The organism is Amycolatopsis sp. NPDC043885 (assembly GCF_056435685.1).
The window spans coordinates 1,883,875-1,931,411 of record NZ_JBWKEA010000001.1 but is presented as its reverse complement, the minus strand read 5'-3'; the positions used below and the strand labels follow the sequence as shown (position 1 = coordinate 1,931,411).

At 68.5% G+C, this 47,537-nt stretch carries 46 protein-coding genes, 1 tRNA gene and 1 pseudogene (1 of these 48 running past the window's edge); 29 read left to right on the top strand and 19 right to left on the bottom strand.

All coding sequences use genetic code 11. From position 1 onward, the window contains the following. Positions 1–719: 719 nt before the first annotated feature. From AC069I_RS09675 to AC069I_RS09665, 3 genes and pseudogenes are all read right to left on the bottom strand, one after another. Positions 720–792 (bottom strand) — tRNA-Thr (locus tag AC069I_RS09675). A gap of 44 nt (positions 793–836) precedes the next feature. Beyond that, positions 837–1,508 carry an alkaline phosphatase D family protein gene (locus AC069I_RS09670; RefSeq protein ID WP_478265142.1) on the bottom strand — a complete coding sequence of 224 codons (672 nt, stop codon included), beginning with the start codon at positions 1,506–1,508 and terminating at the stop codon, positions 837–839. A gap of 91 nt (positions 1,509–1,599) precedes the next feature. Beyond that, positions 1,600–2,274: pseudogene (locus tag AC069I_RS09665) on the bottom strand (alkaline phosphatase D family protein); the annotation flags it as partial. A 293-nt stretch (positions 2,275–2,567) separates the two neighbouring features. On the opposite strand from AC069I_RS09665, the gene AC069I_RS09660 reads away from it, so the two are divergent. From AC069I_RS09660 to otsB, 3 genes are all read left to right on the top strand, one after another. Beyond that, complete coding sequence (locus tag AC069I_RS09660; RefSeq protein WP_478229320.1) at positions 2,568–4,133, top strand: threonine/serine exporter family protein; 1,566 nt, start codon at positions 2,568–2,570, stop codon at positions 4,131–4,133. A gap of 81 nt (positions 4,134–4,214) precedes the next feature. Next, positions 4,215–5,666, top strand: a complete 1,452-nt coding sequence (locus AC069I_RS09655) for an alpha,alpha-trehalose-phosphate synthase (UDP-forming) (protein ID WP_340686352.1) — start codon at positions 4,215–4,217, stop codon at positions 5,664–5,666. A 37-nt stretch (positions 5,667–5,703) separates the two neighbouring features. Beyond that, complete coding sequence (otsB, locus tag AC069I_RS09650; RefSeq protein ID WP_478265141.1) at positions 5,704–8,232, top strand: trehalose-phosphatase; 2,529 nt, start codon at positions 5,704–5,706, stop codon at positions 8,230–8,232. Positions 8,233–8,363: 131 nt separating this feature from the next. Here otsB and AC069I_RS09645 read toward each other — a convergent pair whose 3' ends face one another. From AC069I_RS09645 to AC069I_RS09630, 4 genes are all read right to left on the bottom strand, one after another. Continuing rightward, on the bottom strand, positions 8,364–8,636 hold the full coding sequence (locus AC069I_RS09645; protein ID WP_478229318.1) for a MoaD/ThiS family protein: 273 nt from the start codon (positions 8,634–8,636) through the stop codon (positions 8,364–8,366). Continuing rightward, positions 8,637–9,689: a WD40/YVTN/BNR-like repeat-containing protein gene (locus AC069I_RS09640; RefSeq protein WP_478265140.1), complete on the bottom strand. Its 1,053-nt coding sequence runs from the start codon at positions 9,687–9,689 to the stop codon at positions 8,637–8,639. Between the two features lie 159 nt (positions 9,690–9,848). Further along, the gene (locus tag AC069I_RS09635; RefSeq protein WP_478265139.1) at positions 9,849–10,805 is read right to left on the bottom strand and encodes a glycoside hydrolase family 6 protein; all 957 of its coding nucleotides are present in this window, start codon (positions 10,803–10,805) and stop codon (positions 9,849–9,851) included. Between the two features lie 115 nt (positions 10,806–10,920). Continuing rightward, on the bottom strand, positions 10,921–11,586 hold the full coding sequence (locus AC069I_RS09630; RefSeq protein ID WP_478265138.1) for a C39 family peptidase: 666 nt from the start codon (positions 11,584–11,586) through the stop codon (positions 10,921–10,923). A 158-nt stretch (positions 11,587–11,744) separates the two neighbouring features. Between AC069I_RS09630 and AC069I_RS09625 the strand changes: the two genes are divergently transcribed. After that, positions 11,745–12,374, top strand: coding sequence for an RNA polymerase sigma factor (locus tag AC069I_RS09625; RefSeq protein WP_478265137.1), 630 nt, complete (start codon positions 11,745–11,747; stop codon positions 12,372–12,374). Further along, entirely contained in the window at positions 12,361–13,494 is a 1,134-nt protein-coding gene (locus AC069I_RS09620) for a CU044_5270 family protein (protein ID WP_478265136.1), read from the top strand. The genes AC069I_RS09625 and AC069I_RS09620 overlap by 14 nt, the downstream gene beginning before the upstream one ends. On the opposite strand, the gene radA is transcribed toward AC069I_RS09620, so the two are convergent. Both radA and AC069I_RS09610 read right to left on the bottom strand, forming a co-directional pair. Then, complete coding sequence (radA, locus tag AC069I_RS09615) at positions 13,491–14,849, bottom strand: DNA repair protein RadA (RefSeq protein WP_034310209.1); 1,359 nt, start codon at positions 14,847–14,849, stop codon at positions 13,491–13,493. The two genes, AC069I_RS09620 and radA, sit on opposite strands and share 4 nt — an antisense overlap. A 112-nt stretch (positions 14,850–14,961) precedes the next feature. Next, a complete protein-coding gene (locus AC069I_RS09610; RefSeq protein WP_478229312.1) occupies positions 14,962–15,666 on the bottom strand; it encodes a copper chaperone PCu(A)C domain-containing protein in 705 nt (234 codons plus the stop codon). Positions 15,667–15,963: 297 nt separating this feature from the next. Between AC069I_RS09610 and AC069I_RS09605 the strand changes: the two genes are divergently transcribed. The 11 genes from AC069I_RS09605 to AC069I_RS09555 all read left to right on the top strand — a co-directional run bounded on the left by AC069I_RS09605 (position 15,964) and on the right by AC069I_RS09555 (position 24,182). Next, positions 15,964–16,455: a CarD family transcriptional regulator gene (locus AC069I_RS09605; protein ID WP_004559016.1), complete on the top strand. Its 492-nt coding sequence runs from the start codon at positions 15,964–15,966 to the stop codon at positions 16,453–16,455. Between the two features lie 74 nt (positions 16,456–16,529). Next, on the top strand, positions 16,530–17,165 hold the full coding sequence (locus AC069I_RS09600) for an IspD/TarI family cytidylyltransferase (RefSeq protein WP_478265135.1): 636 nt from the start codon (positions 16,530–16,532) through the stop codon (positions 17,163–17,165). Positions 17,166–17,268: 103 nt separating this feature from the next. After that, complete coding sequence (ispF, locus tag AC069I_RS09595) at positions 17,269–17,739, top strand: 2-C-methyl-D-erythritol 2,4-cyclodiphosphate synthase (protein ID WP_034310203.1); 471 nt, start codon at positions 17,269–17,271, stop codon at positions 17,737–17,739. Between the two features lie 28 nt (positions 17,740–17,767). Beyond that, complete coding sequence (locus AC069I_RS09590) at positions 17,768–18,103, top strand: PPOX class F420-dependent oxidoreductase (protein WP_478265134.1); 336 nt, start codon at positions 17,768–17,770, stop codon at positions 18,101–18,103. Between the two features lie 9 nt (positions 18,104–18,112). Then, positions 18,113–18,508, top strand: coding sequence for a PPOX class F420-dependent oxidoreductase (locus AC069I_RS09585; protein WP_478229309.1), 396 nt, complete (start codon positions 18,113–18,115; stop codon positions 18,506–18,508). Positions 18,509–18,615: 107 nt separating this feature from the next. Further along, entirely contained in the window at positions 18,616–19,302 is a 687-nt protein-coding gene (locus AC069I_RS09580) for an HAD family hydrolase (protein ID WP_478265133.1), read from the top strand. 46 nt (positions 19,303–19,348) lie between these two features. Beyond that, positions 19,349–20,740, top strand: coding sequence for a cysteine--tRNA ligase (gene cysS, locus AC069I_RS09575; RefSeq protein ID WP_478265132.1), 1,392 nt, complete (start codon positions 19,349–19,351; stop codon positions 20,738–20,740). A 35-nt stretch (positions 20,741–20,775) separates the two neighbouring features. After that, entirely contained in the window at positions 20,776–21,732 is a 957-nt protein-coding gene (gene rlmB, locus AC069I_RS09570; RefSeq protein ID WP_034310192.1) for a 23S rRNA (guanosine(2251)-2'-O)-methyltransferase RlmB, read from the top strand. A gap of 185 nt (positions 21,733–21,917) precedes the next feature. Then, complete coding sequence (locus tag AC069I_RS09565; RefSeq protein ID WP_478229306.1) at positions 21,918–23,351, top strand: MBOAT family O-acyltransferase; 1,434 nt, start codon at positions 21,918–21,920, stop codon at positions 23,349–23,351. A 12-nt stretch (positions 23,352–23,363) separates the two neighbouring features. Further along, positions 23,364–23,708 carry a hypothetical protein gene (locus AC069I_RS09560; RefSeq protein ID WP_340686341.1) on the top strand — a complete coding sequence of 115 codons (345 nt, stop codon included), beginning with the start codon at positions 23,364–23,366 and terminating at the stop codon, positions 23,706–23,708. Between the two features lie 9 nt (positions 23,709–23,717). Continuing rightward, on the top strand, positions 23,718–24,182 hold the full coding sequence (locus AC069I_RS09555; protein ID WP_478229305.1) for a hypothetical protein: 465 nt from the start codon (positions 23,718–23,720) through the stop codon (positions 24,180–24,182). Positions 24,183–24,221: 39 nt separating this feature from the next. Here the strand turns inward: AC069I_RS09555 and AC069I_RS09550 are convergent, their stop codons facing one another. After that, a complete protein-coding gene (locus AC069I_RS09550) occupies positions 24,222–25,085 on the bottom strand; it encodes an alpha/beta hydrolase (RefSeq protein WP_478229304.1) in 864 nt (287 codons plus the stop codon). A 169-nt stretch (positions 25,086–25,254) separates the two neighbouring features. Then, positions 25,255–25,953 (bottom strand): alpha/beta fold hydrolase, encoded by a 699-nt coding sequence (locus AC069I_RS09545; protein ID WP_478265131.1) that lies wholly within the window; start codon positions 25,951–25,953, stop codon positions 25,255–25,257. Positions 25,954–26,040: 87 nt separating this feature from the next. On the opposite strand from AC069I_RS09545, the gene AC069I_RS09540 reads away from it, so the two are divergent. The 5 genes from AC069I_RS09540 (at position 26,041) to AC069I_RS09520 (ending at position 29,819) form a co-directional block, all read left to right on the top strand. Further along, the gene (locus AC069I_RS09540; RefSeq protein ID WP_478229302.1) at positions 26,041–26,601 is read left to right on the top strand and encodes a TetR/AcrR family transcriptional regulator; all 561 of its coding nucleotides are present in this window, start codon (positions 26,041–26,043) and stop codon (positions 26,599–26,601) included. Next, positions 26,598–27,185, top strand: coding sequence for a transglutaminase domain-containing protein (locus AC069I_RS09535; RefSeq protein WP_478265130.1), 588 nt, complete (start codon positions 26,598–26,600; stop codon positions 27,183–27,185). The genes AC069I_RS09540 and AC069I_RS09535 overlap by 4 nt, the downstream gene beginning before the upstream one ends. Positions 27,186–27,334: 149 nt before the next feature. Further along, positions 27,335–28,381, top strand: a complete 1,047-nt coding sequence (locus AC069I_RS09530; RefSeq protein WP_478265174.1) for a hypothetical protein — start codon at positions 27,335–27,337, stop codon at positions 28,379–28,381. Positions 28,382–28,421: 40 nt separating this feature from the next. Further along, positions 28,422–29,060 (top strand): hypothetical protein, encoded by a 639-nt coding sequence (locus tag AC069I_RS09525; RefSeq protein ID WP_478229300.1) that lies wholly within the window; start codon positions 28,422–28,424, stop codon positions 29,058–29,060. A 66-nt stretch (positions 29,061–29,126) separates the two neighbouring features. Then, entirely contained in the window at positions 29,127–29,819 is a 693-nt protein-coding gene (locus AC069I_RS09520) for an HD domain-containing protein (RefSeq protein ID WP_478234128.1), read from the top strand. Positions 29,820–29,925: 106 nt separating this feature from the next. Here AC069I_RS09520 and AC069I_RS09515 read toward each other — a convergent pair whose 3' ends face one another. The 6 genes from AC069I_RS09515 to AC069I_RS09490 form a co-directional block, all read right to left on the bottom strand. After that, positions 29,926–30,576 (bottom strand): class II aldolase/adducin family protein, encoded by a 651-nt coding sequence (locus AC069I_RS09515; protein WP_478229323.1) that lies wholly within the window; start codon positions 30,574–30,576, stop codon positions 29,926–29,928. Positions 30,577–30,578: 2 nt separating this feature from the next. Then, the gene (locus AC069I_RS09510; protein WP_478229298.1) at positions 30,579–32,027 is read right to left on the bottom strand and encodes an FGGY family carbohydrate kinase; all 1,449 of its coding nucleotides are present in this window, start codon (positions 32,025–32,027) and stop codon (positions 30,579–30,581) included. Then, positions 32,024–33,058, bottom strand: coding sequence for a 2-hydroxyacid dehydrogenase (locus AC069I_RS09505; RefSeq protein ID WP_478229297.1), 1,035 nt, complete (start codon positions 33,056–33,058; stop codon positions 32,024–32,026). The genes AC069I_RS09510 and AC069I_RS09505 overlap by 4 nt, the downstream gene beginning before the upstream one ends. A 206-nt stretch (positions 33,059–33,264) precedes the next feature. Continuing rightward, positions 33,265–33,726 carry a ribose-5-phosphate isomerase gene (locus AC069I_RS09500; protein WP_340686332.1) on the bottom strand — a complete coding sequence of 154 codons (462 nt, stop codon included), beginning with the start codon at positions 33,724–33,726 and terminating at the stop codon, positions 33,265–33,267. Then, positions 33,727–35,412 (bottom strand): dihydroxyacetone kinase family protein, encoded by a 1,686-nt coding sequence (locus AC069I_RS09495; RefSeq protein ID WP_478229296.1) that lies wholly within the window; start codon positions 35,410–35,412, stop codon positions 33,727–33,729. Further along, a complete protein-coding gene (locus AC069I_RS09490; protein ID WP_478229295.1) occupies positions 35,409–36,095 on the bottom strand; it encodes an HAD family hydrolase in 687 nt (228 codons plus the stop codon). Before AC069I_RS09490 ends, AC069I_RS09495 begins: the two co-directional genes overlap by 4 nt. A 77-nt stretch (positions 36,096–36,172) precedes the next feature. Here AC069I_RS09490 and AC069I_RS09485 point away from each other — a divergent pair, with 77 nt between their 5' ends. The 4 genes from AC069I_RS09485 (at position 36,173) to AC069I_RS09470 (ending at position 40,884) form a co-directional block, all read left to right on the top strand. Next, positions 36,173–36,790 carry a histidine phosphatase family protein gene (locus AC069I_RS09485; protein WP_478265129.1) on the top strand — a complete coding sequence of 206 codons (618 nt, stop codon included), beginning with the start codon at positions 36,173–36,175 and terminating at the stop codon, positions 36,788–36,790. A 5-nt stretch (positions 36,791–36,795) separates the two neighbouring features. Continuing rightward, a complete protein-coding gene (locus tag AC069I_RS09480; protein ID WP_340686328.1) occupies positions 36,796–37,590 on the top strand; it encodes a DeoR/GlpR family DNA-binding transcription regulator in 795 nt (264 codons plus the stop codon). A 523-nt stretch (positions 37,591–38,113) separates the two neighbouring features. After that, the gene (locus AC069I_RS09475; protein ID WP_478229293.1) at positions 38,114–39,448 is read left to right on the top strand and encodes an MFS transporter; all 1,335 of its coding nucleotides are present in this window, start codon (positions 38,114–38,116) and stop codon (positions 39,446–39,448) included. Next, positions 39,445–40,884 carry an FGGY-family carbohydrate kinase gene (locus tag AC069I_RS09470; protein WP_478265128.1) on the top strand — a complete coding sequence of 480 codons (1,440 nt, stop codon included), beginning with the start codon at positions 39,445–39,447 and terminating at the stop codon, positions 40,882–40,884. The genes AC069I_RS09475 and AC069I_RS09470 overlap by 4 nt, the downstream gene beginning before the upstream one ends. Before the next feature lie 4 nt (positions 40,885–40,888). Here AC069I_RS09470 and AC069I_RS09465 read toward each other — a convergent pair whose 3' ends face one another. Beyond that, positions 40,889–41,860, bottom strand: a complete 972-nt coding sequence (locus AC069I_RS09465; protein WP_478229291.1) for a coiled-coil domain-containing protein — start codon at positions 41,858–41,860, stop codon at positions 40,889–40,891. Between the two features lie 122 nt (positions 41,861–41,982). Here AC069I_RS09465 and AC069I_RS09460 point away from each other — a divergent pair, with 122 nt between their 5' ends. From AC069I_RS09460 to AC069I_RS09445, 4 genes are all read left to right on the top strand, one after another. Further along, a complete protein-coding gene (locus tag AC069I_RS09460; RefSeq protein ID WP_478229290.1) occupies positions 41,983–43,212 on the top strand; it encodes a DUF445 domain-containing protein in 1,230 nt (409 codons plus the stop codon). A gap of 50 nt (positions 43,213–43,262) precedes the next feature. Continuing rightward, on the top strand, positions 43,263–44,489 hold the full coding sequence (locus AC069I_RS09455; RefSeq protein WP_478229289.1) for a DUF445 domain-containing protein: 1,227 nt from the start codon (positions 43,263–43,265) through the stop codon (positions 44,487–44,489). A gap of 50 nt (positions 44,490–44,539) precedes the next feature. Next, the gene (locus AC069I_RS09450) at positions 44,540–45,763 is read left to right on the top strand and encodes a DUF445 domain-containing protein (protein WP_478229288.1); all 1,224 of its coding nucleotides are present in this window, start codon (positions 44,540–44,542) and stop codon (positions 45,761–45,763) included. A gap of 251 nt (positions 45,764–46,014) precedes the next feature. Then, positions 46,015–47,328, top strand: a complete 1,314-nt coding sequence (locus tag AC069I_RS09445) for an alginate O-acetyltransferase AlgX-related protein (protein WP_478229287.1) — start codon at positions 46,015–46,017, stop codon at positions 47,326–47,328. On the opposite strand, the gene AC069I_RS09440 is transcribed toward AC069I_RS09445, so the two are convergent. Beyond that, on the bottom strand, positions 47,325–47,537 hold the end of the coding sequence (locus AC069I_RS09440) for a serine/threonine-protein kinase (RefSeq protein WP_478265127.1). It continues 1,626 nt past the right edge of the window; the window shows 213 of its 1,839 coding nt (coding positions 1,627–1,839); its start codon lies off the right edge, out of view — the gene reads right to left on this strand; its stop codon occupies positions 47,325–47,327. The genes AC069I_RS09445 and AC069I_RS09440 overlap by 4 nt on opposite strands.

The window sequence follows — 47,537 nt, the reverse complement described above, 5'->3', positions numbered from 1 at the left end:
GGAAGCCGGACCCTTTTTCCCCAAAAGTCTTTTCTTCGGTTTTTCGTTTTCTTCTTTGGGGGGGGGAGGGGGGGGGGGTGGGGGGGGGGGGGGGGTGGGGGGGGGTTTTGGGGGGGAAAACCCAAAACCCCCCCCCACGACCCCCTCATGAAATCGCCCATCCGGGCATCAATCAGACATTGAGTCAGCGAAAAGTGTCCTTTGTGGACACTCAGGGGCACAGTCGGCTCCGATCGGCCAGTCCAGAACCACGGCCGCGAAGGCCGCCTCTGCCTTGAGTCAGCGAAGGGGTCCTTCACCACAGAGGCTCGGTCACGCCACATTTGCCTTACCCCTCAATATCAACGACAGCGGACGCGGCGGAGCCGCGGATCAGGACCTTGTCATCGAAGCCCCCAGAGATGCCCTGGACGATGAACCGGCTGGGCGGCTCCACCGCAAGCAGGCAGGAAAGAGCCGCCTAAAGCCGAACCCTTCAGATCCGGACGACACGCTCGGAAGCCCAAGTCTCGTAGCTACGAAACCGGTCACGGCCGGCAGCCATCTCGACCGCGCCGCGGAGCTCCTGCCGCACGAAGCGCACTCGAACCTGCGACGCACCCGACTTTCGGCACAGCAGTGAAAACGGAGACGAAATGGAGCCCAACAGGGCAAAATCAAATGTGAACAACGCTCACATAACGTGCCATATCGGCAGGTCAGTAGCTATTTTGATCTTGAGCCGCCAAGGGGGCTCGAACCCCTGACCTTCTGTTTACAAGACAGATGCTCTACCAGCTGAGCTATAGCGGCCGTGCCCAGGGCAGCCCGGGCATGGCCAGTATATCGGCGCCCGTTCAGCCGTCCGCAGGGCGCACCCAGGGCTCTCCGGCGACGGTCCGGAAGGCGTGCGCGAACGTCACGGCGGTCCCCGGATCGCGGCGGTCGGCGGCGTAGTACCAGTTCATCCGGACGGCTTGCGGGGTCACTTCGAGGACGCCGGGGCCATGCGAGTCGAGCTCGACGAAGCGCACGTGCGGGTTCAGCACGCGGATCGCGGCCTCCACCTTCAGCGAGCCGGTCCGCGGCGGGACTCCGAGCTGCTCGTCGATGTTGTCCGAGGTGACCGACGGGCAGACGAACTCCACGGCGACGCTCGTCCCGTCCCTCGGCACGTCGTTCGCCCACGACGAGTGGACGTCGCCGGTCAGGAACACCGTGTTGCCCCGGCCCTGTGCCGCGATGGTGTCGAGGACCCGGCGACGGTCGGCGGCGCAGCCGTCCCACTGGTCGGTGTTCACCGTGGTCGGCTGGCCGTCGAGCAGATCGTCGAGCGCGAGCCGTTCGCGGGTGGGCAGTGCGGGGATCTTGATCGGCGTGACCATCACCGAGTTCCCGATCAGATTCCAGGACGCGGTCCCGCGCGCGAGGCCATCCGGGAACCACCGCCGTTGCCCGGCGCCGAGGATGGCGCCCTCCACCGAAACCTGGCCGGACTGCCGGGTCCGGTACGTCCGCAGGTCCAGCATGGTGAGGTCGGCCCGCTTTTCGAAGCTCCAGCCCGAACTTCAGCCGCCGGTACAGCCGGTCGCCGCGGTGCCGCACCGGCATCCATTCGAAGTACGCCTGGTGCGCGGCCCGCATCCGGTCGTGCCAGCGTCCCTCGGTCGCCGGATCGTGTGACGGCGACCCGCCGGACCAAGCGTTGTCGGCGGCCTCGTGGTCGTCCCAGGTCGCGACCATCGGGTGACGGGCGTGCAGCCGTCGGAGGTGTTCGTCGGTCTTGTACATCGCGTGGCGTTGCCGGTAGTCCCCCAGGGTGATCAACTCGTTGGGCGGTACCGAAGGCCGAAGATCACCCGCAGGGTTGGGATTCCCTTCGTAGAGGTAGTCACCCAGGTGAATGAAGGCGTCCAGATCGTCGCGGTCGGCCAGGTAGCCGTAGGGGGCGAAGTGACCGACAGCCCAGTTGGCGCACGAGACCACGCCGAGCCTCAGGCTCGCGAGGTCCTCGTCGTGCGAAGGCGCGGTGCGTGTGCGCCCGGACGGCGAGACCTTCCCCTGAGCCGTGAAGCGGTACCAATACTCCGTCGACGCGCACAGCCCGCCCGCCGTCACCTTCACCGTATGGTCGCGTTCCGGCCCCGTCCGGACGTGACCGCGAGCGACGACGCGCGCGAATCCGGCGTCTTCGGCCACCTCCCACCGGACGTCCGCCGTCACCCCTTTTCCGGATCCCGGAACCGCGTCCGGCGACGGCGTGACACGGGTCCAGAGGAGGACCGAATCGGGCATCGGATCGCCCGACGCCACCCCATGCGCGAAAACCGGGGCCTCCGCCCCGCTAGATGCCCCCGAAAGGGTGAATGTCGCCGCTGTTCCGGCGGCGGTGAGCCCGGCCGCGCGAAGAACGGATCGCATGCTCACGGAGGACGCCATGGCATGCAGTGTGCCGTAAACCGGCGTGCCCGCGACGATCTTCCTCCGACGTGGTGGACGCCACTTCGGGTTTCCTGCAACGGTCGAGGCACCGGCCCCGATGCTCCTCGGGAAAGTCCCTCGAACCAGAGTGAGGAGGTGGATCGATCATGAAGATCAACGAGCACACCAAGGGAGCCCAGCGCGGCGAACGCGGTGCCGAAAAGAACCAGGACGAAACACCCGAACGTGGCGAATGGCTGCTGGAAGCGCCGCGCCAGCGTGACGGAGAGCGATCGATCCCCCAGGCTCGCTCGCACCGGCCGAATCTGCTGCGCCGCCGCGCCTGGCAGATCCTCGAGGCGCCGACGGCGGAGCAGCCCGCCGTCGAGACCGACGAGGCTATGGGCCCGAAGCCGCCCGACGACTCGACGGTCAACTTCGTCCTGGACCTCGCCCTGCGTATCGGCGAGGTCCAGATGTCGAGTGGCGCCGGCGCCTCCGACGTCACGGCGACGATCATCGCGCTGACCTCCGCGCTCGGCCTCCCGCACTGCGAGGTCGACGTGATCTTCACGTCGATCACGGTGACCTGCCACCGCGGCACCGACATGGCCCCGGTCACGGCGCTGCGCGTGGTCCGCTCGCGCAGCCTCGACTACACGCGGCTCACCCAGACCGAGACGCTGGTCCGCCGGATCGTCCGCGGCAACATCGGCGCCGAAGAGGCCCAGCAGGAACTCCAGCGGATCACCACCGCGCCACACCCGTACCCCCGCTGGGTGGCCACGGCCGCCTGGGGTGGGCTGGCCGCGTTCATCACCCTGATCCTCGGCGGCAGCCTCGACGTCGCCCTGGTCGCGCTGGTGATCAGCGCGGTCATCGACCGCCTCGGCCGCTTCCTCAACCGCTTCGCGCTGCCGTTCTTCTTCCAGCAGGTGGTCGGCGGCCTGGTCGCGACCCTGTCCGCGATGGCCATAGTCAGCAGCAACCTGCTCACCACGGACAAACCCACGCTGGTCGTCGCGGCGGCCGTCACCGTGCTGCTGTCCGGTCTCTCCACGGTTTCCGCCGTGCAGGACGCCATCACCGGCTATTACGTCACGGCGGCCGGGCGCACGATGGAAACCGCGCTGATGAGTGCCGGGCTGATCGCGGGCGTGGTGCTCGCGCTGAAGATCGCGGTGCTGCTCGGTCTCCCGCTGACGCCGCTGCCCGAGGTCGTCTCGTCGACGCCGCAGGACCTGCCGATCATCATCCTCGGCAGCGTCGGCGCGTCGGCCTGCTTCGCGCTGGCCTCGTACTCGACGCTGCGCGCGATGATCGTCGCGGGAGCGGCGGGCGCCATCGGCGGCGCGGTCTACGGCGCCTTGATGCTGACCGACTTCCAGGCCGTCAGTTCGTCCGCCGTCGCCGCCACGCTGGTCGGTTTCTGCGGCGGCGTGCTGGCCAGGCGGCTCAAGGTGACGCCTCTCGTGGTGGCTGTGTCCGGCATCACGCCCCTTCTCCCCGGCCTCTCCACCTATCGTGGTCTATACCAATTGGGCGTCGAGCCCGGCGGGAACATCTCGACGCTGATGACCGCGGTCGCGATCGGGCTTGCCCTGGCAGCGGGTGTGGTACTCGGCGAATACCTGGCGCAGCCGGTGCGCACGGGGCTCGGCAGGCTCGAACGCAAGTTCGCCGGGCCGAGGATGGCGGGCCCGATGGAACCCGCCGAACGACGCTTGGAGTGACCGCTCGGCGACCGGCCGTGGCCTCCTCGCGCGATAGGGTTTCCGCTTAGGGCAGCGACCCGCGAATCGAGGGAGCGGCTGGTGGACGAAGTGATTGCCGAGACGAGCAGAACGGCCTCCGCGGATTTCGTGGTGGTGGCGAACCGGCTCCCGGTGGACCTCGAACGGACCGCCGACGGAAGCAGGCGCTGGACGGCGAGCCCTGGCGGGCTGGTGTCCGCGCTCGAACCTTTCCTGCGGTCACGCAAGGGAGCCTGGGTCGGGTGGCCGGGTGTGCCCGACGTCGACGTCGAGGAGTTCGACGACGACGGCCTGGTCCTGCACCCGGTCTCCCTGACGTCGGACGACGTCCGCGACTACTACGAGGGCTTCTCCAACGCGACGCTTTGGCCCCTGTACCACGACGTGGTGGCACGGCCGGTGTTCGACCGGAGCTGGTGGGAGTCCTACGTCCGGGTGAACCGGCGCTTCGCCGAGGCGAGCGCCAAGGTCGCCGCCGAGGGCGCGACCGTGTGGATCCAGGACTACCAGCTGCAGCTGGTCCCGGCGATGCTCCGCGAACTGCGTCCCGACCTCCGGATCGGGTTCTTCCTGCACATCCCGTTTCCCCCGGTCGAGTTGTTCATGCAGATGCCGTGGCGGACCGAGATCGTCCGCGGCCTGGTCGGGGCCGATCTCGTCGGGTTCCACCGGCCGGGTGGCGCGCAGAACTTCCTCTGGCTGGCGCGGCAGCTGGCAGGCCTCGAGTCCAGCCGCGGCGCGGTCGGCATCCGCACCCGCCCCGGCCTGATGCAGGTCGGCGACCGCACGGTGCGGGTCGGCGCGTTCCCGATCTCCATCGACGCCATCGGCCTCGACAGACTCGCCAAGACCAAGGGCGTCGCCGAACGCGCCGCCCAGCTGCGGCGCGACCTGGGCAATCCGAAGAAGGTCCTGCTCGGCGTCGACCGGCTCGACTACACCAAGGGCATCGACCTGCGGTTGCAGGCGCTGCACGAGTTGCTGCACGAAGGCCGCGTCCGCCCGGAGGACGTCACGTTCGTCCAGCTGGCCACCCCGAGCCGTGAGCGCGTCGAGCACTACCAGCGGATGCGCGGCGACATCGAGCAGATGGTCGGGCGGATCAACGGCGAATTCGCCCGCGTGGGTCACCCGGTCGTGCATTATCTACACCAGTCCGTGAACCGGACTGAGCTGGCCGCGTTCTTCTCCGCGGCCGACGTCATGGTGGTCACTCCCCTGCGTGACGGGATGAACCTCGTCTGCAAGGAGTACGTCGCCTGCCGCCACGACCTGGGCGGCGCGCTCGTGCTTTCGGAGTTCGCCGGCGCCGCGGCGGAGCTCACCAGCGCGCTCCTGGTCAACCCGCATGACCTGGACGGGGTGAAGAACGCCTTGGAGACTGCCATTACGCTCGACCCCGCAGAGGGACGCCGCCGTATGCGCGCCATGCGTCGACAGGTCCTCACGCATGACGTCGACCGCTGGGCGCGCTCGTTCCTCCAAGCGCTCGGTGCCGAACCGGCCGACTGATTCCCCCAACCCCCGCTACGTTCCCGAGGAGAAATCGTTGACCGCCGAGGCACTGCCCGCCGAGCTGCGGCGCGCGATCGTCCAGGTCGCGCGCACCCCGCGGTTGCTGGTCGCCTGCGACTACGACGGCACGCTGGCTCCGATCACGGCCAATCCGGACGAAGCCCGGCCGCTGCCGGAATCGGTAGGCGCGCTCAGGTCGCTGGCCGGCCTGCACGAGACGACCACCGCCGTCATCTCCGGCCGCGCGCTGCGTGATCTCGCCACCCTGTCCCGTCTCCCGGCCGAGGTGAACCTGGTCGGCAGCCACGGGTCCGAATTCGACATCGGCTTCATCCACGCGCTCGACGACAAGGCCCGCGAGCTGCACAGACGACTCGAAGCCGAGCTGGAGAACCTGGTGCTCGACGTACCGGGCGTCTCGCTCGAGGTCAAGCCCGCGAGCATCGCGGTGCACGTCCGCCGCGCCGAGCACGAGGCGGGCCGCCGGGTCCTGCGCGACGTCCACAATGGACCCGCGCAATGGGAGGGCGTGTCCACGACCGACGGCAAGGAGGTCGTCGAGCTCGCGGTCGTCCAGACGGACAAGGGCCGCGCGCTGGACACCCTGCGCCACCAGGTCGGCGCGACGGCCGCGGTCTTCCTCGGCGACGACGTCACCGACGAGAAGGCGTTCGCACGGCTCTCCGGCCCGGACCTCGGCGTGAAGGTCGGCGACGGCGAAAGCCTCGCGCAATACCGGGTCCCGGACACCGTCGACGTCGCGATGGCGCTCGCCTTCCTCCTCGAAGAGCGGCGTAACTGGCTGTACGGCGAGCAGGCGCCGCCGATCGAGCGGCTTTCCATGCTGGCCAACGAACGTTCGGTCGCGCTGGTCACGCCGGACGCCCGGCTGACCTGGCTGTGCCATCCCGGGCCCGACGCGCCCGCGATCTTCGCGGACCTGCTCGGCGGGGCCGGCGCCGGACACTTCTCGATCAGGCCGCACCGCAACGGCCTGCCGCTCGGGCAGCGCTACCTGCCTAACACGATGACGGTCGAGACCCGCTGGTCGCGGCTGCTCGTCACCGACTACCTCGAGCCGGAGAGCCCCGCGCACCGCACGGATCTCGTCCGGGTGATCTCGGGTGAGGCGGCGGCGGAGATCGTGTTCGCGCCGCGGCCCGAATTCGGTGGTGTGCCGGTGAAGCTGGTCGCCCAGGGCGATGGGATCCTGGTGCAGGGCACCTCGGAACCGTTCGCGCTGCGCTCGCCGGGCGTGGAGTGGGAGATCACCTCCGACGGCATGAACGACACCGCGACGGCGCTCGTCACCCCGACCCCGGACAACCCGGTGGTACTCGAACTCCGTTGCGGCACCTCGGACCTCGGCGCGCACGAACTGTCCGAAGTGGATCGGCGGGCCCGTGCGGGCGAGTACTGGAGCACCTGGGCGCGGACGCTCAAACTGCCCGGCGTCCAGACCGACCTCGTCGGCCGCTCGGCGCTCACGCTGCGCGGGCTGGTGAACACCGACACCGGCGGCGTGCTCGCGGCGGCGACGTCCTCGCTGCCGGAGGAGATCGGCGGCGTCCGGAACTGGGACTACCGCTATTGCTGGATCCGTGACGCGGCCATGACCGTGCGCGAACTGGTCCACCTCGGCTCGATCGAAGAGGCGGAAGGCTACCTCCGCTGGCTGCACGGCGTACTGTCCACTTTGGCCGGTCCGGAACGGCTGCACCCGCTGTACACGTTGGCGGGCAGCGTGATCGGCGCCGAAGCGGTCATCGAGTCGCTGCCCGGGTACGCCGGTTCGCGGCCGGTCCGCGTCGGCAACCTGGCGAACCACCAGGTCCAGCTGGACGTGTTCGGCCCGGTCGTCGAACTCGTGCAGACGTTGGCGGCGGCGCGCGGCGAACTCCGCGACGAGGACTGGCAGATGGTGCGCGCGATGGCCGAGGCCGTCACGCGGCGCTGGAACGAGCCGGACCACGGCATCTGGGAGGAGCGGCACGTGCCGCGCCACCGGGTGTACTCGCGGGTGATGTGCTGGGTGACCATCGACAGGGCGATCAAACTGGGCGAGATCTACGGCCGCGAGGTGCCGGGCGCGTGGCCTTCGCTGCGTGACGAGATCGCCGCGGACGTGCTGGAGAAGGGCTGGAACGAAGAGGTCCAGGCCTTCACGACCGCTTACGACGGAACGGATCTCGACGCCGCGTCGCTGTTCGTCGGGCTGACCGGGCTGATCGATCCGGCCGACCCGCGGTTCCAGTCCACGGTGACCGCGATCGAGGCGGAACTGCGCAGCGGGTCCACTGTGTACCGTTACCGCCGCGACGACGGCCTTCCCGGCGGCGAGGGTGGTTTCCACATCTGCGCGGCCTGGCTCATCGAGGCGTACCTGCTCACGGGGCGGCGCACCGAGGCCGAGGAACTGTTCACGCAGATCGTCGACGCCGCGGGCCCGACCGGGCTACTGCCCGAGCAGTTCGACCCGATCGCGGAGCGCTCGCTGGGCAACCACCCGCAGGCGTACTCGCACATCGGGCTGATCCGCTGCGCGAACCTGCTTTCCCAGTAGCCCGCGCTTCCTGACGTTCGGGGCCGCGGTGTCTGTTCTCAAGGTCGTGAAGGCCTCCTTCCCTACACTCAAGGTAGGGAAGGAGGCCTTCACGGCACCTCCGGACCGCAGGCGATGCGGGGAAGTCCCCTTCAGCCGCCGGCGACCGACGGGATGATCTGGACTTCCTTCACCCCGTCGAGAGAGGTCTTGGCACCGTCGAGACGGCGGCACTCCTCACCGTCCACATAGAAGTTCACGTAGCGCCGCAGCGCGCCGGTTTCGTCGCGCAGACGGCGTTCCAGCGCGGGGAACCCGGCGCCGAGCGAGTCCAGGACGCCGTCGAGCGTCGAAGCCTCGACTTCGAGCGCGCCGCGGCCGTCCGCGAGCGGCCGCAGCATCGCGGGCAGCAGGACCCGGACCACCTAGACCACCTGGGCCCGCACGCACAGCACGTCCGGCAGATGCGCGGCCACCTGATGCCAGGTGTCGCCTTCATCGGGGCTCGCCCACACTTCACCGGATCGCGTGCCGAAGTAGATGCCGTCCCGCGAATCGACGCACATCCCGTCCCGCAGCACTCCCGCGTAGAAACCCTTGTCCGGCAGGCCGTTTCCGAGCCCCGTCCAGGTCTCGCCCGCGTCCTCGCTGCGGTAGACCCGGCAGCGGCCCTCCGGCGGGAAGCGGAGAACGTCGGCCACCAAAGGGAAGTTGTAGACGGTGTCCGGTTTGGACGGATGGACGACCATGGCGAAGCCAAAGTCGTTCGGCAGGCCGCCCGCGATCGACTTCCACGTCTTCGCGTCGTCGTCGCTGCGGTACACACCGCCGTGGTTCTGCAGGAAGAACCGCTCGGGGCGCGACGGATGCATCGCGACCTTGTGCACGCACTGCCCGAATTCGGGCTCCTCGCCGGGCAGGAAACCGGCGCTGATCCCGCGGTTGGACGCCGTCCAGCTCTTGCCGCCGTCCTCGGTGCGGTAGACCCCGCCCGTCGACATGGCGACGGTGATCCGCCCTGGATCCGTGGGATGCGGCAGGATCGTGTGGATCATCTGGCCGCCGCCACCGGGAGTCCAGTGTGGACGGTGCTCGTGATCCCAAAGCCCGCGCACCAGCTCGAAGGTCTCTCCGCCGTCCTCGGACCGGAACAGCGCCGACGGCTCGACACCGGCGTAGATGACGTCACCGGCGAGCACGATCTGCCAGATGCCTTCGAGCGCGGTCTCCGTGCCGGCGGGGAAGGCGACCGGCGCGCGATCGGGTTCGGACCAGGTCTCGCCGAAGTCCTCCGACGTCGCGATGGTCGGGCCGAAGTGTTCGTTGACCGCGGCCGCGTAGACCTTGGAGGGGGCCAGCGCGACCGCTCGGACGGCCTCCATGGGGAACTTCGGTTCGGAGATTTCCCAGTTCTCGCGGTCCTCGCTGCGGGCGAGGAACAAGCCCTTCCTGGTACCGATCCCCAGCTGGAACTCCACGACGCCATCCTCTCGGTCGACACTGTGACTCAGGTCACCGTACTACCGGAAGCGCGTGAAGGCGTCGCGCCGGCTGCTGTCCAAGGGGTCGTGGCCCTCGCCTTCTCGGGAGAACGAGGGTCACAGACGAACAGCCGGCGCGACGGGTTCCGGGGGCGGTCAGGTCCCGCTGATCAGGCGCAGCGCCAGATCGGGGCTGAACTGACCGGCTTCGACGTTCGGCGCGATCCCGCATTTACCGTCGGAGTCACCGGGCACCTTGACCCAGAGCAGCATCTCGGCGCCGCCGCCGGTCTGCGAGGTCGCCCCGAGCTTGCGCCCGGCCGGGTTGCACCATTCGGAGCCCAGCGGGCCGTTGCCGTTGCGGCTGGTGTCGATCACGAACGGCTTGGTGTAGCCGTACTTGCTCGACAGCGCGGCGCTGACGGCCTTGCCGTAGTTCGCCGAGTCGGCGGTGGTCTTGTAGTTCGACACGTTGATCGCGAGACCGCGGATCGACTTCACTCCGACGGCGTTGAGCCGGTCGGCCATGGTCGCGGCGGGGATCCAGGTCGAGTTGCCGCCGTCCATGTACGCCCAGGTGTTCGGCGCCTTGGCGGCGAACTGCTCGGCGGCGTACCTGAGCAGGTCGAGGCGGGTCTGGCGCTCGCCGACGGGCAGGCAGTCGACCTGCGCGAGCGCGTCCGGCTCGATGACGACGACCGCGGGCTTGCCGCCGATACCGTCGGCGAAGTTCGAGATCCAGGTCCGGTACGCCTCCGGGCTGCCCGCGCCGCCACCGGAGTGACCACCGCAGTCGCGGCCGGGGATGTTGTAGGCGACCAGGATAGGCAGCTTGTCGGCCACGTCGGCGGCGTAGGTGTAGCCGTCGACGGCGGTCTTGACGTTCCCGCTCCAGTTGCCGAACCAGCGCGCGCCCGCCTTGGTGGAGATGGCGGCCTTGATCTTGTCGGCGGTGCCGCCCGGGTGATCCCGCACCCAGACCGCGGGGTTGGAGTTCGGGTCGACGTAGAAGCCGTTGGTCTTCTCAAGGGGGTTGCCGTCGGCGGCCTGGGCCGGCGCGGCGATGAGGGCCAGCAACGAGGCGGCCAGCAGACCGAGCGTCTTGATGCGCATGCCCACCAGCCTCGAGCCCTCCCGTACAAGATTCGTACAACCCCCGCGTTTCGTCCTCTGAATGCGGTCCTTGCGCGTGCAAGTAACGCATTCAGAGGACGAAAAGCGGCAAGGGTCAGGCCGAGTACCCCTTCGGCGGGATCAGGGTGGCGAGCTGGTTGAAGGTGAGCCAGTAGATCTGGTTGCCGCCGAAGTTGGCCGGGTCGGCGATCTTCACCGTCATGTTGTCGCTGTTGTAGCCGATGATCGTGAAGTAGTGGTAGATCGTGTAGTTCGGGTAGCCCGGCGGGTGGTTGTTCGCCGGGGCGACGATGTTCGCGACGATCGCGTAACCGTTGTTGACGTCCAGCACGATGTCGCGCCACAGGAGATCGCGCTGCGCCTGGGTCGGAGGGTCGTTCGGCATCTCCTTGGTCTCGTACCAGCCACCGGCGACGTGGTTGTTGAGGACGCGGGTGACCTGCCCGATCCAGTCGGTGCCGTTGGTGCTGGTCGGCAGCTCGTTCGCGAGCTGCTGCTGGCTCGGCGGGTTGCCGTTCTTCGCCGAAATGGCGATGCGAGTGGCGGCCGGGCCGCACCAGTACCCGGTCTCCTGGATCTGGTACTGGATGTTGAGCTCCGCGGCCGCCCTGACCCCTTCGACCTTGGCGGGCGGCGCCATCGACTTCACGAAGTCGGGCGCGGGTACGACGTTCTCGCCTTGGGCGACGGCCGCCGCGGGAGCGGTGATCAGTGCGGACACCGCGAGCGCGGCCACGACCGCGGTCCTGAGTCGACGCATGGTAATCCTTCCCCAGTTTCACTTTTGAATGGTGAATACTGAACATGATCTCCGGTCCCGCGCCTTTTGCCTACGGCGTCACCTGCGCTTTCCCTGTTCGGCCTACGACGAAAGTAGGATCGGATGAACGCTCCGGGGGTCATCGGGCAATAGCGATCGTGCAGGTGATGAAAGACGATCACGAGCAGGCCGGCACGCGCGGGCTGGACAGGCCGGATCTCGGTGGTCCGGATCCCGCACCCGTCTTCGGTCTGCTCTTCGACGCCCACGCGGCCCCGCTCCAGCGCTATCTGGCGCGCCGCGTCGGCACGGAGACCGCGCACGACCTCGTCGCCGAGACGTTCCTCGTGGCGCTCCGGCGACGCGAGACGTATCGCCCCGAGGCAGGCACGGCGCGCGCGTGGCTCTACGGGATCGCGACGAACTTGCTGCGCCACCACGTCCGCACGGAGACCAGGGCGCTCAACGCCACGGCCCGGCTCGCGGCCGCCGACCAGACGGTCACGGCCGGACACGACGGCCGCGTCGCCGAGCGGGTCGACGCCCAGTCCCGCGCGGCCCAGCTGGCGGGCGCACTGGCCGAACTGAGCGTCGCGGACCGCGACACCCTGCTGCTGGTCTCGTGGGCGGGGCTGGATCCCGGCGAGGTCGCCGAGGCCTTGGGAATTCCCGCCGGGACGGTCAGATCGCGGCTGCACCGGATCCGAAGATGGTTGCGCGCCAACGCACCGGAGTCCACAAAGGACGATTCAAGGAAAGAGGAGGAGGGCGAAAGTGCACGGCGGTAGCATCCGGAAGGTGTGGTCCGAGGCCGAACTCGACGAAGCGCTGGCCGGCCTCCACGCCGAGCCGGAAACCCGGCAGGACGAACTTTCCCGCGCCAGGGCGGCGCTCCTGCGCGCCGCCGGCGACGTCGAGGACGAACTCCTTCCCGTGACCGCGCCGCCGGTGAAGAAGCGGCCGGGCGCTTGGCGATGGATCGCGGCCGCGGCCGCCGCGGCACTGGTGTCCGGCGGCGGGATCGTGGTGACGAACGTCCTCACCGGCGACGACGGCCCGGACCCCGCGGCCCATTCGACCGTCACCCAGGGCGAAGACGCCCTCGAAGTCCTCCACGGCGACGACTTCCCGATCCGGGACGACCAGTTCCGGCTCGTCACCGAGTCCACGTGGACCACCCATGTCACCAAGACGGGGCTCGTCTACCAAACCCACGAGATCCTCGAACGCTGGCTGCCGCCGCGCAGCTGGATGCCGATCAAGACGCGCTTCACCGGAACCGGCGAGATCCGCTGGGTCAAGGGCGACTACCAGACGGCCAAGGCCCTTGGCGAAACACTTCCGGGCCCGTCGTCACACGTCACCGTGGCGGATGCCCGGCCGCCGCGAACCACCACCACGGCACAGGTGCCTCCGCCGGTGAAGACCTCCGAGGATCGGCTGCCGTCGGAAAGCGGGTGGACCGACCCGACGCCGGAGTTCCTCGCCGAACTGCCCGCCGACCCGACGAAGCTGTCCGAACGGCTCCGCCGTGACGGCCTCTGGCCGGACGGCCGCTCACCGGAGCAGGTGAACTCCACACCCGAGATGTTCGAGATGGCCTTCAAAGTCCTCCGTTCCTCCCAGGGCTTCGGCGCGCTGCGGGTGGCACTGTGCAAAGCGCTCGCGAGAATGCCCGGCGTCGACGTGGCGAGCGTGGTCACTCCCGGCGGACGGCCCGCGGTGTCCTTCACGGTCGCGTTGCCGGACCAGACGCGCACGTTCGTCGTCGACCGGGCGACGGCCGCCGTCGTCGGGAATCGCGCCGTCCGGTCCAACGGCCAGGACGAGGGCTGGCCGGGGCTGACCTTGTTCGACACGTCGATCTCCGTGGTGATCACCGAGGACGGCGGTCCCAAGCCCAGCTAGCGCGCGTGCTTGGCGGCGTTGAGCGCGCTTCCGACGTCCGGGACCTCCAGCACCCTGATCCCGGGCGGGATCTTGCCGGAGTCCGGCGGCACCAGCGCGTAGGTGAAGCCGAGGCGGGCGGCCTCCGCGAGCCGCCGCCCGACGCTCGGCACCCGCCGGACCTCGCCCGACAGCCCGACCTCGCCCATCGCGACGAGCTTGGGCGAGAGCGGCGTGTCCCTCGCCGACGAGATCAGGGCCAGCACCACCGCGAGGTCGATCCCGGGTTCGGTGATCTTCATGCCGCCGACCGTCGCCACGTAGACGTCCTTGTCGCCGACCTTGATGTTCGCCCGCTTCTCGACCACGGCCAGCACCATCGCGACACGTGCCGAATCGAGGCCGCTCACCGCGCGCCGGGGCTGCGGTGACTGGGTCGCCGACACGAGCGCCTGCACCTCGCCCAGCAGCGGCCGCTTGCCCTCCATGGTCACCGTGACCGCGGTGCCCGCGACCGGCTCCGCGGTGTGGCTGAGGAACAGCCCCGACGGATCCGGCACGCCGACGATGCCCTCCTCGACCAGTTCGAAACAGCCGATCTCGTCGGCGGCGCCGAACCGGTTCTTGATGCCGCGCAGCATCCGCAGCGTCGAATGTTTGTCGCCCTCGAACTGCAGGACCACGTCGACCAGGTGCTCCAGCACGCGCGGCCCGGCGACCGAGCCGTCCTTGGTGACGTGGCCGACCAGCACGATCGGCAGCCCGCGCTCCTTGGCCAGCGCGACCAGCCCGGAGGTGACCGCGCGGACCTGGGTGACGCCGCCCGGCGCGCCCTCCACCTGCGGCGAGGCCATGGTCTGGACGGAGTCGACGATCAGCACACCCGGCTTGACCGCGTCGACATGCCCGAGGATCGCGGAGAGATCGCTCTCGGCCGCGAGGAACATCTCGTCGTGGACGTTGCCGGTGCGCTCGGCGCGCAGGCGCACCTGCCCCGCCGACTCCTCGCCGGTGACGTACAGCGCGCGGCCCGCGGTGGCCGCCCATTGGTAGGCGACCTCCAGCAGGAGGGTCGATTTGCCGACACCGGGCTCGCCCGCGAGCAGGATTACCGCGCCCGGCACGAAGCCTCCACCGAGTACCCGGTCCAGCTCGGAGACGCCGGTGGGCTTCGCGCGCGCCGTCTCGACGTCCACCTCGCCGATCGGGCGCGCCGGGGCGCTGGGCGCTCCCGCCGCGACCCTGGCTATCGCGGGACGGGCGTCGCCGCGTTCCTCGATGGTCCCCCACGCCTGACATTCCGGGCAGCGCCCGACCCACTTCGGCGCCTCGTATCCGCATTCACCGCAGCGGTAGGTGCTGCCTTTCTTGACCACCCCGCGAGGCTAGCGGCCACCACCGACAAACCCCGGCAGCGACGCAAGTACGGGAAGGCCCCCTTCATCGCGCCTGGCGCGATGAAGGGGGCCTTCCCGTACTTGCGAGGACTTAGTGCCCGCCGCCCTTGGCTTCCTTCTCGGGCGCGGGCGCCCTGCTGCCCGGGTGCGACGGCGCCGCGACCGGCAGGTCCACCGTGATCGAGCCGGAGTTCTTGAAGACGAAGGTGACCTTGATGGTCTGGCCCGCCCACACCGGCTGCTTCAGCCCCTGCAGCTCGATCGTGGCCTTGCCCACCTGGTCCGGCGCGTTGGTCGTCTCCGGGCCCGCGGACGGCGTGACCGTCCCGGCGGAGCTCGACGACGGGGCGCCGGACGACGAGGGGGCACCCGAGGACGACGCCGGCGCGGAGGACGGGGCGCTCGTCGGGGCGACCTCCTTGGTCGACTCGACCGCGTCGGACGGGCCGATCACGAGCGCGTGGCTCGCGGCGACGACCTTGGACCCGGTGATCTTGGCGTCACCGGTGGCGGCTTCGGAGGAGACGGAGACGAGCTCGTCGTCCAGCTTGCCCTGGTTCACGATGGTCAGCGTCAGCGGCGCGGCGGAACCGGCCGGGTACGCCTGCCCCTCGGCCGGGAACTGGAGCGCGGCGTTCCGCAGCACCAGGTCCTTCGCCTGCGCGTACGTCCCGTTGACCGCGGGCTGCTGCGAGTCGGTCTGGGTGATCTGACCAGCACCGCAGCCGGCGAGCACGAGCGCGGCGCCGAGCGCCAGCACACCTGCGCCGAACACGCGACGATTCTGCAGCCTCACGTCGGAGTCCTTCCATCTCACGGCCTCTTCACCGCGAAGACTAGCCGGGCGCCTTCGCGGGCCAAGAACCCGGTGCGTGTTGACACCCCACCAATGCGGTGACGTGCCCAAGATCAACCGTCCACAAAGGATTTGGAAATCGTTCGCTTCTCACCAGCGTGAGCATGGGCGAATTGGGTTTGTCAACCCCCGGGCGGAGCACCGTCAGGCCGCTGACCTGCGACGACGATCGCGGGCCGCTAGGTGGGCCTCGTCGGCACGTGCTAAGATGAATTCAGCGAAAGGGGCAGAGGACACATGGTTTTCAAGGTCGGAGAGACCGTCGTCTACCCGCACCACGGTGCCGCACTCATCGAAGCCATCGAGACCCGCGTGATCAAGGGCGAGGAGAAGAAGTACCTCGTCCTCAAAGTCGCGCAAGGGGATCTTACGGTTCGCGTGCCCGCTGACAACGCCGAGATCGTCGGCGTTCGTGATGTCGTCGGGCAAGAAGGACTGGACAAGGTTTTCGACGTTCTGCGTGCTCCGCACACCGAAGAGCCCACCAACTGGTCTCGTCGGTACAAGGCCAACCTCGAGAAGCTCGCCTCCGGCGATGTGAACAAGGTGGCCGAAGTGGTGCGCGACCTCTGGCGGCGAGAGAAGGACCGCGGACTTTCAGCCGGCGAGAAGCGCATGCTGGCGAAGGCGCGGCAAATTCTGGTCAGCGAGCTGGCGCTCGCGGAGGGCACCGACGAGGACAAGGCTGAAGTCCTCCTCGACGAAGTTCTGGAAACCGCGACAGTCTGAACCGGCGGGTGTCCCACGCCAGGTGAGGCTGCGGGGGATACCTCTACGATCGCGCACATATGAGCACCGTCCATATGAGCACAATCGCGTTCGTCACTGTCGTTCGGCACCATGCCTCCGACGCGGAGCTCGCTCTCGCGCCGGTCAATGGTGAAGCGCTACTCACGCACACTGTGCGGGGGCTGCTCGCTCTGCCGGATCTCGATCTGGTGGTCGTAGCGGCCCCCGAGCGGTGTGCTGATTTGTTTTCGGCCGCTTTGCGCGGCTTCGAGGAGCGTTGCCGGATAGTACCCGGCGCGTCACTGGAGCATGCTTTCGACACCGTCGAAAAAGAGATCACCGGGAATCCGGTCTTCCTCGTGCACGACGCCTTGCGCGCCTTCACCCCCGCGGACACGATCCGTGCCGTCGCGGAGGCGGTCCGTGCGGGCTCGCCTTTCGTGGTCCCGGTACTTCCGATGGCGGACACCGTGAAGGTGACCGACGCGGCGAAGGTGATCACAGGCACCGAAGACCGCGCATACCTGCGCACGGCCCAAACCCCGCTCGGCTTCACCCGTGAGACTTTTCTCTCGTATGCCGCCGAGCCGTCTCTCGACGGCGCGCACACCATCCCGGGACACCCCGACGCGATGCGCGTCACCAACGCGTTCGAACTGAAACTGGCCGAGGCGATCGCGGTGGCCGGGGCAGCAGAGGAAGTGCTGTGATCCGCGCGGGGCGCCCCTCCCCGATTCCCGAGGTGAGTCGCTAACGTGCGCCCTGGCGACGCGATCGCGGTCGCGCGCAACCGGCGAAGAAAGAGGAAACCCTGTGAGGATCGGCAACGGCGTCGACGTCCACCCCGTCGAGGCGGGCCGCGAATGCTGGATCGCCGGTCTCCTCTGGCCCGGCGTCGACGGTTGCGCGGGCCATTCCGACGGCGACGTCGCGGCGCACGCGTTGTGCGACGCGCTCCTGTCCGCGGCCGGGCTCGGTGACCTCGGCGCGGTGTTCGGCACCGGCGACCCGCGCTGGGCGGGCAAGCACGGCGTCGAGTTCCTCGCGGAGGCGCGGCGCCTGGTCGAGGCGGGCGGTTGGACCGTCGGGAACGCGACCGTCCAGATCGTGGGCAACGCGCCGCGTGTAGGAAAGCGTCGCGAAGAGGCCCAGAAGGTGCTGAGCGAGGCCGTCGGCGGGCCGGTGAGCGTGTCCGGGACGACGACCGACGGGCTCGGCCTGACCGGACGCGGCGAGGGCATCGCGGCGTTCGCGACGGCGCTGCTCCTGCCCTCGCAGGAATAGCCGCCGCCGGGAGCCGGTTCGGGCTGTCATGGCAGTCACACGTCCCGAACCGGTCCGCGAACTGGTGGACGGCAAGAACTTCGCGACCGTGGCCACGCTGGACGCCGACGGCGGCCCGCAGACCTCGGTCATCTGGGTGGGCCTCGACGACGGCGATCTGGTCTTCAGCGCCACCGAAGACCGGCTGAAGGTGCGAAACCTGCGTCGCGATTTTCGCGCGAGCGTGTCGATCACCGACGCGGAGAACCCGTACCGGCACACGCAACTCCGCGGCACGGTCACGATCACCCCGGATCCGGGAAAGACGTTGCCGAAGACGCTCAGCCACAAGTACCTCGGATCGCCGGGAACGTCCGGTGATTAGGCTTCCGGCATGGGTGTGACCTTCAACGACGCGACCAAGAAACTCCTCGACGGCAACAACTTCCCGGTGCTGGCGACCGTCAACGCCGACGGCTCCGCGCAGACGTCCGTGCTGTGGGCGAGGCGGGACGGCGACACGGTGATCTTCGCGACCGTCCGCGGCCGTCTCAAGGAGCGGAACATGGCCAGGGACCCGCGGGTGTCCGTCTCGGTCTTCGACCAGGAGAACCCGTACGACTACGTCGAGATCCGCGGCACCGTGGAGATGACCGACGAGGGCGGGCGCGAGCTGATCAACGAGCTCTCGCACAAGTACCTCGGCAAGGACTACCCGGAGGAGCCTGCCGACGTCGTCCGCGTGCTGGTCCGGATCACGCCCACCAAGATCACCGGCAACGCCGCCTGACACGCGCCATGAAAGGTCCTTTCCTTGCAAAATCTGCAAGGAAAGGACCTTTCATCTCACACGCGAGGGGAGGCAGGAACCCCACGATCGTGGCTAATGTGGAGCCCGTGACCTTTCGCGCTGTGTTGTTCGACTTCTCCGGCACGGTCTTCCGCCTCGAACAGGACGAGACCTGGCTCGCCGACCTCACCGACCACGAGGGCGAGCGGCTCGACATCGAGGCCCAGACCGAACTGATGCGCCGGATGACCGCGCCGGTCGGCCAGGTCGTCGATCTCGACGAGGAGCACCTGCACGCCTGGAACCACCGCGATCGCGACCCGGTGCTGCACCGGAAGGTGTACCTCGAGGTCCTCAAGCAGTCCGGGGTGCCGCACGCCGACCAGGCGGTCGCGCTCTACACCCGGCTGATCGATCCCACCCAGTGGACGCCGTACCCGGACACCGAGGCCGTCCTCAAGGGCGTCTCCGGCAAGGGCGTGAAGCTCGGGGTGCTGAGCAACATCGCCTTCGACATCCGGCCCGCCTTCGGCCGCCGTGGCTGGGACGCCTACGTCGACGAGTTCGTCCTGTCGTTCGAGGTCGGAGCGGTGAAGCCGGAGCCGGAGATCTTCCGCGCGGCCGTCGAGCGGCTCGGGGTCGACCCGGCGGAAACGCTCATGGTCGGCGACAGCGAGGAGGCCGACGGTGCCGCGCGCGAGATCGGCTGCGCGTTCGCGCTGGTAGAGCCCCTGCCGACGACCGAGCGGCCGGACGCCCTGCTCAGCGTCATGCGTGCCCATAACGTGCTGTAATACGGTCACTGCGACACCGCTCACGCCGACCCCGTACCCTTTTAGGGTGGCACTACACCTCTATGACACGGCGACCCGGAGCGTGCGGGAATTCCATCCCGCCCGTAGCGGAACGGCGTCCATGTACGTGTGTGGTGCCACCGTGCAGGGTGTTCCCCACATCGGCCACGTCCGCGGCGCGCTGAACTACGACGTCCTGCGCCGCTGGCTCGTCCACAGTGGACTCGACGTGCTGATGGTCCGCAACGTCACCGACATCGACGACAAGATCCTCACCAAGGCCGCCGCGGCGGATCGTCCCTGGTGGGAATGGGCGGCCACGCACGAGCGCGCCTTCGAGTCGGCGTACGAAGCCCTCGGCTGCTTGCCGCCTTCGATCGCCCCTCGGGCGACAGGGCATGTCACGCAGATGGTCGAGCTGATGCAGCGGCTGATCGACGGCGGGCACGCGTACGCCTCGGGCGGCGACGTGTATTTCTCGGTCAAGGCGTTCGATGGCTACGGCGATCTCTCCGGCCAGAAGCTCGACGAGGTCCAGCAGGGCGAGAGCCTCGGCGAGGGCAAGCGCGACGCGCGCGACTTCACGCTGTGGAAGGCCGCGAAGCCGGGCGAGCCGTCATGGCCGACGCCGTGGGGTCCCGGCCGTCCCGGCTGGCACCTCGAATGCTCGGCGATGGCGACCACGTACCTCGGCGCCGAGTTCGACATCCACGGCGGCGGCGTCGACCTGGTTTTCCCGCACCACGAGAACGAGCGCGCCCAGTCGAACGCGGCGGGTGACCCGTTCGCGCGGTTCTGGCTGCACAACGCCTGGGTGACCATGTCCGGCGAGAAGATGTCGAAGTCGCTGGGCAACACGGTCTCCATCCCGGAGATGCTCAAGGACCACCGGGCGCCCGAACTGCGGTACTACCTGGTCCAGCCGCACTACCGGTCGACGATCGAGTACTCCGACGGAGCGCTCGCCGAAGCCGCGCAGGGTTACCGGCGGATCGAGCAGTTCCTCCGCCGCACGGCGGGCATCACCGGCGCGGTCCACCTCGGCGAGATCCCGGACGGGTTCGCCGCCGCGCTCGACGACGACCTGGCCACTCCGCAGGCGTTCGCAGTGCTGCACAACACCGTCCGCGACGGTAACGCCGCCCTCGACGCGGCCGACAATTCCAAGGCACTCGAAATCGCCGCCTCCGTGCGCGCGATGACCGACGTGCTCGGCCTCGACCCGCTCTCCGCGCGCTGGTCCGAGGCGGGCGGCGATGAGACGCCCACCCGGCAGGCGCTGTCCGAACTCGTGGAAGGGCTGCTCACCGAACGGCAGAAGGCCCGCGCCGAGAAGGACTTCGCCCGTGCGGACGCCGCGCGTGACCGCCTCCAGCAGGCGGGCATCGTGGTGGAGGACACGCCGAACGGTCCACAGTGGACCGTCAAGGACGTCTGACACTTACTCGGTTTCTAGCTCAAGGATTCTCACTGATGGCAGGCAACTCCCGGCGCCAGGGCGCTATTCGCAAGCCCGGCACGAAGAAGGGTCAGGTCGTCGGCTCCGGCGGCCAGCGCCGGAAGGGCCTCGAAGGCAAGGGCCCGACGCCCAAGGCCGAGGACCGGCCCGGCCACAAGGCGTACCGGATGGCCAACGCGCGTGACCGCAAGGACCAGGCGCGGCAGAAGAAGGCCGACAAGCCGGAGCTGATCGCCGGGCGCAACCCGGTGGTCGAGGCGCTGCGCGCCGACGTGCCGGCCACCGCGCTGTACGTCGCGATCAACATCGAGATCGACGACCGCGTGAACGAGGCCGTCCGGCTCGCCGGCGACAAGGGCATCTCGATACTGGAGATCCCGCGCGAGGAACTCGACCGCAAGACCAACCGGGCCATGCACCAGGGCCTCGGCCTGCAGGTCCCGCCGTTCGTCTACGCCGACCCGCGCGACCTGATGGCCGTGGCGAAGGACTCGGGGCAGACCCCGCTGTTCGTCGCGCTCGACGGCGTCACCGACCCGCGCAACCTTGGCGCGGTGATCCGCTCGGCCGCCGCGTTCGGCGCGCAGGGGGTCCTCCTGCCGGAGCGGCGCAGCGCGGGCATGACCGCGGTCGCGTGGCGGACGTCCGCCGGCACCGCGGCCAAGCTGCCGATCGCCGTCGCGACCAACCTGACCCGTCAGCTGAAGGCGTGGAAGGACGACGGCCTGATGGTCGTCGGCCTCGACGCGGACGGCTCGGTGGACATCGACGAGCTCGACCTCGCGGCGGATCCGCTGGTCATCGTGCTCGGCTCGGAAGGCCGCGGCCTGTCCCGGCTGGTGCGTGAGACCTGCGACGCGACCGTGTCGATCCCGATGGCGGCGGGCGTCGAGTCGCTCAACGCGTCGGTCGCTGCCGGGGTGCTGCTGGCCGAGGTGGCGCGCCGCCGTCGGCTCGCGGGACGTGTCTGACCCCCGCACTTCGTCACACGGTGCGGGGTGCGGTGACTCTTGGTGAACCCGCGTCCGCGATCGACGTCGGCCGGGCGGGTTCACGAGTGTGGTCACTTTTCCGGGCCATCTCAGCTCCGCCACCAGGCGCTCAGGCTAGGGTCACCAGCGGATAACGCGTAACCGCCCTGGGGGACCCCGCACCGATGTCGTTCATTTCACCGCTGTTCCTGTGGTACTTCATGCCGGCGGTCCTGCTCGCCGTACTGGTGTGCCCGCGCGGCTGGCGGAACGGCATCGTCGCGGTCGGCAGCCTGATCTTCTACGCCACCGGCGCCGGGCCGTACACGCTGGTCCTGCTCGGCTGCATGGTGGTCAACTTCCTGGCCGGGCCCGCGCTGGAGCCGAACGCGTGGGATCTGCAGAACAAACGGCGCAAGCGGCTGCTACTCGGGGTGATCGGCCTCAACGTCGGCATGCTGCTGATCTGGAAGTACGCGGGGTTCGCGACGCAGCAGATCGCGGCCGTGACGCACTGGTTCGGCGGCGGTTTCCCGGTGGCCGACCTGGTCATCCCGATCGGCATCTCGTTCTACACGTTCCACCACATCTCCTACGTGGTGGACATCTACCGCGGTGAACGCCGCGCGCTGCGCGACCCGGTGTCGTTCGCCGCGTACATCGCGATGTTCCCGCAGCTGGTGGCCGGGCCGATCGTGCGGTTCCGGGAGATCGCCGACCAGCTGCCGCAGCAGCGGTCCCACCGCCTCGACGACATCGCCGCCGGTTTCCCGCGGTTCGCCCTCGGGTTGTGCAAGAAGACGATCATCGCGGACTCGCTCAGCCCGATGGTGGACGCCTGCTTCAACACGCCACCCGACCAGATGACCTTCGCGATCGCCTGGCTCGGCGCGATCGGGTACACGCTTCAGCTGTTCTTCGACTTCTCCGGGTACTCCGACATGGCGATCGGGCTCGGGCGCATGCTCGGCTTCCGGCTACCGGAGAACTTCGCGAGACCGTACTCGTCGGTGACCATCACCGAGTTCTGGCGGCGCTGGCACATGTCGCTGTCGCGCTGGTTCCGCGACTACGTCTACATCCCGCTGGGCGGCAACCGCACCGGCGCCGGGCACACGTACCGGAACCTGTGCATCGTGTTCGTGCTGACCGGGTTCTGGCACGGCGCGCAGTGGACGTTCCTGATCTGGGGCATCTATCACGGCGCGCTCCTGATCGTGGAACGCGCTTTCGGCTACGACGTCACCCCCAAGTCGCAGGCCGCCCGCATCGGCCGCCGCGCGCTGACGCTCGTGCTCGTGGTGTTCGGCTGGGTGTTCTTCCGCGCCAAGGACCTGCCGCACGCGCTCGGCATGATCGGGCACATGGTGCTGCCGGACTTCACGGGCCTCACCGACGTAGTCGAGAGCGCGGTGACCAACCAGCGGCTGGTCATCCTGCTGTGCGCGCTGGCGATCGTGTTCCTGCCCGCGCATCCGGTGACCGGGCCGCTGCTGGAGTCCTCACGGAGCCGCCCCGCGACGGCGCTGCGGATCGGCGTCATGACCGTCGGGCTGGTGTACGCGGCCATCCTGATCGCGACCGGGACGTTCAGCCCGTTCCTCTACTACCAGTTCTGAGGGAGCCCGAGAATGACCGACCTGGCCGCTCAGCCCGGCGTGATCCCGTACGTCGACAACCACGACGGCCCACGCCGCCTGCTCACCGTCGAACTGCGTCCGTTCCCCTCCAGCTCTGTGCCGTACGCCCCTATCGTGAGCATCGACGGCAGGCAGTTCGTGGTCTCCTGGGGTGCGGTCACGTTCGAGATCCCCGCCGACCGGAACGTCCACGTCAGCGCGCATCTGCACACCAACTACGGATCACAGGCCGCCGCGACGCCTTTTGCCTCGATCGTCCTGGCTCCCCATCCGGAGCCGGTCCGGCTGACCGCCCAGTTCACCGGTTCCGGTGGTTCGATGTTCCCGGTCGGCTAGCTTGGCCGCATGACCGGCGACTGGAAGCGGGATCGGATCGGTTCGGCGCTGCGCGGGGAGAACCCGACGGTGCTGCGGCGGCTGGACGCGGGCTTCGCGGTGATCGGCGATACGCAGTTCCTCCCGGGCTACTGCGTCCTCCTGACCGATTCCCCCACTGTCGGCAGGCTGACCGGCCTACCGCGACCGCGACGGCTGAAGTTCCTGGCGGATATGGAGTTGCTCGGCGAAGCCGTCGAAAACGTCTGCGCGCGGAGGGATCCTGGTTTCCGGAGGGTGAATCTGGAGATCCTCGGCAACACGGATCCGTTCCTGCACGCCCACGTCTGGCCGCGGTACGACTGGGAGCCGGCCGACGTGGTCGGGCGTCCGGTCTGGCTGTATCCGGTGGAAAACTGGGCCTCGTCGTTGGGGCCTCAGCACGACTCGCTGCGTTCCGAGCTCACGGTGGAGATCGACAGGCTGCGAGCCTGAAGCGCCCTCGCCGCCGAAACCGGCGGCGAGGGCGCCGTCTCAGACGAGATCGATCAGCAGCTCGGCGAAGATCCGCGGCCGGCTGAAGTAGCCGACGTGCGACGAGGCCAGGGTGTGCACCTCGAAGGGGTTGTGCGGAGTCAGCTCGTCGGCCTTGCGGATCATGTAATCCTGAACCGCCGGAGTGATGCTGTGGTCCGCGGCGAGCCGGACGTAGGTGTGCGGGACACGCCCCCACCCGTCCGCCTGAACCAAGGCGCTCGGCTCGAGTACCGCGTAGCTCTCGTCCGGATCCAGAGAGTCCAGCAACAGCCGGAACTGGTGGTCGGTGGAATCGGCCATGATGGCGGCCTTCAACTCGGCGAACAAGGCCGGGTCGCCGTGGGCACCTCGCCAGTTCAGCCGGGCCACGCCGGGTTCGTTCACCTCCGGCACGGTGATCCGCGCCGCCAGCGCGTCCAGCAGATTTTCATCGACCACGTCCCACTGTTCGGTGAGCATGGCCGGGTCGCTGAGACAGAGGGCGGAGAGGTAGACGACGCGGCCGAGCAGGTCCGGCGCGGCGTTGGCGACGGCGCTGATCGTCAGCCCGCCGAGGCTGTTGCCGACCAGGACGACCGGCGCTCGGCCGTCGAGCCGTCGCAGGGTGTCCACGACGTGCCGCACGTTGTCCTGCAACGTGACTCCGCGCAGCGGGGAGGGAGCGGAAGCCAGTGCCGCGAGGTCCTGGGGTTGGCGGTAGTAGGCGGCCGGGCTGTCCGCTCGGTCCCCGTGGCCAGGCAGGTCGACGGCGTGCGAACGGTATCCGAGCAGAGCCAGTTCGTTCTGCAACGGGCCCCACGCCCGTGCATTACTGGAGCCGCCGTGAACGAAGACGAAAATGGGGCGCGAAAGTGCGCGCATGATGAAAGATCCTTGTCATCCCTTGGCTAACGGTGGACGTGTGGACCTTGACGCCGACGAAGAGCGGCACCAGGTCAGCGCGTCGACCGGGTGCGGACGGCCTGCCAATTGTGGATGACGGAACACATGGTGATCACCTTAGCCGGGGGCGGCGCCGGGCGCCTCCGAATTACCGGCTGCCGGAGATCGACAGGCTGCGGGCCGCGTCGAGTAGCAACAGGGAGAACTCCTTGCCCCGCGCCATCGGCAGGTAGTGCCCGGCTTTCGGCACGGAGATAAGGCGTCCGTCGGCGCAGGCGTCGAGAAAGCGGTGTTCGTGGCGGCGGAAGTGGTCGCGTGAGCCGTTGACGAGCCAGGTGGGGCCCGGGTAGGCCGAGAGTTCCGCCAACACGTCGAGGTCCGCGAAGGCCTTGGCGACGTCCGGGATGACCTCGGTCGCGATGCCGCCGCCGATCACCGCTTCGGCGACTTTCGGTGGCAGGGCACTTCGGAACTGCCATCGGCTCAGCCGTTCCCCCTGGTCCGGCAGCCGCATGAGCAAGCGGTGCGCTGCGCGGAACGGAGTCTCCAGTGCCCGGCCGGGCAGGAAGGTCGAGCCCGCGACGACGAGGCCGGCCACGCGCTCCGGATACCGTGCGGCCGCGGCGATGGCGGCGTATCCACCGAGGGAGTGCCCGACGACCAGCGCGGGTTCGTCGACGGCTTCGGCGATCGCATCCACCGCGTCGTCCAGGGTGAACCGCTCTCTCCGGCGGGTGCCGTGGCCTGGGAGGTCGACTGCTTTCGCGGCCTGTCCGAGCAGTTCGAGTTGCTCGGTCCAGGCGGCGCCGCTGAGCCGGATGCCGTGGACGAAGACGAGGGGAATCATGGACTACCTCCTGAATGCAACGCACCGTTGCGTTGCAAACTACGCCCGCTCACCGCACAACGCAACGGTGCGTTGTATTGTGCTCCGGTGAGTACCCGGAAGGGCCCGCGCAAGGCCGAGGCGATCTTCGCCGCCACCCTCGGACTTCTGGCCGAGCACGGCTACGACAAGCTCGCCATCGAGGCCGTCGCCGCCCGGTCCGGCGTCAACAAGACGACGTTGTACCGGTGGTGGCCGTCGAAGGACGCGCTCCTGGCCGCCGCGCTGCGCGATTCGGGCCTGTTCGCCGTCGACGTCCCCGACACCGGCAGCCTGCGCGGCGATCTTCTCGCCGTGGCAACGCAAATCCACCGGCTGCTGACCTCGGAGCGCACCGCGCCGGTCGTCACGGCGACCTTGACCGCGGGCCCCCGGCGCCCCGAACTCGGTGACGTGGCACGGAGTTTCTTCGCCGACCGCATGGCACGCGAAGAGCCGATCTTCGAACGCGCCACCGCGAGGGGCGAACTGCGCGCCGGCGTCGATCCGGTTCTGGTGATGGATCTGCTCGCGGGAGCGATCTGGTTCCGGCTGCTGCTGCGCGGCGGCGAAGCCGGTCCGAAATTCCTCGAAGAGGTCGTCGACACGGTATTGGGTGGTGCCGCGTGAAAATCGCACTGAAGATCGAATCCGAGCGGCTCGAAGATTATCTCGCCGCCGACGCGATCATCGATCACGATCACCCACTGATCCGCGAAACGGCTGACGGACTGTCACCGACCGGTGGCACCGAAGTCGACGTGATTCGTTCGATGTTTCACTTCGTGCGCGACGAGATCGACCATACGGTGGACGCCGTCGATTCCCGGGTCACTCTTATGGCCTCCGAGGTTCTGCGCGAGGGAGTCGGGCTCTGCTACGCGAAGGCCCATCTGCTGGCCGCTTTGCTTCGCAGCCAAGGCATCCCGGCAGGGTTCTGCTATCAGCGGATCGGCGTTCTGCACGGGCTCAACGGCGTGTACGTCGCCGACCTGGACCGGTGGATCCGGCTCGACCCCAGAGGCAACAAAAACGGTGCGGACGCGCATTTTCTGCTGGAAGATGAGCGGCTCGCGTGGACACTGGACCCGAGCAAGGGCGAGATCGACTTCCCCACGGTGTACTCCGCACCGTCTCCGGCAGTCGTCGAAACCTTGTCGTCGGCGAAGCCCGGACCCGCGTGGTACGAAGGAATCCTTCCGCACGCTCCGTGAGTGGTTTTTTCGCGATCCGGCGAAACCTGCGACGCGAAACTGGCATCGCCGAGCGTCACCTTCGTTGTCGGGTGCTTTCCCCCGAATTTCTTATTTCGGCCTGGTCACGATGCGCGTAGAGTAACTCCCCGCACTCAAACCGATACGCACTGCGTTCGTCCGTTCGAGTGCCGATCAAGGAGGTGACCTTCGTGCCCGCGGAAGCCGATCGGCTCCGCCGTACCCCGTTGCAAGAGATCTTCTGGACCAGGACGAGTCTGCTGCTCACCGTACTGGTCGTCGTCGCGGGCCTCAGCCTGTGGATCTCCAGCATGATGGATCCCGGCGCCGGAAAGACGCTGCTCACCTCACTGGGCACCGGCACCCTGATCTCCGCGGTGGTCGGCTTCGGCCAGACCCTGATCACCGCCACCGCGTCACAGCGCGCGATGGTGACCCCGGTGATCGAGGAAAGCCGCCGGGCGCTGGAAGCGCTCAGCGCCGAATACCGTTCGCTCAACAAGGAATTCTTCCCCACCCACGTCTTCGAGGCGACCACCGATCCGGATCCGTTGTTCAACCGGGTCATGACCGAAGACCTCGACGTGACCAGGCACTACTTCTTCCGCGGGTTCTCCGGTAGGCACGCCGCGGCCCGATTGCTGTTGTCCCGCACCGAAAGGGAACTTCGCGTGGTCATCGCCGACCCACGCGACGAGGGCGCGATCGGCGGCAGGGCGCGCTATCTCCTGCGCAGCGAAGAAGCGGGAATGGACTACGAGACGATCCGGAAGCGGCTCAACGACGAGATCAGCATCGGCCTCGTCGGGCTGTTCCTGGCGCGCAGCCGGTGCTCGCTGGTGGACATCACCGTCGTCGCCGATCCGCCACTGGACCGCCTCGAAGTGTTCGACGAGAGCGTTTGGGTGACCTTGTACAGCGACATCCGCGGCGCGACCACGTTGTATCCGCGCACGCTGCGGTTCAGCGAAGGCTCGTTCCTGTACAACAAGGAACGCTCCGAGTTCCTGCGCGTGTCCCAGTCCCGCTCCGGACGGCACTTCCGCATCTCGACCACGACGACGAGGGCGAATTTCCTGGCCCTGTACGAAAAGATCACCGGCTCTCCCCTGTCCGAAGAGAACTTCCTCGAGCTGGAAGGGAAATTCCACACCTTCCGGAAGGAGTTCACCACACTCGCCGAGTTGAACCACTGACCTCTCGGCGTCGCACGGCACTAGATTTGAGGAGCTGAAGTTGCTCACTCGCTTGTCCCCCCTCACCCAGTTCTCCGCGCTGCTCCGGACCACGGACCTGCCGCTGACACAGCACTGGCAGATCGTCGACAGAATCTTCCGCGACTGGACGTCGAGACCAGAGTTGCGCGACGACCTCCGGCGGCATTTGGATTCCCTGAGCCCGGACGAGGCGAGCACGGTACTCGAGCGGTCCCGGGAGACCACCACCCATTTCGCCTGGTGCCTGCTCGATTGCCCGACGGATCCCTTTTCGATCTGGCTGCACGAGTACAAGTCGCCGTCGGATTGGCGCGAGGGGTACGCCGATTCCGTGCACAACCACAGATATCACTTCTGCACCACGATCCTCCGTGGCAACTATGTCCACGAGCGCTATTCGACCCTGCGAGATCAACTTTCCGGATTGATCACATCGGTTCGGTTACGACGTAGCACGCTGTGTCAGACGGGATCCGCGGGCGTCATGTACGCGGACGAGTTCCATCGGATTCCCGAGGCCACCGAAGGGACCATGACGTTTCTGGTGAAATCACGTCCCGTGAGCGAGTTCAGTCTTTCCTATGACCCGAAGACTGGAATCGGACATCGTCACGTTCCGGTCGAGGTCCGATTGGGGGACCTGGCGGGCCGCATCTGACTACACACCGCCGTCGAAGACGCATACCCTTGCTCCACCCGTCTGTAAACGGGATCGGAGAGGTGTATGCGCGCGCGAAAGAGCACGATTCCTTCCCAGACCATCGAAGCCGTCGAACACCATGTCCGGCGACTGTGCTGGCGTTATGCGGACAGACTGCAGTTCCACGGCTGGCACCACGTGAGTTTCGTCCGGGCCAAGGCCGCGGGGTTCGCCGATCACAACGGTGCGGACCGATCCGTCGTCGAGGTGGCGGCGCTGGTGCACGATGTGAACTACATCGTGCACCGGAACTCCCCCGCGGCCGCCGGACGAGACCTCCGGCTGGGCATCCTGCGGGAATGCGGTGTCGAGGAGACCGTGGCCCGGTGGATCGACGAGATCATCGACGAAGCCGAAATGGCCACCAGAGGCCGGCACATCTCGCTCGAGGCTCAAGCGTTGAGCGACGCCGACACGCTGTTCAAGGCGCTGCCGGTGACGCCCGTCGTACTCGCCCACCGCTATCTGCGGGAGAACGGGTTGAGCCTCCGCGAACTGGCGGACAAGATCGTCGGCGAGCAACGCGATGTCCACGACAGTGGCTACTACTTCTACAACCCCAAAGCGGCGGAGAACTACTCCCGCTGGGCGTTGGCGAATCTTCAGTTGTGGCAGTGCATCAAGGAAGCCGTCGACGATCCGACGGTCGTCGAACTCCTCGACGCGGTACACGCCGTGGACGCCACGGACTTCGAGGCCGAGCCCGCTGCTTCCTAGCGTCGTGCGATCACGATTGCCATCGGCTCGTCATTCGGTGGCGTACAGCGGTTTTCGCGTGTTCAGAGGCGCGACACGCGTGCTTGGAGACGGAACACGCGTGACGTCAACGCTGGCCGTAGCCGCGGAGTTTCTCCACGACGTGCTCGATCTCGGCGGGCGGGAGCAGGTTCGGTGTTCCCGCCGCCCGGGCCGTCAGCCACACCTGGCAGACCCACTCCAGCTGCTGCGCCCGGCTGTAGGCGGAGCCGAGGCTGTCGCCGAAGGTGATGGTGCCGTGGTTCGCCAGCAGGCAGCCACGGCGTCCTTCCAGCGCCTCCAGCATCACTTTGGCGAGCTCCTCGGTGCCGTACGTCGCGTAGGCCGCGACACGGGCTGTGGGGCCGATCGCGGCGAGCATGTAGTGGATCGGCGGCACCTCGGTGACGAGGGTGGAGACCGCCGTGGCGTGCACGGAATGCGTGTGCACCACGGCGGAGACCGGTTTGCCGTCCGGATCCACCGCCTGCCGGTACACGGTGAGGTGCATCGGGAGCTCGCTGGTCGGTTTGAGCGAGCCGTCGACGACCTCACCGTCCAGGCCGACGACCGGTACGTCCTCCGGCCGCAGCCCGGCGTAGTCGACTCCTGTCGGGGTCACCGCGATCAGGTCGCCCTGCCTCGCGGAGACATTCCCGGAGGTGCCGACCACGAGTCCGTCGGTGGTCATCCGGCGGGCGAATTCGCAGACCGCCAAGCGTTCTTTGGCCAGGATCACCGTCACAACCTCCATAGTCCGCGGGCCGCGGCCAGTGAGGCCTGATAGTCGGCGTAGCCCTGCTCGTAGAACTCTACGTTCTCGGGCCTGACCTCGACGACGCGTGCGCTTTCCGCCCACAACTCCCTGTCGACCGGCTCGCCGAGGGCGTCCGCCGCGACGATCACCGCTCCCCGCGCGCCGACCCCCGGATCGCCGGGGATCACGATGGGCCGCCCGAGAACGTCGGCGAAGATGCGGGTCCACTCGAGCGAGCGAACCCCGCCGCCGCAGGCGTACAACGTGCCGGTGAGCCCGGCGGCGTCGAAGCAATGCCTTGCGGCGTAAGCGATCGACTCGCACAGCGCCCGGACGATGTCGCCGCGTTCGCTCTCCAGGCTCAGGCCGGAGAACTGCGCCCTCGCCGAAGCGTCGACGAACGGCGCTCGCTCACCCGACGCGGAGAGGAACGGCAGCGCGCGAACACCACCCGCGCCCGGCCTGCTCGCGTCGAGCAGCGGGCCGATCTCCTCGACCGCGATGCCGAACAGACGGCACACCCAGTCGATGCCCGCGGTGCCGACCATCGCGGGCATCGCCCGGAGGAACTCTCCCTCTTCCGGCGTGCAAAGGAACATGCCCGCCGGCTCGCCCTCCGGATCGAACTCCGCCGAGTCCGTCAGGACCTGGCACGCGAGTGTGGTGCCCGCCGTGAGGATGCCGTCGCCCGGCCGTCGTACACCGGCGCCGATGGCGCTCGCGGGCAGGTCGAACGGCCCCGCGGTGACCGGCAGCCCGACGGGAAGACAGAGCAGCCCGGCTCCGCGCTCGTCCAGCCGGAAAACGGTCTTCGGCGCCGCGGGCTCCACGAACAGGCTCCGGCGGTGGGAGAGTCCGACGGCCGCGATGGCACCTTCGTCGTAGCGCCGGGTCGCCGGATCGAGGAAGGGCAGCGAAGCATCCGAGGCGTCGACGGTGATCTCGCCGGTCAAGCGCTGGAGCACCGCGTCGACGCAGTAGCCCGCCACCGCCGCCCTGTCCAGCGACTCCGGCTCATGAGTGTCCAAAAAGGACATGATCGCCGCGGCGCAGCCCGGGAACATTCCCGACGCGGTGCGGCGGAACACTTCCCTGGTCACTCCGTCGGCCTGCCATTCGGCGAGCAGCGAGTTCGCCCGTCCGTCGAGCCAGGAGATCGCCGGGCGCACTGCCTCGCCGGACTCGTCACGCAGCCACAGTCCGTCGCCCTGTCCGGTGAGGGCCAGCGCGGTGACCGGACCGTCGAGCCCGGCGGCGACCTTGCGGACCACCGTCGCCACGGTGCCGAGCACCTGGTCGAGGTCTTGTTCGACCAGCCCGCCCGGCAAGTGGTGCACCTCGGACGTGGTGCACGCGCTCGCCACGGACATCCCGGCCTTGTCGAAGACGACCGCCTTCGTCAGTGACGTGCCGATGTCGACGCCGATGATCATGGCCGCAGGACCTCGGGGTTCGCCAGATTCGCGAGCGCCTCCCCGCGGACGTACCGGCCGACCTCGGCGGCGACGATACTCGCCGCCCGCTCCGCCGTCTGCCTGCTTGCTCCGGCGAGGTGCGGGGTCGCGATCACGTTCGGCGCGTCCCGCAGTGCCCAGTCCGCGGGCGGAGGCTCGACGTCGTACACGTCGAGCGCGAGTGCGCCGAGCCGTCCCGAACGCAGGGCTTCCGGCAGCGGGGCGTAGTCCAGCAGGCCACCGCGCGCGGTGTTGACCAGTACGGCGCCCTCCGGCAGCAAGGCGAGTTTGGCGGCGTCGATCAGATGCCGGGTCTCCTCGGTGAGCCGGGCGTGCAGGCTCACCACGAAACTGCGGCGCAGCAGAGCTTCCAGCTCGACGAGTTCCGCGCCGTCGGCGGCGATCTTGGCGGGGTCCGCGAACGGGTCGGCGACCAGCACCTTCGCGCCGAACGCCACGAGCACCTTGGCCACCCGCGCGCCGATCGCGCCGTACCCGACCAGGCCGACGGTGGTCCCGTCGAGTTCGAGACCGGCCTGGTCGTAGGCGTAGTAGTCACCGCGCCAGGTGCCCCCCAGCAGTTCGGCCGAGGACGTCGAGATCCTGCGCATCGCGGCCAGGATCATCCCCACCGCGAATTCGGCGGCGGCACCGGCGTTCCGGCCGGGCGCGTACGTCACCGCGACACCCGCTTCGGTGGCCGCCGCGAGGTCCACGTTGACCGGGCCTCCCCGGCACACCGACACGAGTTTGAGCCCCGGCGCGGCGGCGAACACCTGCTTGGTGAAGGGCGCCATCTGGGTCACCGCGACCTCGGCTCCCGCCAGCGCCTCGATCACCTGCTCCTCGGTGCCGCTCGCCTCGTGCACGTTCGCGACCGGGCCGAACGGCTCCACCGGCCAGGGCAGGGTCAGTTCCGAGAACTCGTGCCCGGCGCCGATCTCGGCACGGACGGCGTCGGCCAGCAGGCCGGTGCCGACGAAATGGTCTCCCGCAGCGAGTATCCGCAACTCTGCGTCCTCTCTCCGTGCCCGCATCGGGCAGTCTCAATGATTGTTGGCGGAGCTGAGATGTATCCGGAAAAGTGACCGTACGAGTAAAGCCGCCCTGGCCGAAGGCCCCGCTATCGCGGTGGCAGGGCGCCCTGTCCGCCGGACGTGACGTGCCCTGCGAGGGCAGCGCCCTGCCGACGTCGATCGCGGTCGCGGGTTCACCATCAGGTACTCAGCGCTTGCTCGTATTCGGTGATGTGCGCGACCTTGCTCGCGCTGGCCGAGGCCGGGTCGAAGCGGTAGCCGACCCATTCGGCGACGATCTTCTTCGCCAGCTCCGGACCGATCGCCCGGGCGCCGAAGGTGATCACCTGGCAGTCGTTCGACTTGACCGAACGCTCGGCGGAGTACGAGTCGTGCGCGACCGTGGCCCGGACCCCGGGCACCTTGTTCGCCGAAATGGCCATGCCGATCCCGGTCCCGCAGACCAGCACACCGCGATCCGCCTCGCCCCGGGCGATCGTCTCCGCCGCCGCGAGGCCGAGCAGCGGGTACGCCTTGTCGTCGGAGCCATCTGCCACGCCGAGGTCGGTGACCTCGTCCACCCGGTCATCGGCGAGGAGCAGGTCACGCAGCTGGTCTTTGAGAGCGACCCCGGCGTTGTCCGCCGCCACCACGATCCGCATTCAGTCTTCCTTTCCCAGAGCCTGGCCGACCGCGGTGACGAGCAACGCGAACGAAGTGGCCCCGGGATCGGGGTGCCCTTTGCTCCGCTTCGCCAACCGGGCCGCCCGTCCCTTGGCGGGCAGCAGGTCCGCCGTGGCCTCGGCCGCGCTCACCGCGACCTGGGCCGCCTTCTGCCAGGCCTGCGGGACGTCGGCGCCCGCCTCGGCCTGTTCGCGCAACGCCAGCCTGAACGGCTCGATGGCGTCGAGCATGGTCTTTTCACCGGGCTCGGCCTTGCCCAGTTCGACGAACGCCTTCACGGCGCCGTCCACTGCGCTCGCGAGAGCTTCCGTGGTGACCTCGTCGCCCGCCAGACCGCGCAGTCCCGCACCGGTCTCGGCGAGCAGGACCCCGTACAGCGCACCGGACGCACCGCCCGCCGCGTCGGCGAACGCCGTCCCGGCGGCCAGGAGCGCGGTGGACAGCGAGTCTTCGTCCCGCCGCGCGGCGGCCACCGCGGCCCGCATCCCCCTGGTCATGCCGAGACCGTGGTCGCCGTCCGCCGCGACCGCGTCCAACCTGCCGAGTTCGGCCTCGTTGGCCTCGATGTCGTGCAGGGCCGCCGTCAACGCGCGGTCCACGATGCCCTGCCCCGGTGCGGTCTCGGCCAGCAGCGAGTCCACTGTGGATTCCAGCGGAACCTGTGCCAGCGCGGCACCGGTGCTCCGGTAGCCAGGGGTGTCGCAAGGAGCCGCGTAGAGCTCGGCGAGTTCGTCGTCGAGCACTAAGATCGACAGCGAGACACCCGCCATGTCGAGCGACGTGACGAATTCACCGACCTCGGTGTGCAGTGGGCTGAGCCCCGCCGCGGCGAGCCGTTCGTGCACGCGGGTGTAGGTCGCGAACATCTCCTCGTACTTGGTGCGCCCCAGCCCGTTCAGCAGGACCACCACCCGGCCGTCACCGGCGGGCAGCTCCGGGAGGAGGCCGTCGACCAGTTGGTCGGCCAGCTCCCGTGCGCTCAGCCTGCCGACCGTGCGCACACCGGGCTCACCGTGGATGCCGAGCCCCAGCTCCATCTCACTCTCGCCGACGGTGAACAGGGGCGCGGAAGCGCCGGGCAGGGTGCACCCGCCGAACGCGACGCCGAAGGTACGGGTGTTCGCGTTCGCCTTCTCCGCCACCGCGTGCACGGCGGCCAGATCGTCACCGCGTTCGGCGGCGGCACCCGCGATCTTGAAGACCAGGAAGTCGCCCGCGACGCCGCGACGCCTTTCGGGCGCGTCGGCGGGACCGCTGGCGATGTCGTCGGTGACCAGGATCGTCCGGCTTTCGACGCCCTCGGCGGCCAGCCTCCGAGCGGCGAGCCCGAAATGCAGCACGTCGCCCTGGTAGTTGCCGTAACCGAAGAGCACGCCGGCGCCGCTCTCCGCCGCCCGCGCCGTGCGATAGACCTGTTCGGCGCTCGGGCTGGTGAACACGTCACCCACCACGGCGCCGTCGGCGAGCCCGGGACCGACCAGCCCGGCGAACGCGGGGTAGTGCCCGCAGCCGCCGCCGATCACCACCGCGACCTTGGGCGCGGAATCCTCCCGGCGCAGCACGCCGTACGCATCGGGCACCTTGCGCACCGAACGCCCGTAGGCGGTGACGAACCCGTCCAGCCAGTCGCGTTTGAACGTCTCCGCGGTACCCAGGACCGTCATCGCCCGCTCGCTTCCGCGAGTTCGCCGGACAGGTACGCGAGCAGCTTGCGCCGCACGTCGTCGTTGTTCTCCGCGACCTCGGCGGCCAGCTCCAGCGCGTCCGGCTTCGGCGGGTACACCGGGTTCGGCAGCGCGATCACGGTGAGCCCGGCCGCCGCGGCGGCACGGATGCCGTTGCCGGAGTCTTCGACGCCCAGGCACTCCTCGCCGGACCGGCCCAGCCTGGCCGCGGCTTCGAGGTAGACGTCCGGACTCGGCTTGCCCCTGGCGACCTCGGCGCTGGAAACGGTCGCGGAGAACTCACCGGTGAGCCCGTGCTTGTCGAGTACCGCGTCGATCACCCGGCGGGCGGCCGACGACGCCAGCGCGACCGGCACCTTCGCGCTCACCTCGCGAACCATCTCACCGGCGCCCGGCAGCAAGGGCGCCTCTCCCGCCTCGATCGCGGCGATCATGCCGTCCACCACGGCACGCTCGACCTCGGCCGCGCTTTCCGGGGTGCCGGACCGCTTCGCGAGGTACGCGGCCCATTCGGGCGCGCTCATCCCCTGCACGGACGCGGTGTCCTCAGCCGTCCATTCGGTGCGGTGCCGGGCGGCGTACGCCACCCAGTTCTCCTCCCAAAGGTGTTCACTGTCGACGAGGACACCGTCCAGGTCGAACACCACCGCGGCGAGTGCCATCCGGCATCTCCTTTCACATCGATGCTGTTAAATTAACATCGAGGATGTGATCTGGACAAGCCCCGAGGAGGGATCCTGTGGTCGCACGGTTGTTATTGGCACGGCACGGCCAGACCGAATGGCACGCCGAGAACCGGTACGCGGGCAGCAGCGACGTCGCGCTGACCGGGGAAGGACTGCGCCAGGCGGACGAGCTCGCCGGCTTCGCCGCGGCGGTCGAGCCGTCGGCGGTGTACTGCTCGCCGCAGAGCCGGGCTCGTCGCACGGCGGCGCCTTCGGCCGAGGCGCTGGGCCTGCCCTTGCGAGTGATCGACGGACTGCGTGAAGTCCACTTCGGACTGATGGAAGGGCGCACCAGGGACGAGCTGGCGGCGTCGGATCCCGAGGCGGTCGCGCGGTTTCTCGCCGATCCCGTGACCGGCGCCTTCCCCGGTTCGGAGCCTCCGGAGGAAGCGGCCGCCCGCGGAGCCGGGGCCTTGCGCGCGATCGCCGCCGAGGTACCGGGCGAGACGATGCTGGTCGTCGCGCACAACACGCTGATCAGGCTGACCCTGTGCGCACTGCTCGGCATCCCGCTCGAGACCTACCGCACGGTGTTCCCGCGGCTGGACAACGCGGCCGTCACCGAGATCGCGATCGACGGCACGCGCACCGGCCTGCTGCGCCTCAACCAGCCGGCGCACACGCGATACTGAACGGTATGAGCGATGAGAAGACGGCCGGTGCGAGCGCACACTCTCGTAACACGCGTCAGCAGCTGATCACCGAACACGTCTTCACGACCGGCTCCGCGAGCATCGCCGAACTGGTGGAACTCACCGGCGTCAGCACCATGACGGTGCACCGCGACGTCGACGAACTGGCACGGCGCGGCCTGCTCCGGAAGTACCGGGGCGGCGTGTCGGCCATGCCGTCGACGGTCTTCGAAAGCAACGCCGACTACCGGATGAACGTGCATTCGGAGGAGAAGATGGCCATCGCCGCGCACGCGCTCGCCCGCGTCGAACCGGGGATGTCGATCCTGCTCGACGACTCCACGAGCGCCCTAGCGCTGGCGAAGATGCTGCACCGGGTCACCCCGCTGACCGTCGCGACGAACTACCTCGGCGCCATCGAACTGCTCAAAGGCGTCCCCGACCTGCGGCTCATCTGCATCGGCGGCGACTACTCGGCGACCCACGACTCGTTCCTCGGCATGCAGAGCCTCGAGGCGATCGAGCGGATCAACGTCGACGCGACCTTCGTTTCGACCTCGGCGATGAACACGCGGATGACGTTCCACCAGGAGCCGGAGATCGTGATGCTGAAACGCGCGATGCTGGCCAGCGCCCGGACGAAGGTGCTGCTGATGGACCACAGCAAGACCGAACGCGCGGCACTGCACCGGCTGGCACCGTTGAGCGACTTCGACGTGCTGATCGTCGACGACGGGGTGGAAGACCACCTGGCCGAGGAGATGCGAAGCCAGGTGGAAGTGGACATCGCGGAGCTCTGAAGGCTTCGGCCCGGCGTCAGGTCTGCCGGTTCGCGGGCCGATGGGGCGAGCACTGAGGCGTGCCTGGCGGGTGGTCGCGAGTGAGGAATGCGGTTAGAACCCCATTGATCTTGGATGGGGGTCTTGATCGTAAGCAGTGAGGATTGCCGCAGGTCACGCGCTCGGTTGCCCTGGCCGACAGGAGCCGACCGCGCCCCTGAGCGTCCACCAAGAACACTTTTCGCTGGCTCAATGTCCGACTGATGCCCGGAGGTCGATTGCACGAGGGGGTCGTGAGTGGCGTTTCGGGTTAGAACCCGAAACGCCACTCACGACCAACCCGACCCACGACCAGGGCCGAAGGCGCCTCTCGCCACTCACGACCGCCCGAGCAGGCCGTTTCGCGTGATTGACGGGACGACACACGCGCGGCCGAGGCCCGCCCAGGCGCGCGAGGCTAACACGAAAACCCATCGATGTAACATCTTGAAAGTTAAGTTAACACGATCCATGATACGCTGGACACGACGTCATGGAGGCGTGCATGAACCAGGTAACACCGCCGTTATCGCGATCCGGGAGCGGGTTCGCCCGCGTACTGAACCGTTGGGGCCTGCCCGCCCCGCTGTTCCTCGGCTACGCCGGGCTGCTGCTGTTCATGATCGGCGACGGAGTCGAATCGGGCTTCATCGCGCCGTTCATGGCGGACAACGGCGCGGGCACCGAGATCAAGGCCTCGTACGTCATCACCGTGTACGGCGTCGCCGTGATGCTGGCGTCGTGGTTGTCGGGCGCGCTGTCGGACCTGTGGGGGCCGCGGCGCGTGATGATGATCGGCCTGGCCATCTGGCTGGTGTTCGACGTGCTGTTCCTCGCGGTCGCGGTGTCGGGCGAGAACTACCCGTTGATGCTGGTGTTCTACGGTCTCCGCGGTTTCGGCTATCCGATGTTCGCGTTCGGTTTCCTGGTCTGGATCACCGCGGTGGCGCCGGTCGCCAGGCTCGGCGCGGCCGTGGGCTGGTTCTACTTCGCGTTCACCGGCGGGTTGCCGACGCTGGGCGCGCTGGTCGCGAGCTTCACGAACCCGGTGCTGGGCCAGTACGGCACGCTCTGGGTGTCGGTGGCCCTGCTGGCGGCCGGCGGAGTGCTGGCGATCTTCGGGGTCCGCCAGCGGACCGGGTACACGCGGCTCGCGCCGCCGGACGTGAAACCGGTGCAGAGCCTGGTGTCCAGCGTGTCGATCGCGTGGAAGAAGCCGCGTGTCGGCGTCGGGATGCTCGTCCGCGTCATCAACACGGCACCCGAGTTCGGGATGCTGGTGTTCTTCCCGACGATCTTCATCGAGGAAATCGGCTTCGGGGAGAGCCGCTGGCTCCTCCTGGTCTCGGTCATCTACGGCACGAACATCTTCTTCAACCTGATCTTCGGTGTGCTGAGCGACCGGATCGGCTGGCGCACCACGATCTTCTGGTTCGGCGCGATCGGCTGCGCGATCTCGATCCTGTTGCTGTACTTCGTCCCGATCGCCATGGGCGCCGAGTACTACTGGCTCGCGCTGCTCGTCGGCGCGCTGTACGGCGCCACGCTCGCCGGGTTCGTGCCGATCTCGGCGCTGCTCCCCTCCCTCGCCCCGGAGAACAAGGGCGGTGCGATGGCACTGCTGAACCTGGGCGCGGGCGCGGCGGCGTTCGCCGGGCCGGCGATCGTCAGCGTGTTCCTCGGCCCGCTGGGAGCGGCCGGAGTGGTGATCGTCTTCGCCGCGCTGTATCTGGTCGCGGCGGTCATGGTGCGCTACCTGAAATTGCCCGATGAGACGGCGAAGGCGATCGAAGAGGACAAGAGTCTGCAAGAAGCCGGAGAGAAGGTCGTCACCACGTGAACCAACCCGTCACGATCGGCATCGACGTCGCCACCGCGGGGGTCCGCGCCCTCGCGGTACGCGGCGGCACCGTCCTCGCTTCGGCCGCCGCGCCGCTGCCCGCTCCGGTCCGCGATGGCCGCGGGCGCAGCGAGCAGGACGCCCGGTCCTGGTCGCCCGCGGTGAAGACGGTGCTGGCGAAGGTCACCGGCGAGCTGCCGGGCAGGGGCGGCGAGGTCGCCGCGGTGGCCGTCGCCGCGACGTCGGGGACGATCGTCGGGGTCGATGCCTCGGGCGAGCCGGTCACGCCCGCGCTGATGTACGACGACAGGCGTGGCGCGGAGCTCAACCTCAAGGCCACCGAACTCGGCGCGGATCGCTGGCGGCGGCTCGGTTTCGGCGTGTCCGCCACGGCCGCGCTCGGCCGCGTCGCCTGGCTGGCCGAGCACGTCCCCGGCTTCGCGGGGATCCGGCACACGCCCGAGCTGATCGCCGCGGAACTCACCGGTGGGCCGGTGGCGGCCGACTGGTCGCATGCGCTGAAGAGCGGCTACGACCCGCTCGCCCTCGAATGGCCGGGCGAGGTGTTCGATGCCTTGGGGGTACCGGCGAGCCTGCTTCCCTCGGTGGTCGCGCCGGCCACCGTGCTGGGCGAGGTGGCCCGTCCGGTCGCCGGGCTCCCGGCAGGCTGCCTCGTCGTGGCCGGGATGACCGACGGCTGCGCGGGCCAGCTCGCGGCCGGGGCGGTCACCCCCGGGAGCTTCGTCGGGATCCTCGGCACGACCTATGTACTCAAGGGAGTCACCGAAGAACTGGTCCCGGATCCGACGGGGGCGATGTACAGCCACCGTCATCCGGATGGCTGGTGGCTCCCGGGCGGCGCGTCGAACACCGGCGGCGAGGCCGTCGCCGGACAGGAGTGTCTTCCCGAACTCGACGCGGCGGCGGCCGCGCTGGGCCCGGCCGAGATCGTCGCGTATCCGTTGCGGCGCAAAGGCGAACGCTTTCCGTTCGCCAGCGCGGACGCCGAGGGCTTCGTGTCCGGCGAAGCCGACGAGGTCGAGCTGCACCGGGCCAGGCTGGAGGGAGTCGCCTTCCTCGAGCGGCTGGCGTTGGATCACCTCCGCCGCCTCGGCGTCACGATCACCGATCCGCTGCTGGCGGCGGGCGGCGGCAGCAAGAGTCCTTTGTGGACGCGGATCCGGGCGACCGTCACCGGGCTCGGCCTGCGGGTGTCCCCACGGGCCGAAACGGGATACGGCGCCGCACTGCTCGCCGCGGCGGGTGTCCTGCCGGGCGGGCTCACGGAGGCGTCCGCAGGGCTCGGCAAGGGAACGCTGGTCGAACCCGACGAGCGCGAAAGCGCCGCGCTCGCCGAGTCCTACCGGCGGTTCTGCACCGAGCTGCACACCAGGGGCTGGATCGACGACGAGCTGTTCGCCGTCGCCCAGCGGTGAGAAATCAGGAAGGGCGTGGGCCGTTGGTCTTGGTAGGAGCCGGCTTCGGCGTAGCCGGATTGGCCGCTTCCGGTTTGGGCGCCTCGGCGGCGTCCGGGGCGGGAGCCAGCAGCCGGATGGCCTCCTGGACGGCGGCGTCCGTGGCGGAAAGCCGCTCGGCGACCTTCGACCGGAGTTCCAGCGAGAGCTTCCGAGCCTGCTGAGCTTCGGTCTGCTGGGTCTTCGCGTCGGCGAGGGCCTCCGCGACCTGCTCCTGCTTCGCGGCGATGTCCTCCGCCGAAGACTTCTCCGCCTTGGCGATCTTCTCCGCCGAGATCCGTTCGGCTTCGGCACGCTTGGCCGCGGACACCCGGTCGGCTTCCGCGATCTTGTCCGCGGACGCCTTCTCCGCCTCCGCGCGACGAGCGGCCGATGCCTCCTCGGCCTTCTTGTCCGCCGCGGCACGGGCCCGGACGCTCTCCAGGTCCAGCTCCTTGCGCTTCTGTGCCGCCTCGGAGTTCAGCCGCTCGATCTCGGCCTTGGCGTCCGCGAGCAGTTTCTCCCGCTCCGCCTGCGCGTCCTTGGCCGCCTTGTCACTCGCGCGCTGCGTTTCGTGGGCGTACCTGTCCGCTTCGGCCCGTGTCGACTTGGCGTCGGCTTCGGCGGCGGCCTTGAGGTCGGTGATCTCCTCCTCGGCGAGCTGCATCATCATGCGGACGCGTTCGGCCATCGCGCCGGCGCCGGACGGGCTCGAGCTCATCCGCATGAGCGCGGCCTTGGTCTCGTCCAGTTCCTTCTGGGCGTGACCGAGCGCCTTGGTGAGTTCACCGGCGGTCGCCACGGCCTCGTCGCGGCTGCGTGAGGCCTGCTTGATTTCGGCGGCCAGCTCGGCGAGACGCTCGTCGACCTGGCGCTTGTCGTAACCGCGGACAGCGCCCGCGAACTGGGGCGATTTCGCTGAGGGCGCCTGAGGCGCCGTCTTCTCAGGAGCGACCATGGCGGCCACCTTAATGAGCGGGGACCCGTGGGGCAGTACCGCCAAACGGCTGCACTCGGCGTGCGGCAGGGCGATCACATGGCATCCTGCTTTGTTGACAGCTCGTAAGCAGGGAGGCCCGGTTGGACATCTCGGCGATCCTCGAAGACATCCGCGAGCATTGGCACGTCTACGCCACGATGCCCTTCATCGCCGCGCTCATCGGGTACATCACGAAACGCGTCGCCATCGAGATGATGTTCCGGCCGCTGGAGTTCGTCGGGATCAAACCCTTCCTCGGCTGGCAGGGGGTCATCCCGGCCAACTCGCGCCGGATGGCGACCACCGCCGTCGACCTGCTGACCAAGAACCTCGTCGATCCGCAGGAGATCTTCTCCCGGCTCGATCCCGAGGAGGTGGTCAAGGAACTCGAGGAGCCGCTCCTCAAGGCCGTCGAGGACGTCACCCGCGAGGTCATGGAGCAGTACCAGCCCAGACTGTGGGAACTGCTGCCGACCCGGGCGCAGCGCATGCTGGTCGACCAGGTCCGGGCGCAGGCGCCGAAGGTCGTCGCGAAGCTGATGCGCGAGGTGTCGACGAACATCGACGAGGTCCTCGACGTCAACGAGATGCTGATCAACGCGATGGTCCGCGACAAATCGCTGACCTGCCGCCTGATCAAGGAGGTCGCGACCCCGGAGCTCCGCTTCATCGCCCGGTCCGGTATCTGGTTCGGCTTCGTCATCGGCCTGATCCAGTTCGTCGCGTGGGCGCTGACGAAGCAGCCGTTGATCATGCCGATCTTCGGTTTCGTCACCGGCTTCGTCACGGACTGGCTGGCGCTGAAAATGATCTTCTACCCGCGCGAGCCGCGCCGGTTCCTGTTCTTCAGCTGGCAGGGCATGTTCCAGAAACGCCGCCAGGCGGTCGCCAAGGACTACGGCGCGCTGATCGCGGACGAGGTGCTCACCGTGCGGAACGTGATGGAGGCCGTGCTCACCGGACCCAAGTCGGACAAGCTGTTCACGATGATCACCCGCGAGGTGCAGCGCACCATCGACGCGCAGGCGAGCATCGCGAAGCCCTTGGTGGCGCTGACCGTCGGCGGGGTCCAGTACCAGGAGATGAAGAAGGCCGCGGCGGAGAAGGCGATCGCGTATCTCCCCGAAACGGTGAAACACGTGGAGAGCTACGCCACTGACGCGCTCGACGTCCGCAACACCATCGTCACGAAGATGCAGCAACTGACCCCGCTCGAGTTCGAGGGGATCCTGCGACCCGCCTTCCAGCAGGACGAATGGAAGCTGATCGCGGTCGGCGCGGTGATCGGCGGGCTCGTGGGTGAACTTCAGGTCCTGCTACTCCTCCACTGAGGACAGGCGGCTAGGTTGCCCCTCAAGCGCGACGCGGGAGGGGCAGGAAAGTGGACGCCGTCATCGCCGATCTCGGCGAGCACTGGCCGGTGTATGTCAGCATGCCGTTCATCGCCGCGCTGATCGGCTACGTCACCAAACGCGTCGCCATCGAGATGATGTTCAAACCGGTGGAATTCGTCGGTGTGAAGCCGTTCCTCGGCTGGCAGGGAGTGCTGCCGGCCAACGCCGAGCGGATGGCCGCGACCGCCACCGAGATGCTGACGACCAACCTCGTCGACCCGAAGGAGATCTTCGCCAGGCTCGACCCGGCCCAGGTGGCCAAGGAGATCGAGCAGCCGCTTCTGCGGATCGTCGAGGACGTCACGCGCGAGGTGATGGAGCAGTACCAGCCCAGACTCTGGGAAGTACTCCCGAACACCGCCCAGCAGTTGCTGCTCAAACGGGTGCAGGCCGAGGCGCCGCGCGCGATCACGAAAATCATGGGCGAGATCGCGGAGAATATCGAGGACGTGCTCGACCTCAAGCACATGGTCGTGACGAACCTGGTGCGCGACAAGGCCTTGCTGAACCGGCTGATCCGCGACATCTCGCGGCCGGAGATGCGGTTCATCGCGCGGTCGGGGATCGTGTTCGGGTTCTCGCTCGGCTGCGTGCAGCTGCTGGTGTGGGCGCTGACGAAGTCGCCGATCGTGCTGCCGCTGTTCGGTATCGGCATCGGCTGGTTCACCGACTGGATCGCCCTGAAGATGATCTTCCTGCCGCGGGAGCCGAAGCGGTTCTTCGGCTTCTACACCTGGCAAGGCGTGTTCCAGAAACGCAAGGACCAGGTCTCCGCCGACTACGGCGACATGATCGCGCGCGAGATCATCACCATCCCCAACCTGCTCGAAGCCGTGTTGAGCGGGCCGAAGTCGGACAAGCTGTTCACGATGATCACGCGCGAGGTGCGGCGGACGATCGACGCGCAGGCGAGCGTCGTGAAGCCGTTCGTCGCGCTGGCCGTCGGGAGCAGGCGGTTCCAGGAGATGAAGCAGACGGCGGCGGCGAAGGCGGCGGCACGGATCCCGGAGACGATCCGCCACGCCGAGAGCTACGCGGTCAACGCACTCGACGTCCGGAACACCATTGTGGACAGAATGCGGCGGCTGAACCCGCTCGAATTCGAGCAGCTGCTGCGCCCGGCGTTCCGGCAGGACGAGTGGAAGCTGATCGCCGTCGGCGCGGTGATCGGCGGCCTTGTCGGTGAACTTCAGGTGCTTCTGCTGCTTCACTGAGGCCCAACCGATACGGTTTCCCCCTTCCCTGAGCGAAGCGAGGAGGTCGTGTGGACGCCGTCCTGGACGACCTCGCCCGGCACTGGTGGCTGTACGCCGCGATCCCGTTCGTCGCCGCGCTGATCGGCTACGTCACCAAACGCGTCGCCATCGAGATGATGTTCAAACCGCTCGAGTTCGTCGGGATCAAACCGTTCCTCGGCTGGCAGGGCGTGGTGCCCAAACACGGCGGGCGAATGGCCGCCGTCGCGACCGAGCTGCTGACGTCGAATCTGCTGGACGTCAAAGAGGTCTTCCGGCGGATCGATCCGGCGATCATCACGCGCGAGATCGAGCAGCCGCTGCTGCGGGCCGTGGACGAGGTCGCCCGCGAAGTGCTCGAAAAGCACCATCCCAGGCTCTGGGAGGTCATGCCGACGATGGCGCAGGAGCTGCTGATCAAGCAGGTCCAGTCGTCGACGCCGCGGCTGGTGCGCGAGTTCATGGCGGAGATGACCGAGAACCTCGACGAGGTGCTCGACTTCCAGCATATGACCGTGCAGCGGCTCACCAGGGACAAGAAGCTGCTCGTCCGGCTGATCCGCGAGACGTCGCGGCCGGAGATGGCGTTCATCGCGCGCACGGGGATCTACTTCGGCTTCGGGCTCGGCATCGTGCAGGCGATCGTCTGGGCGGCGACCAAGGAACCGTGGGTGCTGCCGATCTTCGGCGGCTGCATCGGGCTGTTCACCGACTGGCTCGCGATCAAGCTGATCTTCGTGCCGCGCGAGCCGGTGCGGGTCGGGCGGGTGATCCTGCAGGGCAAGTTCCAGCGGCGGCGGGCCGACGTCGCACACCAGTACGGCGAGATGATCGCGAACGAGATCCTCACCGTGCCGAACCTGCTCGACGCCGTCCTGCGCGGACCGCGGTCGGATCGGCTGTACGCGCTGGTCGAGCGGCTCGTGGCACGGGCCGTCGACGAGCAGGCGAGCGTCGCGAAACCGATGGTCGCGATGGCCGTCGGCGGACAGCGGCTGAACGAGATCAAACAGGCGGCCGCGCGGAAGGCGCTGGAGCGGCTCCCGCCGACGATCCGCCACGCCGAGGGCTACCTGACCGAGGCGATGGACGTCGCGAAGATCGTCGAGCGGCGGATGCTCGGGCTGACGCCGCTGGAGTTCGAGGGGCTGCTGAGGCCCGCGTTCCGGCAGGACGAGTGGAAGCTCATCGCGGTGGGCGGGCTCATCGGCTTCCTGGTCGGTGAGCTGCAGGTCCTCCTGATGCTCCACTGATCGCGTTCAGCCCGCTAAACGCGCTCACGTGCGGGAGACGCGTGATGGGGTGTCGGCGGCCACCGCCCGACGAGCGCCATGTCCCCAATGCCACATCGGGGACGCTGAGAGGCTCCAATGTGGCATTGGGGACACCGGTCCCGGAGCCAGGGTGGCCCGGTGGACCCGCGTTTAGCCTGCTGAACGCGATCCGGGGCGCGGAAGTGAGGCGTTCTCACGTGCGCGCGACACGGGATGATTACGGTAAAGGGGTGGCGTCCGAACCCCAGCAGCTGCCAGCCGTCCACGAGGCGTGGCTACCGCGTGAGCACGCGTTGCATCGTCCCCGTCACGGTGGCAGGCAGCTGACCGCGCTGATCAGCGCGCTCCTGTTCTTCACCACCCCCGCGCTGCTGTGGGTGTTCGGTGTCCGGCCTGGCGAGATCGAGAACCACAAGCTCGCGAGCTTCCCCGGCCTGGACCGGGGCTGGGGGTTCTTCACCGACATGCCGACCTGGGCGATCGACCAGCTGTCGTTCCGGCCGGGCGCGATCGCCGCCGCCGACGCGATCAGCCGCGGCGTCTTCGGCGAGAGCGCCCCGCTCGACCAGCCGGCACCGCAGCAGCAGGCGGGCCCGATCCCCGCCCAGCCGTCGCCGTCACAGCCCAAGACCGCGCCGACCCAGGGGCCGGCGCCGAACGCCGCCTCCGGGTACCGCCGCGTCGTGCAGGGCCGCGACGGCTGGCTGTACTACGGCTACGACGCCGACGCGAAATGCGATCCGTCCCGTCCGCTGAGCGAGACCATCGCCAAGATCAACGAGCTGCGGCGCGCGGTCGAACAGTCCGGTAGGCGGTTCGAGTTCGTCGTCGCGCCGGACAAGTCGACGATGGTCCCCCAGTTCCTGCCCGACACCTACCCGGGCAAGGACTGCTCGCGGTCGGCCGAAGCGTCCATCTGGCACCGGATGCTCAAGGACGCGCGCGCGATCGACCTGCGGCCCGAGCTTCGCGCGTCCGAGGGCAGGGTGCAGCGGCCGATCTACCCGCCGAACGACACCCACTGGGCCGACGAGGGCGCGCTGGTGATGACGCGCGCCATCGCGAACGCGATCAAACCGGGCGTCACGCAGACCTGGGTGAGCGTTCCCGTCGGCCAGTACGAATCCTCCGCCGACCTGCCGCCGCTGATCAACAAGCAGGGCACGAAGACGAACACGGTGTACAGCCTCCGTCCGGACGGCGTCGTCGAGCGCGCGGGCGAGTCGAACGGCGACATCGACCGGCCGGTGTACCGCACCGCCAGCCCGCTGATCGGGACCGTCGACGAGAAGGTGCTGGTCTACGGCGACTCGTTCACGAAAGCGTCTTCGCGGTATCTCTCCGGCGCTTTCACGAACCTGACGATGCTGGCGCACTTCACCCAGAAGACGTCACAGGCCGAGGCCGTCGACGCTTTCGTGAACGCGGACGTCGTGGTCGTCGAAGTCGTGGAACGCAGTGTGGCCGCCGGCCAGCTCGCGTTCATCGCCCCCGATTTCCTCGGAGCGGTCAAGAAGGCGCTCGCCGAGCACCCGATCCGCTAGCGCTTCGGCAGCCGGGCCAGCACGGAGACGGCGACCGCGCGCGCCCGGTCGCAGGCCCGGTCGCCGCTGTATCCCTGCAGCCACACCGAGACGTACTCGGCGTCGCCGTCGGGGAGCGTGCGGTGCGGCCAGGAGAGAAGGCAGACGGAATCGCTGCTCTTGCTCACGTACCCGGTGACCCCGTTGCCCAGGTCGACCGAAGGACCGTT

Bases quoted from the DNA above. Each gene is read 5' to 3' on its own strand.
- AC069I_RS09520 (WP_478234128.1), top strand. From the start codon at position 29,127: ATGCGCGCGCGAAAGAGCACGATTCCTTCCCAGACCATCGAAGCCGTC.
- AC069I_RS09490 (WP_478229295.1), bottom strand. From the start codon at position 36,095: ATGGCACTCGCCGCGGTGGTGTTCGACCTGGACGGTGTCCTCGTCGAC.
- AC069I_RS09605 (WP_004559016.1), top strand. From the start codon at position 15,964: ATGGTTTTCAAGGTCGGAGAGACCGTCGTCTACCCGCACCACGGTGCC.
- AC069I_RS09475 (WP_478229293.1), top strand. From the start codon at position 38,114: ATGAACCAGGTAACACCGCCGTTATCGCGATCCGGGAGCGGGTTCGCC.
- AC069I_RS09590 (WP_478265134.1), top strand. From the start codon at position 17,768: ATGGCAGTCACACGTCCCGAACCGGTCCGCGAACTGGTGGACGGCAAG.
- AC069I_RS09480 (WP_340686328.1), top strand. From the start codon at position 36,796: ATGAGCGATGAGAAGACGGCCGGTGCGAGCGCACACTCTCGTAACACG.
- rlmB (WP_034310192.1), top strand. From the start codon at position 20,776: ATGGCAGGCAACTCCCGGCGCCAGGGCGCTATTCGCAAGCCCGGCACG.
- AC069I_RS09495 (WP_478229296.1), bottom strand. From the start codon at position 35,412: ATGACGGTCCTGGGTACCGCGGAGACGTTCAAACGCGACTGGCTGGAC.
- AC069I_RS09670 (WP_478265142.1), bottom strand. From the start codon at position 1,508: ATGCTGGACCTGCGGACGTACCGGACCCGGCAGTCCGGCCAGGTTTCG.
- AC069I_RS09510 (WP_478229298.1), bottom strand. From the start codon at position 32,027: ATGATCATCGGCGTCGACATCGGCACGTCACTGACGAAGGCGGTCGTC.
- AC069I_RS09660 (WP_478229320.1), top strand. From the start codon at position 2,568: ATGAAGATCAACGAGCACACCAAGGGAGCCCAGCGCGGCGAACGCGGT.
- AC069I_RS09555 (WP_478229305.1), top strand. From the start codon at position 23,718: ATGACCGGCGACTGGAAGCGGGATCGGATCGGTTCGGCGCTGCGCGGG.
- AC069I_RS09560 (WP_340686341.1), top strand. From the start codon at position 23,364: ATGACCGACCTGGCCGCTCAGCCCGGCGTGATCCCGTACGTCGACAAC.
- AC069I_RS09565 (WP_478229306.1), top strand. From the start codon at position 21,918: ATGTCGTTCATTTCACCGCTGTTCCTGTGGTACTTCATGCCGGCGGTC.
- AC069I_RS09600 (WP_478265135.1), top strand. From the start codon at position 16,530: ATGAGCACAATCGCGTTCGTCACTGTCGTTCGGCACCATGCCTCCGAC.
- AC069I_RS09585 (WP_478229309.1), top strand. From the start codon at position 18,113: ATGGGTGTGACCTTCAACGACGCGACCAAGAAACTCCTCGACGGCAAC.
- AC069I_RS09465 (WP_478229291.1), bottom strand. From the start codon at position 41,860: ATGGTCGCTCCTGAGAAGACGGCGCCTCAGGCGCCCTCAGCGAAATCG.
- AC069I_RS09550 (WP_478229304.1), bottom strand. From the start codon at position 25,085: ATGCGCGCACTTTCGCGCCCCATTTTCGTCTTCGTTCACGGCGGCTCC.
- AC069I_RS09545 (WP_478265131.1), bottom strand. From the start codon at position 25,953: ATGATTCCCCTCGTCTTCGTCCACGGCATCCGGCTCAGCGGCGCCGCC.
- AC069I_RS09500 (WP_340686332.1), bottom strand. From the start codon at position 33,726: ATGCGGATCGTGGTGGCGGCGGACAACGCCGGGGTCGCTCTCAAAGAC.
- AC069I_RS09630 (WP_478265138.1), bottom strand. From the start codon at position 11,586: ATGCGTCGACTCAGGACCGCGGTCGTGGCCGCGCTCGCGGTGTCCGCA.
- AC069I_RS09635 (WP_478265139.1), bottom strand. From the start codon at position 10,805: ATGCGCATCAAGACGCTCGGTCTGCTGGCCGCCTCGTTGCTGGCCCTC.